This window comes from Actinomadura macra NBRC 14102 (assembly GCF_001552215.1).
Taxonomy (GTDB): domain Bacteria; phylum Actinomycetota; class Actinomycetes; order Streptosporangiales; family Streptosporangiaceae; genus Spirillospora; species Spirillospora macra.
On the sequence record NZ_BCQT01000014.1, the window covers coordinates 169,143 to 225,485 of the forward strand.

46 protein-coding genes are annotated in these 56,343 nt (G+C 72.1%); 30 read left to right on the plus strand and 16 right to left on the minus strand.

The features are described 5' to 3' along the window. Positions 1-7: 7 nt before the first annotated feature. On the minus strand, positions 8-508 hold the full coding sequence (locus AMA02S_RS23710) for a PH domain-containing protein (RefSeq protein ID WP_169806881.1): 501 nt from the start codon (positions 506-508) through the stop codon (positions 8-10). Between the two features lie 214 nt (positions 509-722). On the opposite strand from AMA02S_RS23710, the gene AMA02S_RS23715 reads away from it, so the two are divergent. Then, positions 723-1,406, plus strand: coding sequence for a hypothetical protein (locus AMA02S_RS23715; RefSeq protein WP_157430794.1), 684 nt, complete (start codon positions 723-725; stop codon positions 1,404-1,406). A gap of 49 nt (positions 1,407-1,455) precedes the next feature. Here the strand turns inward: AMA02S_RS23715 and AMA02S_RS23720 are convergent, their stop codons facing one another. From AMA02S_RS23720 to AMA02S_RS23755, 8 genes are all read right to left on the minus strand, one after another. Beyond that, positions 1,456-2,733 carry a coiled-coil domain-containing protein gene (locus tag AMA02S_RS23720; protein WP_067461588.1) on the minus strand — a complete coding sequence of 426 codons (1,278 nt, stop codon included), beginning with the start codon at positions 2,731-2,733 and terminating at the stop codon, positions 1,456-1,458. A gap of 197 nt (positions 2,734-2,930) precedes the next feature. Next, complete coding sequence (locus AMA02S_RS23725; RefSeq protein WP_245667777.1) at positions 2,931-3,797, minus strand: glutamate ABC transporter substrate-binding protein; 867 nt, start codon at positions 3,795-3,797, stop codon at positions 2,931-2,933. A gap of 25 nt (positions 3,798-3,822) precedes the next feature. Then, on the minus strand, positions 3,823-5,322 hold the full coding sequence (locus AMA02S_RS23730; protein WP_084265521.1) for a GlnX family signal transduction membrane protein: 1,500 nt from the start codon (positions 5,320-5,322) through the stop codon (positions 3,823-3,825). Beyond that, on the minus strand, positions 5,319-6,167 hold the full coding sequence (locus AMA02S_RS23735; protein ID WP_067461590.1) for an FHA domain-containing protein: 849 nt from the start codon (positions 6,165-6,167) through the stop codon (positions 5,319-5,321). The genes AMA02S_RS23730 and AMA02S_RS23735 overlap by 4 nt, the downstream gene beginning before the upstream one ends. 2 nt (positions 6,168-6,169) lie before the next feature. Beyond that, a complete protein-coding gene (locus AMA02S_RS23740; protein WP_067461591.1) occupies positions 6,170-7,534 on the minus strand; it encodes a vWA domain-containing protein in 1,365 nt (454 codons plus the stop codon). Further along, positions 7,531-8,835, minus strand: a complete 1,305-nt coding sequence (locus AMA02S_RS23745; RefSeq protein ID WP_067461592.1) for a protein phosphatase 2C domain-containing protein — start codon at positions 8,833-8,835, stop codon at positions 7,531-7,533. Before AMA02S_RS23745 ends, AMA02S_RS23740 begins: the two co-directional genes overlap by 4 nt. Next, the gene (locus AMA02S_RS23750) at positions 8,832-11,282 is read right to left on the minus strand and encodes a serine/threonine-protein kinase (protein WP_067461593.1); all 2,451 of its coding nucleotides are present in this window, start codon (positions 11,280-11,282) and stop codon (positions 8,832-8,834) included. Before AMA02S_RS23750 ends, AMA02S_RS23745 begins: the two co-directional genes overlap by 4 nt. Positions 11,283-11,344: 62 nt before the next feature. Beyond that, the gene (locus AMA02S_RS23755) at positions 11,345-12,565 is read right to left on the minus strand and encodes a hypothetical protein (protein ID WP_067461594.1); all 1,221 of its coding nucleotides are present in this window, start codon (positions 12,563-12,565) and stop codon (positions 11,345-11,347) included. 213 nt (positions 12,566-12,778) lie between these two features. On the opposite strand from AMA02S_RS23755, the gene AMA02S_RS23760 reads away from it, so the two are divergent. After that, entirely contained in the window at positions 12,779-13,267 is a 489-nt protein-coding gene (locus AMA02S_RS23760) for a helix-turn-helix transcriptional regulator (protein WP_067461595.1), read from the plus strand. 143 nt (positions 13,268-13,410) lie between these two features. Here the strand turns inward: AMA02S_RS23760 and AMA02S_RS23765 are convergent, their stop codons facing one another. From AMA02S_RS23765 to AMA02S_RS23780, 4 genes are all read right to left on the minus strand, one after another. After that, positions 13,411-14,157, minus strand: coding sequence for an SDR family oxidoreductase (locus AMA02S_RS23765; protein ID WP_067461596.1), 747 nt, complete (start codon positions 14,155-14,157; stop codon positions 13,411-13,413). A 79-nt stretch (positions 14,158-14,236) separates the two neighbouring features. Further along, positions 14,237-15,592 (minus strand): carboxylate-amine ligase, encoded by a 1,356-nt coding sequence (locus AMA02S_RS23770; RefSeq protein WP_439951603.1) that lies wholly within the window; start codon positions 15,590-15,592, stop codon positions 14,237-14,239. Then, the gene (locus AMA02S_RS23775; RefSeq protein ID WP_067461598.1) at positions 15,543-16,322 is read right to left on the minus strand and encodes an alpha/beta fold hydrolase; all 780 of its coding nucleotides are present in this window, start codon (positions 16,320-16,322) and stop codon (positions 15,543-15,545) included. The genes AMA02S_RS23770 and AMA02S_RS23775 overlap by 50 nt, the downstream gene beginning before the upstream one ends. Positions 16,323-16,349: 27 nt before the next feature. Continuing rightward, positions 16,350-17,969, minus strand: coding sequence for a PucR family transcriptional regulator (locus AMA02S_RS23780; RefSeq protein WP_067461599.1), 1,620 nt, complete (start codon positions 17,967-17,969; stop codon positions 16,350-16,352). Between the two features lie 110 nt (positions 17,970-18,079). Here AMA02S_RS23780 and AMA02S_RS23785 point away from each other — a divergent pair, with 110 nt between their 5' ends. Both AMA02S_RS23785 and AMA02S_RS23790 read left to right on the plus strand, forming a co-directional pair. Next, the gene (locus AMA02S_RS23785) at positions 18,080-19,387 is read left to right on the plus strand and encodes an aspartate aminotransferase family protein (RefSeq protein ID WP_067461600.1); all 1,308 of its coding nucleotides are present in this window, start codon (positions 18,080-18,082) and stop codon (positions 19,385-19,387) included. Further along, entirely contained in the window at positions 19,384-20,898 is a 1,515-nt protein-coding gene (locus tag AMA02S_RS23790) for a CoA-acylating methylmalonate-semialdehyde dehydrogenase (RefSeq protein WP_067461601.1), read from the plus strand. Before AMA02S_RS23785 ends, AMA02S_RS23790 begins: the two co-directional genes overlap by 4 nt. On the opposite strand, the gene AMA02S_RS23795 is transcribed toward AMA02S_RS23790, so the two are convergent. Further along, a complete protein-coding gene (locus tag AMA02S_RS23795; RefSeq protein ID WP_067461602.1) occupies positions 20,834-22,468 on the minus strand; it encodes a phospholipid carrier-dependent glycosyltransferase in 1,635 nt (544 codons plus the stop codon). The two genes, AMA02S_RS23790 and AMA02S_RS23795, sit on opposite strands and share 65 nt — an antisense overlap. Before the next feature lie 290 nt (positions 22,469-22,758). On the opposite strand from AMA02S_RS23795, the gene AMA02S_RS23800 reads away from it, so the two are divergent. From AMA02S_RS23800 to AMA02S_RS23855, 12 genes are all read left to right on the plus strand, one after another. Then, positions 22,759-23,103 carry a hypothetical protein gene (locus AMA02S_RS23800; RefSeq protein WP_067461603.1) on the plus strand — a complete coding sequence of 115 codons (345 nt, stop codon included), beginning with the start codon at positions 22,759-22,761 and terminating at the stop codon, positions 23,101-23,103. A gap of 435 nt (positions 23,104-23,538) precedes the next feature. Further along, entirely contained in the window at positions 23,539-24,750 is a 1,212-nt protein-coding gene (locus AMA02S_RS23805) for an extracellular solute-binding protein (RefSeq protein WP_067461604.1), read from the plus strand. A gap of 825 nt (positions 24,751-25,575) precedes the next feature. Beyond that, on the plus strand, positions 25,576-26,622 hold the full coding sequence (locus tag AMA02S_RS23810; RefSeq protein WP_067461605.1) for a sensor histidine kinase: 1,047 nt from the start codon (positions 25,576-25,578) through the stop codon (positions 26,620-26,622). A 67-nt stretch (positions 26,623-26,689) separates the two neighbouring features. Then, the gene (gene dxr, locus AMA02S_RS23815) at positions 26,690-27,925 is read left to right on the plus strand and encodes a 1-deoxy-D-xylulose-5-phosphate reductoisomerase (protein WP_067461644.1); all 1,236 of its coding nucleotides are present in this window, start codon (positions 26,690-26,692) and stop codon (positions 27,923-27,925) included. A gap of 36 nt (positions 27,926-27,961) precedes the next feature. Beyond that, positions 27,962-29,161, plus strand: a complete 1,200-nt coding sequence (locus AMA02S_RS23820; protein WP_067461606.1) for a M50 family metallopeptidase — start codon at positions 27,962-27,964, stop codon at positions 29,159-29,161. 136 nt (positions 29,162-29,297) lie between these two features. Continuing rightward, positions 29,298-30,491, plus strand: a complete 1,194-nt coding sequence (gene ispG / locus AMA02S_RS23825) for a flavodoxin-dependent (E)-4-hydroxy-3-methylbut-2-enyl-diphosphate synthase (RefSeq protein WP_067461607.1) — start codon at positions 29,298-29,300, stop codon at positions 30,489-30,491. A 272-nt stretch (positions 30,492-30,763) separates the two neighbouring features. Beyond that, complete coding sequence (locus tag AMA02S_RS23830; RefSeq protein ID WP_169806878.1) at positions 30,764-32,392, plus strand: alpha/beta hydrolase; 1,629 nt, start codon at positions 30,764-30,766, stop codon at positions 32,390-32,392. A gap of 346 nt (positions 32,393-32,738) precedes the next feature. Continuing rightward, the gene (locus tag AMA02S_RS23835) at positions 32,739-34,340 is read left to right on the plus strand and encodes an alpha/beta hydrolase (protein WP_245667774.1); all 1,602 of its coding nucleotides are present in this window, start codon (positions 32,739-32,741) and stop codon (positions 34,338-34,340) included. 252 nt (positions 34,341-34,592) lie between these two features. Beyond that, the gene (locus AMA02S_RS23840) at positions 34,593-36,203 is read left to right on the plus strand and encodes an alpha/beta hydrolase (RefSeq protein ID WP_245667775.1); all 1,611 of its coding nucleotides are present in this window, start codon (positions 34,593-34,595) and stop codon (positions 36,201-36,203) included. 113 nt (positions 36,204-36,316) lie between these two features. After that, a complete protein-coding gene (locus tag AMA02S_RS23845; RefSeq protein ID WP_067461609.1) occupies positions 36,317-37,159 on the plus strand; it encodes a GNAT family N-acetyltransferase in 843 nt (280 codons plus the stop codon). Positions 37,160-37,238: 79 nt separating this feature from the next. Next, positions 37,239-38,303 (plus strand): helix-turn-helix domain-containing protein, encoded by a 1,065-nt coding sequence (locus AMA02S_RS23850; RefSeq protein WP_067461610.1) that lies wholly within the window; start codon positions 37,239-37,241, stop codon positions 38,301-38,303. 534 nt (positions 38,304-38,837) lie between these two features. Then, positions 38,838-39,689 carry a hypothetical protein gene (locus AMA02S_RS23855; protein ID WP_169806879.1) on the plus strand — a complete coding sequence of 284 codons (852 nt, stop codon included), beginning with the start codon at positions 38,838-38,840 and terminating at the stop codon, positions 39,687-39,689. A 108-nt stretch (positions 39,690-39,797) separates the two neighbouring features. Here AMA02S_RS23855 and AMA02S_RS23860 read toward each other — a convergent pair whose 3' ends face one another. Together AMA02S_RS23860 and AMA02S_RS23865 are read right to left on the minus strand one after the other, a co-directional pair. Further along, positions 39,798-40,208, minus strand: coding sequence for a DUF3037 domain-containing protein (locus tag AMA02S_RS23860; RefSeq protein ID WP_067461612.1), 411 nt, complete (start codon positions 40,206-40,208; stop codon positions 39,798-39,800). Continuing rightward, positions 40,205-41,032, minus strand: a complete 828-nt coding sequence (locus tag AMA02S_RS23865; protein ID WP_067461647.1) for a HipA family kinase — start codon at positions 41,030-41,032, stop codon at positions 40,205-40,207. The genes AMA02S_RS23860 and AMA02S_RS23865 overlap by 4 nt, the downstream gene beginning before the upstream one ends. A gap of 46 nt (positions 41,033-41,078) precedes the next feature. On the opposite strand from AMA02S_RS23865, the gene AMA02S_RS23870 reads away from it, so the two are divergent. The 14 genes from AMA02S_RS23870 to AMA02S_RS45300 form a co-directional block, all read left to right on the plus strand. Next, positions 41,079-41,750, plus strand: coding sequence for a cyclase family protein (locus AMA02S_RS23870; RefSeq protein ID WP_067461613.1), 672 nt, complete (start codon positions 41,079-41,081; stop codon positions 41,748-41,750). A 238-nt stretch (positions 41,751-41,988) separates the two neighbouring features. After that, entirely contained in the window at positions 41,989-42,972 is a 984-nt protein-coding gene (locus tag AMA02S_RS23875) for a Gfo/Idh/MocA family protein (RefSeq protein WP_245667779.1), read from the plus strand. Continuing rightward, positions 42,969-43,658 carry a hypothetical protein gene (locus AMA02S_RS23880; RefSeq protein WP_067461615.1) on the plus strand — a complete coding sequence of 230 codons (690 nt, stop codon included), beginning with the start codon at positions 42,969-42,971 and terminating at the stop codon, positions 43,656-43,658. The genes AMA02S_RS23875 and AMA02S_RS23880 overlap by 4 nt, the downstream gene beginning before the upstream one ends. Further along, complete coding sequence (locus tag AMA02S_RS23885) at positions 43,649-44,491, plus strand: sugar phosphate isomerase/epimerase family protein (protein ID WP_067461616.1); 843 nt, start codon at positions 43,649-43,651, stop codon at positions 44,489-44,491. Before AMA02S_RS23880 ends, AMA02S_RS23885 begins: the two co-directional genes overlap by 10 nt. Next, entirely contained in the window at positions 44,488-45,288 is an 801-nt protein-coding gene (locus AMA02S_RS23890; RefSeq protein ID WP_067461617.1) for a sulfotransferase, read from the plus strand. Before AMA02S_RS23885 ends, AMA02S_RS23890 begins: the two co-directional genes overlap by 4 nt. Continuing rightward, positions 45,281-45,712 carry a VOC family protein gene (locus AMA02S_RS23895; RefSeq protein ID WP_067461618.1) on the plus strand — a complete coding sequence of 144 codons (432 nt, stop codon included), beginning with the start codon at positions 45,281-45,283 and terminating at the stop codon, positions 45,710-45,712. Before AMA02S_RS23890 ends, AMA02S_RS23895 begins: the two co-directional genes overlap by 8 nt. A gap of 2 nt (positions 45,713-45,714) precedes the next feature. Beyond that, positions 45,715-46,989, plus strand: a complete 1,275-nt coding sequence (locus AMA02S_RS23900; protein WP_067461619.1) for an MFS transporter — start codon at positions 45,715-45,717, stop codon at positions 46,987-46,989. Next, positions 46,986-48,233 (plus strand): condensation domain-containing protein, encoded by a 1,248-nt coding sequence (locus AMA02S_RS23905; protein ID WP_067461620.1) that lies wholly within the window; start codon positions 46,986-46,988, stop codon positions 48,231-48,233. Before AMA02S_RS23900 ends, AMA02S_RS23905 begins: the two co-directional genes overlap by 4 nt. Continuing rightward, positions 48,227-49,654: an Ldh family oxidoreductase gene (locus tag AMA02S_RS23910; RefSeq protein WP_067461621.1), complete on the plus strand. Its 1,428-nt coding sequence runs from the start codon at positions 48,227-48,229 to the stop codon at positions 49,652-49,654. The genes AMA02S_RS23905 and AMA02S_RS23910 overlap by 7 nt, the downstream gene beginning before the upstream one ends. Before the next feature lie 2 nt (positions 49,655-49,656). Continuing rightward, the gene (locus tag AMA02S_RS23915) at positions 49,657-50,397 is read left to right on the plus strand and encodes a polysaccharide deacetylase family protein (RefSeq protein ID WP_067461622.1); all 741 of its coding nucleotides are present in this window, start codon (positions 49,657-49,659) and stop codon (positions 50,395-50,397) included. Beyond that, a complete protein-coding gene (locus tag AMA02S_RS23920) occupies positions 50,379-51,182 on the plus strand; it encodes a glycosyltransferase family 2 protein (RefSeq protein ID WP_169806880.1) in 804 nt (267 codons plus the stop codon). The genes AMA02S_RS23915 and AMA02S_RS23920 overlap by 19 nt, the downstream gene beginning before the upstream one ends. Before the next feature lie 58 nt (positions 51,183-51,240). Further along, positions 51,241-51,474, plus strand: coding sequence for a phosphopantetheine-binding protein (locus AMA02S_RS23925; protein ID WP_084265529.1), 234 nt, complete (start codon positions 51,241-51,243; stop codon positions 51,472-51,474). 3 nt (positions 51,475-51,477) lie between these two features. Then, on the plus strand, positions 51,478-54,423 hold the full coding sequence (locus tag AMA02S_RS23930) for an AMP-binding protein (RefSeq protein ID WP_067461625.1): 2,946 nt from the start codon (positions 51,478-51,480) through the stop codon (positions 54,421-54,423). Positions 54,424-55,328: 905 nt separating this feature from the next. Next, a partial coding sequence (locus AMA02S_RS45300) for an AMP-binding protein (protein ID WP_439951605.1) occupies positions 55,329-56,343 on the plus strand: 1,015 nt, incomplete at its 3' end.

A 56,343-nucleotide genomic window follows, 5' to 3' on the forward strand; every position in this document is an offset into this window, starting at 1 on the left:
CCGGAGATCAGTCGGGGGACTCGTCGATCGTGCCGAAGATGACCGACGAGACCTCCAGGTAGAGCTGCTCCGGATACGGCATGAAGCCGACGTTGCGGAGTGCCTGCTTCTGGCCCGCCGACTCCATGACGAACTCCCCGTACCCGAGCATCCGCCCGGCGACGGAGCGTTCGAGGGCGATGTCGGTGACCTTCGCCAGCGGCATCATCGCGACGTTGCGGTTGAGGATGCCGCTGATCAGCATCACCCGGTGCTCGGTGACCAGGAAGAACTCGATCGACCAGGCGAGGACCTTCCAGACCAGGTAGCCGAGCGCGATGAGCCACAGCCACCAGACCCAGAAGGAGCCGGAGACGGCGTTGGCGGCACCGCACGCGATGAGCCCCGCCACCACGATCCCCACGGGCATGATCAGCACGGCCGGGTGCCGGCGCACCGCGATGACCCGTCCCTCGTAGGACATCAGATACTTGTCGACGGTCCGCGACGAGTTGTCGCGGTGCACCATCATGTCCTGCAGATTCACGGTGGCGTCCTCGTCATGATCTGGTTGCCTCAACCGTAGCCGACCGGACGTCGCCGCTGCAGGGCCCGTACGGTAAGGGCGGGCGAGCTTTTGCGGCCTTGTGCGCGCGAGATCGGCGGCTGATGATGGTCGGCATGGACGGCGTGCGAGAGCCTGCGGATGGGCCGGGGAGCCTCCGAGGCGGCAGGGGGCGCCTGTGGCGGGTGTGACGGGGCGGCCCATCTGGCGCCTGCTGCTGCGGGGTCTCGGGGTGTACCTGCCAGGTTGGGAGACTCCCGCCGGTGCCCGGAAGGTACCGGGCGGAGGCCCGGCGACCGGTCCTGGAAGCGGGCCGGGGGAAGCGGGCGATGGCGCGGCGGCCAGGCCCGGCGACGCGGGTCAAGGGTCCACGGGTCCGGCGCAGCCGTACGGCGGTCAGACGCAGGTGTTCGACGGTTGGACCCAAGGGTTCGGGCCGCCCGCCTTCCTGAACGGCGAGGCGGGTTTCGGTCTCCAACTGCCCGAGCGGCGCAGGGGCCTTGAACCCGACCGTGAGATCTACGTCCGGGGACGTGAGAACCCGAGCTTCGGCATCGTCGTCGCGGGTCCCTCGGCGGCGATCGGTACCCGGGTCGTGGACGCGGTGGCGCTGATGAGGTTCGCGCGCCGGCTGACGTTCGAGGAGCTCTTCGACACCGCTGACGCCGACTCCGTGCCGTACGCGGTCCGCGGCGCGCGCGCGGTGGAGAACGTGGTCTTCCTCGACCGCGCGGCTGGGCTCGGGTTGTGCGCCGAGGTGGAACCGATGACGCGCTTCGTCCGGTGCCCGGTGTACGTGCGCATCGGCAGCCCTGCGGAGCGGACCGTCCAGGCGTACGAGACAGCGGTCGAAAGCCTCTAAAGCCTCTGAAACGGCCTGTGCGGACGCCCGCTGGTAGGGCCCGCCGAGATCAGGGTGTCGTCGCCCAGGCGGTGAGGTCCCAAAGCTGATGGGACGGGAGGCGCCGCAGCCGGACGGTCGCGGTGGCCGGGTCCCAGAACACCTCATCGCTCTCCAGTTCCAGTGACTGCCCGGCCGTCAGCACCGCGCACAGCAGCTCCTCCCGGGTACGGACGGCCATCAGGGGCCCGATCTGCGCGACCGCGCCCGTGCTCTCGAACAGGGTGCGCAGCAGTGCCTTGAGCGCCGCCTCGTCCTCCGGCGGTCGTGGCGGCTCCACACCGGCCGGCCGTCCCGCCTCGACGCGCGCCAGCCCGCGCCAGCCGTTGCCGTTGTGCGGCAGGTCGGCGCCGGTCGAGATGAGCAGTGCGCTGAAGGCGCCCGCGAGGTCCTCGGCGGCCTGCCCGCCGAGAAAGTAGCGGCGCCGGCCGGGGGAGCCCGGCGCGTCGCCGTCCGCCCCCTCCGCCGTACGGAAGCGGACGTCGAGCCGGTTCGCGCGCACGCACCGCTCGTACATGTCGGCCAGGATGTCCTGGAGCTGGTCGTCGCGCGTCCAGAGCCGTCCCGTCGCCGTAACGGAGACGCCGTCGCCCGCGGACGTCCGCGGGCTCCCGGTGAGCGCCGCGGCGACCGTGTCGTCCAGTTCCCCCTCGGTGAACCGCAGCAGCTCGGCGACGACGTCCTCGACGTCCTCCAGGGTCCGGGTGAGTGCCCGCTGCAACTCCAGGATCTCCGCGCCGCCGCGCTCCAGGTCGGCCAGGCGCCCGAGGGCGGTGTCGACCTTCCCCTGGACCGTCTCGACCTTTCCCTCCACCGTGTCGACCTTGCCCTTGACGGTGTCGACCTGCCCCTTGACGGTGTCGACCTTCCCTTCGACGGAGCTGGCGTCGATCCCGGTCGCCGCGCGGACGGAGGTCTCCACCTCGGTCAGCTTGCGGCGCAGCGCCGCGAGGGTGATCCGCTGCTGTTCGAGCTCGTGCAGACGTGCGGCCTGCGTCCGCAGGTACTCGTCGGCGTTGTGGACGATCCCGGCCAGTTCCTCGACCTGCCCGGTGTTGTGCCGGAGCCGGGTGTCGAGGGCGGGCAGCACGTCCTGCTTGACCCGCGCGAGCTCGGCGGTGAGCTGTTCGCCGACGGTGACCAGTACGTTGTTCTGCTTGGTGACCTGCTCGTTCAGCTCCTCGATCCGGCGGGTGAACGCGTCCGACTGATCCCTGCTGCGCTTGCTGGCATAGAGCTCCAGTGCCCCGACCACGACGCACATCACCACCAGGACGACCGTCGTCATGACACTCCTCGGGCGGCCGATTTTCACCGATTCGGGTTTTGATCGCGACCATAACTTACGATCAGGCTCGCCGACCGGCACTTACGTAACCGACTGATCTCAGTGACCGTACGGTTTCAACCGTCCATCGAATCTCACCCCGTCACCTCGTGGGCGCGGTCGGTCACAACCCTCGAACTCGGTCACAGCCCTGGAACTCAGTCACAGCCCTCGAACTGGGGGACGGTCGTGGTGACGGCGAGCCGCACCGGACCGAACCATTTCCGCAGCAGCCCCGCCGCGGTGCCGTCCTGGTACATCCCCGTGATCGCCTTGTTGACCGCCTCGCACCCATCGAGGTCTTCCTTCCGGATGCCGATGCCGTACGGCTCGTCCGAGAAGGGCGCGTTCACGATCCTCAGCTTGCCGCCCTTCCGCGCGGCCTGCGCGGCGAGGCCGGCGAGGATGAGGTCGTCGGTGGAGACCGCGTCCAGCTGTCCGGCGGACAGGTGGGTGAGGCAGCCGGCGTAGCCGCTCGCGGCGACCGGCAGGGCGGGCACGCCCTTCTCGTCGTGGACGCGGGGGAAGGACACCGAGCCCGGCACCCGGCACAGCCGCTTGCCCGTGAGGTCATGCACGGTCTTGATCGTGGTGTCGGACGCGCGGACGAGGATGTCCTGGTGCGCGACATAGTACGGTCCCGCGAAGGCCACCTGGACCTTGCGCTCCGGCGTGACGGAGTAGCTCGCCACGACGAGGTCGACCTTGCCGGAGCGCAACAGCGACTCCCGGGTCGCGGAGGTCACGGGTTTGAAGGCGAGGTTCCCGCCGGCGACGCCGAGCCGCCGGGCCACCTCCCGGGCGACGTCGATGTCGAAGCCCTCGTACGAGCCGCCGACGCGCCAGCCGACGCCCGGCTGGTCGGCGTTGACCCCGATGACGAGGCTGTCCTTCGTGGTCACGGAGGTCTCGCCCGCATCGGCGACACCGCAGGCCGCCGCCGCGAGCGCCGTCACGGCCGCCAGCGCCGCCGCCCTGACGCGCTTGAGCCGCGCGGCCCCCGCCGCCGGCTCCCTCACTGCGATCCCCACGTCGCCCCCACCCTCGCCTTCATTTCGACCACCGGTACTCCGCCAGCCGGGGACGCACCCCGACCAGCACGAGCGCCGCGATGATGACTCCTGCGACGGGTAGCACGCCGTACCAGCCACCCGTTCCGCTGTCACCGTCCTCGACCGCCTCAAGGAACGCGGTCCGGTGGGTCTGGATGAGCGACTGCAGGGACTTGTCGTAGCGGACGTAATCGCCGGCCGCCGCGTCCCGCGTGGTGACCGCCTGCGCCCGCTGCCCACCGTTGACGAGGTCCCGCATCCGCCGGTCGTTCGCCTGGAACCGCTTGTACTCCTCAAGCACCGTGACGAGGGCGCGCCGCTGCTCGTCCTCGGTCGAGCGTGTGGCCTCGGTACCGAAGAACCCGAGGAAGGGCACCCGTCCCGGCTCGAAGTTCACGCCCTTCTGCACCGCCTGGTTGTACTCGTTCAGGTTCCCTGCCTTGAGATACAGGACGGTCTGGGATTTGCTCAGGAACACCTGCTCGTAGGCGTCCGCCCTCCCGGGGTCGATCAGGTACCGGGTCTCGTCCGCGTTGGCGCTGTTGCTGATGGCGCGCGCGCGGGACAGGGCCAGGATCGAGTCGAACCCGTCGTTCTTGGCGTCGCGGAGATGGTCCGCCTGCCCGGAGAGCATGGTGGCGCTCGCCGCGACGAGGACGAGCGTGCCGAGCGTGGCGAGGGCCAGCGCCGGGTTCAGCAGGCGCCGGAAGCGTACGGCCAGGAAGAGTTGGAGGGCGACGAGGGCGGCCAGCAGCGCGAAACCCGTGATCAGAATCCACATGCGGCCGGTCAGGATGTCCGATCGCTTGTCCTCGTAGGTGTGCCGGACGAGAGTGCCGTTGTCGAGCGTCAGGTTGTACGCCTTGGGCAGCAGGTCCAGCTTCATCAGGTCGGTCGCGTCACGGTACCGCTGGACGACCGACTCCGGCGGCGGTCCGGAGGCGTGCCGGGCCTGCTGGTCGAGCATGAGGGCCTGGGCGGCGAGCCGCTCGTACCGCCCGAGGGCGTACACCAGCTCGCGGGCGGTGTTGTCCTCGGTGGTCTCGTCGGCGAGCTTGGCGGCCTTCAGCAGCGCCTCGCCGGCCTTCGCGCGGCTCTGGTCGTAGCTCGCGAGGGCCCGGTCCCGCCCGCCGCCGGGCGCGCCGCCGATGAGCAGCGCGTTGGCGAGCTGGGAGTCCATCTCGGTGAGCTGGAAATACAGGTCGCCGGTCGCGACGACCTGCGGGCCGGCGTCGCGACCGATCACCCGCACGCCCTCGCGGGCGCTCACGACGGCCGCCCAGGTGACCCCGAGGAGGACCAGCAACAGCACGACCACCAGTGTCGTCAGCGAACGGACGCGCGATGCGACCGTGCGGGGCAGCGCTCGTGCGAGCCCGGTGGGCGGCCGGGACGGCACGAGTCCCCGCCGGATGGCGGACGGGCCGCGCCGCTCGGGAGGCGCACCGGACGTGGTGGCGGGCGTGCCCGTCGCGGGCGGCTGCTGAACGGCGGTCATGTCGCCTCGCCTCGTGTGAGCGTGATGGTGGTCCAGGCGCCGACGTGCACGCGGTCGCCCTCGGACAGCGGCACCTCGATGTTGACCGGGATCGGCTCCGCGGACCCGTTCACGCAGGTCCCGTTAAGAGATCCGGGGTCCACCAGCGTCCAGGTGCCGTCCGGCTTGGCCAGCAGGACCGCGTGGATGTGCGAGACGCCCGGGTCCTCGGGGGGTTCGCGCAGGTCGATCTCGGGGGCGGACGGGTCGGCGGAACCGCGCCGCCCGATGCGGATCTGCTGCCCGACCAGCGGGATGCGCCGTTCGGGGGCGTACGGGGGGAACGAGAGGGACACCGAGTCCGGGCCTTCCTCGGCGATGACCGCGTTGTAGTAGTCGCGATCCGCGACCACCACCGCGGTCCATACCGCGGTCTCCGGTGCGGGCGGCGCCGTCAGGGGCGGCGCCGGTGCGGGCGGGTCGGGCGCCGGTGGTGCCGGAACGGGAGGTGCCGGAACGGGAGGTGCCGGAACGGGAGGTGCCGGAACGGGAGGAGCCGGCACGAGAGGTACTGGATCGGGAGGTGCCGGGGTATGAGCCGCCGGGGTGGGAGGTGCGGGAACAGGAGGCGCCGGGGTGGGCCTGCCGCCGCCGGTGGCGAAGTCGTACCCGCACGACTCACAGAACCGGTCGCTCGCGGGCGTGCCACAGTCGGGACAGGGCGTGCCGCCCGCGGGACGGGAGGGGAGCGCCTGCGTGCCCGACGCCCTGCTTGCCGAGGCGGCCGGGGTGGCGCCGAGGCGCTCGCCGCAGACGTCGCAGTAGTCGTCCGCCCGCGAGGCGTGGCCGTTGGGGCAGGTCGCCATGCTCAGCCCTCGCCCCGCCGGGTGTGCACGGTCTCGTCCCGCCGGGTATGGACCGTCTCGTCCTTGCGGGTCCGGACGGTCTTGGTGGAGCGGGTGTCCAGCTGCATCTCGTCGGCCTTGTCCACATTCTGCCTCAGCCGGACGGTCCCGGTGACCGGGTCGACGACGTCCACCACCTTGCGCAGCATCGCGGTGATGGCGTCGTTGCCCGCCTCGTCCGCCAGCACGACGGCCCGGCCGAGCCGCGCGGTCGCGGTGTCGAAGTCGCCGTCCTTGCGGGCTTGGAGCCCCTCCTGGATGACGCTGGCGAGCTCGGCCTGCCCGGTGTAGTGCGCGACCCGCGCGTTGATCCGGGTGGACTGCGCCTCGTCGTCGGTCCACTGCGCGAGCACGTTTCCCGTCGCCAGGACCTGCGCCTCCTCGCCGGGCCCGCCCGGCACGACCAGCTTGACCCACGCTGCGCGCAGTTCCTTGCCGACCTCCCCGGGTGGAACCTCCACGCAGACGTGGTAGTCGCGGCTCTCCGCGCCCCACGCGCCCAGCGGGTAGTCGCCCGCCTGCACGGACGACTCCACCCGCCGGCCGGTCAGATCCTCCACCGACGGCATGACCTGTTTGACGAACCGCAGCTTCGCGGTCTGCGGCGTCCACACCCGCAGCGCGACGTCCGCCACGGCCTTGCCCATCGCGGCCTGGGTCATGGCCTGGAAGTCGGCGACGAGCCCCGCCGGGTCGGCGACGATGTCCACGCTGCCGAGCAGCGCCGAGGAGATCTTGCGCAACTCCGCGACCTCCCAGTCGGTGCCGACGCCGCGGCAGTCGCAGATGAAGCGGCCGGTGCAGCGGGACAGGACGGCGTCCAGCTCCTCCGGCGACTCGTGCTGGTTCTTGCCGTCGGTCAGCAGGATCGCGTGCCGGATGCCGCCCTGCCGGGTGTCGAACAGCTGGTCGGTGAGCCGCAGCCAGGAACCGATCGCGGTGCCGCCGGACGCCTTGAGCCGGCTCAGCGCATGCTTGGCCAGCCGCCGGTTCTCCTCGTTGGCCGGGACGAGCCCGCCCTGCTGCGGGAAGACCATCGCGGCCGTGTTGGAACCGGAGATCACGGCGAACTGGACGCCGTCGCGCAGCGTGTCGATCGCGATCTGGGCCGCCGCGATGGCCGCGCGCAACTTGGTGTCGGGATAGGACATCGACCCCGAGGTGTCGATGATGATGACCTCGGAGGCGTCCGCGGACGAGGCGGCGGCCGGTCCGGAGCCGTCGGGCGAGGCCGCCTCCACCGACACGATGGCGTGCACCTCACGGCCGCCCTCGGGCAGGAACTTGTTCTGGTCGATCTTGATCGTGAATTGCGGCTGCTCGCTCATCGGTCATGCTCCGTGCTCGGTGTCGGGAGGGGAGGCGGGACGGGGATCACGGCGACCGTGATGTTGTCGCGGCCGCCCGCGTCCAGCGCGTGGCGGACCAGTGTCCGGGCCGTGCCGAGCGGATCGGCGGCCGGGTCCGCGGCGGGATCGGCCGCCGCGCCCGACAGCAGCGCCGCGAGGTCGACGGCCCGCGGGAAGTAGTTCCACAGACCGTCGCTACAGACCAGCAGCGTGCCCGGGCCCGCCGGGCGGAACGTGGCCACGTGCGGGACGACCTCCTCGGCGTCCGCGCCGAGCCAGGCGGTGATGACGTGCGCGTTCGGGTGCGCCTCGGCCTCGTCCTCGGTCAGCGCGCCCTGCGCCACCATGATCGCCGCCCAGGAGTCGTCCTCGGTCAGCTGCTGGGAGGGGCCGAGCTCGGCCATGTCACCCGTGTCCAGCTCGCCGATGTCCAGCTCGCCCGTGTCGAGGTCGGTCATCGCGAACTCGGCGGTGTCGGGCCCGTCGCCACCCGTCCCGCCGGACGCGCCGGGCTCGGCGGCGGCCAGCCAGTAGGCGCGGCTGTCGCCGATCCAGCCGACCGTCAGCGACCCGTCCCGCGTCACCGCCGACACGTACGTGCACGAGGGCGCCTCGGCCGGGGACGCGGCCAGCGCCGCGACGGCCTCGGCAGCCTTCAGCGCGGCGCCGCGGGTGGCGTCCTCGGCGTCCGCGCCGGAGTCCAGCCGGGCCGCCAGCTCGGCGGCGCCGGTCTCGGCCGCCGCGCGGGACGCGTCCTCCGGGCGTTGCGAGGATCCGACGCCGTCCGACACCACGGCCGCGATACCGGCGGAGTGCGGGACGAGCGCGATGGCGTCCTCGTTGCGCGGGTAGCGCAGCCCCCGGTCGCTGACGCCCGCGGCGGCTACCCGGCGCCTGCCGTTCACCGACCCGTGTGCCGCCCCCGGCAGGGGGACCTCGATCTCGACGTGGTCGCGTCCGGCCGGTTGGCGGAGCCCGCACGTCTCGCAGTAGCCGTCTCCGTCGATGGCCGCCCCGCCGCATTCGGCGCACGGTCCCCCCGAGGACGCCGTACCCTCGGTGGCACCGGGCGCGCGCCGCGCGCGGATCGACGCGGAGTTCTGCTTCATCGTCAGGCCGGCCCGCGTCGCCGAGGTCAGGCCGCTCGGGGCGATCTCGGATGCGGAGCCGTCCAGGCGGTGCCCGCACTCCTCGCAGAACTTCTCCCCGGCGTACACGATCTCGCCGCAGCCCGGGCACGACAGCTCCGCCGGCTTCACGCCGGTCTGCTCGCCGCTCACAGAAGCGTCCTCGGACGGACGGCGTTGGCGGCGTCGATGAGCAGCCGGCACTCGTCGCGGTCGCGGGTGAGCCGCGCCAGTTCCCGGTAGGTCCTCTCCAGCAGGCCGCGCAGCGGCGTCTCGGCGAGCTGGGCACCGAGCAGCGCGCCGCCGCGGGTCCCGCCGCCCGCGCCGGGCCCGTCGACGAGCCAGTCCAAGGCGGCCTCCAGCACCTCGGCGGCGAGCCGGTCGCGGCGCTCGCCGTCCAGGCTGAGGCCGGTGAGCCGGTCGCCCGCGGCGACCAGGTCGGCCGCGGTGAGGTCGGCGGCGGGCCGGCCGCGCACCGCCGTGGCGACCGCCGCGAGCTGCGCCGGCACGTACCGGATGGAGATCTCCGGGACCGAGTCGAGCGCGGCCACGGCGCCCGCGTGGTCGCCGGCCGACAGGTGCATGCGCGCGAGCCCGAACGCCGCGCTGATGTAGTTCTGGTCGGTGCGCCAGACCAGCTCGTACAGCCGGACGGCCTCCGCAGGCGCAGTCTGCTCACGGCAATAGGCCAGCGCGAGCTTCGGCGCGGCCTCGCCGGGCAACTGCTGATAGAGCCAGTCGAAGCGGGGCGCGGCCTCGGCGACGCGACCCTCGGCGAGGATCGCGACGGCGCGGCCCCACTCGATCCGCCAGTCGTCGGGACGCTCCAGGGCGAGCCCGTCCAGCAGGGCCCCCGCATCCTCGAACGCGCCCAGCTCGACCTTCACGCGGGCGAGCGCCAGCCGGACCTCGTGCGTCTGCTCCGCCGCACCCGCGATGGCGGCGGCGAGCTGTTCGGGTTCCAGCGCGGTCAGCCCCGCCAGGAACCCGGCGGCCGGGTCCTCCCGGTCGGCCAGCGGAACGGGCAGCGCGGCGGCGGCCGCCGCCGGCGGGACGGGCGGGAGCGCCGCCGTGCCGTCGCCCGGCCCGCCCGGGTCGCCCGCCGCGCCGGCGGCACCGGCCGCGAACCGCTCGGGCCCGAACAGCGCGGACGGCGCGGGCCGGGGGGCGCCGTCCTCGGTGGCCAGCACCTCCCGCAGCACGCCGGTGAGCTGCTCGGCCATCTCCGCCGCGTCCTGGAACCGCTGCGCCGGGTCCTTGTGCGTGGCGCGGCGCAGGAACCGGTCGAACGACTCGAACCGCTGGAGCAGCGGCACCTCCGCGCGCGGCGGGATGCTGTCGGCGTACGCCCGGGTGTAGCCCTTGAACGGGAAGCTCAGCACGGCCAGCGCACGGCCGACCGTGTACAGGTCCGAGGTGATGGACGGTCCCACGTCGGCGATCTCGGGGGCCTGGTAGCCGATCGTCCCGTAGATGGCGCCGTCCTGGTCCTCCAGCCGCCGGACGCCACCGAGGTCGATGAGCCGCAGCTGTTCTTCGGACTGGATGATGTTGTCGGGCTTGAAGTCGCAGTAGACGAGGCCTTGCGCGTGCAGGTAGTCGAAGGCGCGCAGCACCTCCAGCGCGTACGCGATGGCCTGCGCCACCGGCAGCGACTCCTCGCCGAACTCGCGGCGCCGCTGGAGCAGGATGTCCTTGAGCGACTGCCCGCCCACGTACTCCATGACGATGTAGCCGTCGCCGTCGTGCTCGACGAAGTTGTAGATCTTGACGATGTTGGGGTGCTCGACCTCGGCGAGGAAGGCGCGCTCGGCCTTGGCCGCCTCGATCGCGTCGGCGTCGCCGCTGTCGAGCAGGCCCTTGAGCACCACCCACCGGTCGCTGACGTTCCTGTCCTTGGCGAGATAGATCCAGCCGAGCCCGCCGTGGGCGAGACAACCCAGAACGCCGTACTGGCCGCCGACCAGGTCGCCGGGGCCGAGCTTGGGCGTGAAGGAGAACGCGGCGCGGCATTTCGGGCAGTAGCCCTCAGTGCGGCCCGGTCTGTCTCCGCGACTGCGGCCGACGGGTTCGCCGCAGCTGCTGCAATAGCGCTTGTTCTCGGCGACCTGCGGGTTGCTCATCACCGCCGTGGACGGATCCCGGTACGGGACGCGCGGCACCTCGACGAGCCCGGCGCCGAGCATTCCGCGACGACCCGACGAGCGTGACGAGCCGGTGCGGGTGCTGCCCGTCCGGCCGGTGCCGCGCGTGGACCCGCTGCCCGACGTGCCGCCCGACGTGCCGCCGGACGTGCCGCCCGAGGACGTGTGTGCCGAGGGCGGTGAGCCGCACACGTCGCAGTAGCCGTCCACGATCGTGCCGGAGCATCCCCCCTGGCGGCACCGGTTGTCCGGCACGGGGGGAAGCGGACCGGCCACCGGCGTCCTCGGCGCCGGAACACTCCCCGCCGGGACACTCGCCGGGCGGATCGCCGCGGGGGGAGAGCCGCAGACATCGCAGTAGCCGTCCACGATCGTCCCCGTGCAGCCGGGCTGGGTGCAGGTGTTCGGCGCGGGCGAGCCGGTGCGGGAGGGAGGGGGGCTCGACGTAGCGGACATGCCGCATACGACGCAGTAGCCGCCGTCAATGGTTCCGGTGCAGCCCGGTGCGGTGCACTGGTTCAACGTTCCGCTCCCTTCGTCCGCGAGGTGATGGCCTGCTGATAGTCCGACAACGTCACGGTGGCCTTCCGGAGGTCGCACGGGGAGGACCACAGCAGCCCGCGCGCCCGTTCGTAGATCTCGGCCAGCTCGGGGTCCTCGGCGTGGCCGAGTCTGGCGGCCTTCACCCGGTACCCCTCCAACCGGCCGCGCAGTTCCTCGCGCCGGTCGAGCAATCCTTGGATCACGCCGGTGGCGTCCCGCGCGTCCCCGAGCGCGGTGTCCGCCGCACGTTCGAGGCCGGCGACTCGCTCGGCGAGGTCGTTCCACGCGCCGCCCCGTCCCAGCGCGGCGAGCCGGTCGCCGAGTGCGGCCGACAGGACGGGCAGGACGGGCAGGTCGGGCAGGACGGGTGAGGCGATCTTGGCGAGCACCTCGTCGCGGCGGGCGAGTGCCTCCGCCTCCGCCGCGCGCACCTGGTCGAGGAGACCCGCGATGCCGCGGATCCGGTCATCGAACCCGGTGCGCAGCCGATCCGCCTCCTCCAGCCTGCGGCGGACGGCGGTGAGCGAGGCGTGCAGGCCGTCCAGCTGCCCGGTGTCGGCGTGCCCGTTCCGTGCCAGGGCCAGGGGGTCGGACCGGACGGTCGCGCCCACCGCCGCCAGCTCCGCGACCAGGCCGTCCAGCTCGGGGTCGGGGCCACCGAGCGACTCGCGCAGCGCCACCGCCGCCCGCCGCTCGGCCTCCACCTCCGCCAGCCGCGACAGCAGCGCCGACCAGACCGCGTCCAGGGCGGCGACCGCCTTCGCGACCTCCTCGTACTGCGGGGTCATCCGCTCGACAACGGCTTGAAGGGTCAGCTTCTCGCCGGACGTGGAGGACAACAGCGTCCGCCGCTCCAGCGGGACCTCCTCCGCGGGCAACTCGACCGAGGGTCCCGCGAGCAGCCACGTGAGCTGCGCCAGCTGGGTCTGGCCGGGCTTCGAGTGCCGCGCCCTGAACTCCTCCGCCGCGCCGAGCGCCCGTCCGTACAGGTCGAAGAGGGTCCACATCGCGGACATCCGGGACTGCACACCGGACTGGACGCGCAGCGTCTCGCCGTCCACCGCCGCCCCCTCCAGCAGCTGATACCCCTGATGGCCCTCCAACTCGAGCAGGGCGGAGCTGATGCGCTCCCTCTCGTCCCTCAGATGCGCCAGGGCCCGGTCGGCCTCGTCCCGGCTCATCGGTGGGCGCTTCATCTCATTCAAGGCGAACCCACAATCGACCCAAGCCCGCCCCCCGATTCCCCCATGCGAAGCCCGCTTTGGGGATCAGTTTTCCCCATGCGCTGCCGCCATCTCAAGGCCGGGTCCCCCCGCCGCTCCCACGCCGCCCCGAGAGCGCTCCAGCGCTGCGTCACGCGACCCTTGTGAAGGCTCCACAATGTCAGTGTTCGAACGTATGATCGAACCATGGCGAACGTTGCGACGCACCCCGAGACCGCGCTGTCCACCGCCGAGATCGCCGCCCTCGCGCTCTCCCTCGCGCATCTGGGCGCCGGCCCGCAGGCCACCACCGCGCGCCGCGCCCTGCGCGCCCTCCTGGACGACGCCGTGCAGGACGACGTGGTGACCACGACCCTGGCCACCCTCACCGAACCCCTGGACGTCTCCACCTCCGACCGGGCCCGCGTCATCGCCGCGGCCATCACCGAGCACCGCGTCGTCCGGCTCTGCTACGGCGACGCGGGCGCGAACGTCACGATCCGCGAGGTCGAGCCCGTCACCTGCCTGGTGCACCGCGACCACTGGTACCTCGTCGGCTGGTGCCGGATGCGCCGGGGCGTGCGTGCCTTCCGCTTCGACCGCGTCCTCGCCGTCGAGTCCACCGGTCTGCTCGCCCGCCCCCGCCGCGCCGACCGCTACCTGCCCTTCCAGCGCAGGAACAGGGCGGCAGCCTAAGGCCTGGTCCACAGCGTCCTTAACGGTCGCGCGAGCGCGATGGCTGACCGGTGAGGCGAAGCCGAAGGCAAGACCCACCGGGAAGATCGCGAAGCGATGTCGCGTTCGCCCAGGCACCGTGGACCGGGACCGTGAAACTCTGCTTAGAGCAGGCCGGCGTACGCGCCGCCGTCAACCGGGATGGCGCTGCCCGTCACGTGCCGCGCCTGCTCCGAGCAGAGGAAGGCCACGAACGCGCCGAAGTCGTCGGGATCCCCGACCTTGTGGGCGGGGATCTCCGCGGCGACCCGGTCCCAGTCACCGCCACGCAGCGTACGGAGCCGCTCGGTCGCGTGGAAGCCGGGCAGGAGGGAGTTGACGGTGACGCCGTCCTTGGCGACCTCCAACGCGAGCGTCTTGAGGAACCCGGTCGCCCCCGCGCGTGCCGTGTTGGACAGGATCAGCGTGGGGATCGGCTGCCGGACGCTGATCGAGGTGATCGCCACGACCCGTCCCCAACTCCGGCTCTGCATGGCCGGGACGGCCGCCTTGCACATGGCCACCACCGACAGCAGGTTGAGGTCGAGCGCGGGGGCGTAGGCGTCCAGGGGAGTGGAGGCGAACCCGCCGGGCGGGGGCCCGCCCGCATTGGTGACGAGGACGTCGACGCCGCCGAGGGCGTCTTCGGCCTCCCGCACGAACGCCGTGGCGCCCTCGGGCGTGCTGACGTCGGCGATGATCGGCCGGGCGCCTTCGCCGAGCCTGCGGGCCGCGGCGCCGAGCCGTTCGCGGTCGCGCCCGCAGATCGCCACCTCGGCGCCCTCGGCCACCAGCGCACGCGCGGCGGCCAGCCCCAGCCCGCTGCTGGCCGCCGCGACCGCGGCCCGCCGCCCCCTCAGTCCCAGGTTCACTCTTCGAAGGCTAACCTGCGCGTTCCGTGACGTCCCGGGCGGGCTCAAGGAAGGCGGTCCCGCCCCGGGCTGGAATCCGTTAGGCGCCCTTGAACTTGACCGTGCGCCGAACGGCGTCGCAGACGACGGACGTCACGTCGCGGGTCCGGGCATGGACGATGCGCTGGAGCCGGGCGCCGTTCCCGCGGTCGAGCAGGGCGTGCAGCAGGTGCCGGACGGTGGCGAGGTCCCCGGATCGTTCGAGCGCCGGCGACAGGTGGCCGAGCAGCGCGCCCACCACCGCGCGGGCCGGGGCGGTGCGGCGGGTCAGCGGGTGGACGAGGTCGCCGCGCAGCCCCGAACGGCTGGCCCGCCACGTCGCCAGGCGCAGCAGGTCGGTGCGGACGGGGTCGGGCGGCTCGTCCCGTCGCCAGGCATCGGCGGCGGTGCAGACCAGGGCCCGGATCAACGCGGCCATCAGTACGGTGTCGTCGGCGTCCAGGCACACGTCGGCCACCCGGATCTCGACGGTCGGGTGGCGCCGCGACAGCCGCGCGTCGAAGTAGACCATGCCCTCGTCGATCAGCGCGCCGCTGCCGAGCATCGCCTCGACCGTCCTGCGGTACGTCCCGGCGGAGCCGAACAGCTCGGTCGGGCCGCTGGAGGGCCAACGCCCCCAGACCTGCTGGCGCCAGCTGTCATAGCCGGTGTCGGCCCCCTGCCAGTACGGCGAGTTCCCGCTGAGCGCGAGCAGCGGCGGCAGCCATGGCCGGATCCGGTCCAGGATGGCGACCCCCTCGTCCGGCGACTCCACGCCGACGTGGACGTGGCAGCCGCAGGTGAGCTGTTCGGCGGTGGTGGGCCCGTAGGCGTCCGACATGCGGCGATAGCGGTGCGACGGGGTGAGCGAGGGCCGCACCGCGACCGGTGAGGTGGCGAGCGCCGCCACCGCCGCGCCGGCCCCGGCCGCGGCCCGCGCCGCCGCCAGCCGCGCGGACCTGACGTGCTCGGACAGCTCGTCCAGGGTGCGACAGACCGGTGTGACGATCTCCAACTGCTCGCGCTGCAACTCGATGCCGGGCGGCTCCGACCGCCGGCCGCCCGCGAGGGAGACCTCCTTGTGCCGCAGCGCGTACCGGACGACCGAGCCCGAGATGGCCTGGGGCGCGCCACTTGTCGGGTCGACGATGAGCAACTCCTCTTCCACCCCGAAGGTACGTGTTGGTCCGCTATGTCTCACGCCTCTGGTTGTGCCCCCTGCGGCGGTGAAGTACGGCTCCGGGCGCCCTCCCGCGTGAGCCGTGCCCGGCGGCCGCATCCCACCGCTTGACCGGGCGCCTGCACGGAACGAGTCTGGAAGGTCATGCCCGGCGTGCCCTCCGCCGCGGAGCCGCCCCCGCACGCGGTCAGGACGCGAGCCAGCCGCTGACCAACGCGCCCGTCTCGCCCAGGGCATCGACGTAGAGCATGTGACCCGCGTCGATCTCCGAGATGATCAGTCCGGGACCGAGCGCGGTTCGGCAGTCCACCACGAACTCGGGCCGCACCAGGTCGGCGCGCGCCGCGATGACCAGGTGCGTGGGAACGTGCGCGGGCGGCGGCTGGTGCGGGCGCGCCATCTCCGAGTACGCCGCCACGACCGCGGCGGCCTCGTACCGCCAGCGCAGGCGGCCGTCCCGGCACTGTGCCAGATGCTCGGACACCTCGTCGTCGAGCAGGTCGTCCGGCGCCTGCGGCCACCGCGCCGCCAGCGACGCCCGCGCCGCGGCCACGTCGGCGAAGGAGTCCACGTTCAGGTAGCCGCGCGCGTCCTTGCCCGCCCCCACGGGATCCAGGCCGATCGCGGGATCCAGCAGGACGAGCCTGCCCACCCTCCGCGGCGCCGTCCGCGCCAGGTGCAGGGCGATCATCCCGCCGTAGGAGTGCCCGGCGAGATCGGCCCGCTCGATGCCCTCGGCGTCCATGAGCGCGAGGACGTCGGCCACGTGCCGCTCCACCGTCCACGGCGGCTCGTGGGGTGACCGGCCGTGCCCGCGCAGGTCCGGTGCCAGGACGAACCGGTCCGCCAGGTACCGCTCGGCCGTGCGCCGCCACCGCGCTCCGTGGCCGGTGACCCCATGCAGAGCGATCAGCGGCGGCCCCGAGGGATCGCCGTAGCGATGAACATGCAGCGCCGCGTCCGTCATGGTGGAAGCGTAGGGGCTCGGCCCCACTCAGGGGCGTTCCCAGCGGACGGAGCTCAGGGCCAGGAGCGCCACGTGCAGGGACACACAGGACTCCACGTCGTCCAGATCGGCGTCCAGGACGCGCTCTATCCGGCGGAGCCGCTCGTAGAAGGCCGGGCGGGACAGGTGCGCGAGCTGCGCGGCGACGGCCTTGTTGCGGCCGGATTCGAGGTAGAGCTCCAGGATGCGGGTGAGGTCGCTGCCGCGCTGCGCGTCGTAGGTCAGCAGGGGCCCGAGTTCGCGTTCGACGAAGGTCTGGACGCGGGCGTCGTCGCGCAGGAGGTGCAGGAGGCCGCGCAGGCGCAGGTCGGGGAGGCGGTAGAAGAGGCGTCCGCCGGCGCCTCGGGAGGCGACGTCGGCGACCTGCTCGGCCTCCAGGAAGGAGCGGCGGACGTCGCGGATCGAGTCCACGACCGAGCCGGTGGCCATGACGATGTCGCCACCCGGGCGTTTGCGGATGCGGGTGGCGACCTCGTTCAGGGCCGTCTCGACGTCGGCGCGGGCGGGCAGGGAGGCCAGGACGCCGACACGGGCGTGCGGGCCGCCCTCGTCCAGGACGCCGACGAGGGCGGCGAGGCGGGCGTCCTTGCAGGCGGCGGCCGCCGTCTCGGCGAGCTGGGCCAGCTCACCGACGGGCGGGGCGGACGTGCCGGGGCCGCGGTGGCGCAGCACGACGCCGAGCAGACGGCGCCCGGACAGCGGCACGCCGAGCGCGCGGGCGCGGGCGGCGGCCTCCTGCGGGTCGGAGTAGGCGTGCGCGAGGATGCGGGTGATGATCGTCCCGTGCGCCTGGCGCTCGACGCTCTCGGCGTGCCGGTCCAGGAGCCGGCCGAGGGCGAGGGTGGTGGCGGCCCGCTCGATCAGCACGGTCTCCCGGGCGGACGGCGGGGAGCCGAGCACGACGATCAGCCGGCCCCAGTCCTCGCCGCGGGCGCCGACCGTGGTCACCAGCCAGCCGGACGCTTCGTCGAAGCCGGTGCGCTGCCCGATGCGGACGGCGCGGGACCGCGTCTCCCAGGCCGACAGCAGCTCCGACGGGTCGCCGCCGTCGGCGTCGGCGGCCAGCACCTGGTGGGCGAGGTTCTCCAGCACCACGGGGTGCCCGCCGAGCGCGGCGACCTGCCGGACCACCTCGTCGGTGGAGGCGCCCTCGACGGACAGCTGGGTGAAGATCTCGTGGAGCTGCTCGGACGCACGGAGCTCCGCGAACTGGTCTTGGAGGATGCGTGCGTGCACGGACTCGGTGATGTCCACGAACGCGGGCTCGTGGGCCAGCACGATCACCGGGAGACCATGGTCCTCGGCGGCGGAGACCAGCGCGGGCGGCAGGACGCTGGCGTACCGGCGGCCGAGTTCGATCATCAGCCCGCTCGCGCCCACCTCCGACAGCTCGCCGATGTAGGCGCGCAGCCGGGCCGGCTCATCCGGCAGCGCGATGCCGGTGGTCAGCACCAGCTCGCCGCCGTGCAGCAGGTGGGCGATGTCGGTGACCTCGGCGACGTGCACCCAGCGGACCCGGTTGCCGGTGCGGTCCGCGCCCGCGACGACGTGCGGCTTGCCGCGGCGGACCGCGTCGAGCTGGAGCACGTCGTCGAGAGTAGGCAGCATCAGCCGCGATGATATCCGGCGGCCTCCGCGGGGCAGACCGTCAAACCTTCGCCCCCTGTCCTGACACTCTGCCGGTGGCCTCCGGGAGCGCGGCGAACGAGACTGAGGGCATGTCGGAACACGCGAACCTGCTCCGGCGCCACAAGGCGGTCATGCCGTCCTGGCTGGCGCTCAACTACGAGGACCCCATCGAGATCGTCGGCGGTAAGGGCAACCGCGTGACCGACGCCGAGGGACGCGGCTATCTGGACTTCTTCACCGGAATCCTGACGAACATGATCGGGTACGACGTGCCCGAAGTGCGGGAGGCGGTGGAGCGGCAGCTCGCCACCGGCGTCGTGCACACCTCCACCGCCTACCTGCTGCGCGGCCAGGTCGAGCTGGCCGAGAAGATCGCGCGGCTGTCGGGCATCCCGGACGCGAAGGTGTTCTTCACCAACTCCGGGACCGAGGCGAACGAGACGGCGCTGCTGCTGGCCGCCTACTCGCGGCGCAGCGACCAGGTACTGGCGATGCGGCAGAGCTACCACGGCCGCTCGTTCGGCGCGGTCGGCGTCACCGGCAACCGGGCCTGGACGAACATCTCCTACTCGCCGCTGAACGTCCACTTCCTGCACGGCGCCGACCGGCAGCTCCCGCAGTTCGCCGGGATGTCGGACGAGACGTACGTCGACGCCTGCGTCCAGGACCTGCGGCACGTGCTCGCGACCGCGACCGGCGGGGACGTGGCGGCGCTGATCGCCGAGCCGGTCCAGGGCGTCGGCGGCTTCACGATGGCCCCGGACGGGCTGTTCGCCGCCTACCAGGAGGTCCTGGACGAGTTCGGGATCCTGTTCATCTCCGACGAGGTCCAAACCGGTTGGGGGCGGACGGGCCAGGGCTTCTGGGGCATCCAGAACCACGGCGTGACGCCGGACATGCTGACCTTCGCCAAGGGCCTCGGCAACGGGTTCGCGGTCGGCGGCGTCGTCGCCCGCGGCGAGCTGATGGACGCCCTGCACGCGGTGGGGCTGTCCACGTTCGGCGGCAACCCGATCTCGATGGCCGCCGCGAACGCCACCCTCGACTACGTCCTCGACCACGACCTCCAGGTCAACGCCGCCCGGCAGGGGGCAACGATCATCAGCGGGCTGGAACGTGCCGCGGCCCGGCTCCCCGTGGTCAAGCAGGTGCGCGGCAAGGGCCTGATGTTCGCGGTCGAGATGGCCGACCCGGGCACCGGCGAGCCGAGCCCGCCGCTGGCCGCGGCGCTGATGGAGGCGGCCCGCGAGCGGGGGCTGCTGGTCGGCAAGGGCGGCCTGTACGGCAACGTGGTGCGCATGGCGCCCCCGCTGACCCTGACCGACGCCGAGGCGGCCGAGGGCCTCGGCATCCTGACCGCATCCCTCGAAGCCGTGAATGAGGCCGCAGCATCGTGACCGATCCGACTGTCAGCAAGCACGTCACCCACTGGATCGGCGGCAAGCCGTTCGACGGCGAGGCCGAGCGCCGGGGCGACATCTACGAGCCCGCCACCGGACGCCTCGCCGGAAAGGTCGACTTCGCCTCGGGGGCCGAGGTCGACGCCGCCGTGGCGGCGGCCAAGGCGGCGTTCCCCGCCTGGCGTGACGCGTCCCTCACGCAGCGGACGCGGGTGCTGTTCCGGTTCCGCGAACTGCTGACCGAGCACCGCGACGAGATCGCCCGGCTCATCTCGTCCGAACATGGCAAGGTCGTCTCGGACGCGGCTGGGGAGGTGGCCCGCGGCCTGGAGGTCGTGGAGTTCGCCTGCGGCATCCCGCACCTGCTCAAGGGCGGCTTCTCCGAGAATGTCTCCACCCGCGTGGACGCGTACTCGATCCTGCAGCCGCTCGGCGTCGTCGCCGGCATCACGCCGTTCAACTTCCCGGCGATGGTGCCGATGTGGATGTTCCCGGTGGCCATCGCGTGCGGCAACACGTTCGTGCTCAAGCCGTCCGAGAAGGACCCGTCGGCGTCGGTGCGGATCGCCGAGCTGTGGGCCGAGGCGGGCCTGCCGGACGGCGTGTTCAACGTCCTGCACGGTGACAAGACCGCCGTGGACGGGCTGCTCCATCACCCGGACGTGAAGGCCGTCAGCTTCGTCGGCTCCACCCCGATCGCCCGCTACATCTACGAGACGGCGGCGGGCAACGGCAAGCGGGTGCAGGCACTCGGCGGCGCGAAGAACCACATGGTGGTGCTGCCGGACGCCGACCTCGACCTGGCCGCCGACGCGGCCGTCTCGGCGGGCTTCGGATCGGCGGGGGAGCGCTGCATGGCGATCTCCGTCGCCGTCGCCGTGGATCCCGTCGGGGACGAGCTGCTGGCCAAGGTGCGCGAGCGCGTCGCCAAGCTGAAGGTCGGCCCCGGCGACGACCCCGCGTCCGACATGGGCCCGCTGGTCACCCGGCAGCACCGCGACAAGGTCGCCTCCTACCTCGACGGAGGCGTCGCACAGGGCGCCACGCTCGCGATCGACGGCCGCGGGACGCCGGTGATCGGCGGCGGCGAGGACGGGTTCTGGCTCGGCCCGTCCGTCCTCGACCACGTCACTCCCGAGATGGACGCCTACAAGGACGAGATCTTCGGCCCGGTGCTGTCGGTGGTGCGGGCCGGCTCCTACGACGAGGCCCTGGAGCTGATCTCCGCCAACCCGTACGGCAACGGCACCGCGATCTTTACCAACGACGGTGGGGCGGCGCGCCGCTTCCAGAACGAGGTGGAGGTCGGGATGGTCGGGATCAACGTTCCGATCCCGGTCCCGATGGCGTACTACTCCTTCGGCGGCTGGAAGGACTCCCTGTTCGGCGACAGCCACGCGCACGGCATGGAGGGCGTCCACTTCTACACCCGGACGAAGGCCGTCACGGCACGGTGGCTGGATCCGAGTCACGGTGGCGTGAACCTCGGCTTCCCCACCAACGGCTGACGTTCCGCTCCGCCGTCTCGCCCTCCCCGCCCGCGGCGCCGGGCTCCGGTCCGGTCCCGCGGGCGCGGAAGGCGGACAGGCCCAGTCCGACCGCCAGGCAGGCGAACGGCATCGGCGGCACGACGTAGCGATAGTCGAAGTCGGCGCTGGCGATGGGGAACACCAGCAGTGTCGTCGCCGTCCCCCACGCCAGCAGCACCTCCCGGCGCCGCCGGCGCGCCACGAGCACCCCGGCGCCGCCGAGCGCGAACAGGACGCCGAGCGCGGGGCCCGGCAGGTAGTACCGCTCCTGATAGCGGATCATGTGGCCGGCCTGCGGCTGGACGACCCGGCTCGGCTCGTCGGTGCGGCCGTAGCGCATCGCGTCCGACAGGGCCGTGCCCCTGCCGGTCCAGCTCCGCCCGCCGGGGAAGAGCTGCGGTGTGTCCGGGAAGTGGTAGAGGCCCTCCGTCGCGGCGGTCGGATGCGGATGGCGGCCGGTGGCGAAGGCCATGCCGATACCGTCCGCGATCGTCCGCAGATAGTCGCCCGGCTGGGCGAGGATCGCGTGGATCGAGAAGCTCCGCAGCGTGGCGTTGGCCTCCGGGGAGACGACGCTGGCGAACCGTTGCCGTGGCGGGATGTCGGCGCGCCAGATGAGATGCCCCGGCGGATCCTGCTCCGCCTTGGCCTCGGCGTCCAGGCACAGCCCCTGCTCGTCCGGCGGGGGGCGCATCTTGGCGCAGTCCGCGAAACCGGCCGTCCGCCCCCACAGATAGATCCCGTCGGACGTGGTCAGCCCATAGGTGCCGCGTTCGGCGTGGAACCACAACGCGTAGGCGACCAGCGGTACGGCCGCCAGCGCGCCGAACGCCAGCGCTGGACGCAGATCGGGCCGCGCTCGGGGGAGTAGCCGGGGCAGCAGCCTCGGCGGCTTGTCCCGCCGGAAGAGCAGCAGAAGAAGCAGGACGACCGGTATCAGCGGGGCGCCCGCGGATCGGACGAGGACCGCGTAGCCGAGCAGCAGGCCGGCGGGAAGGGCCATCCACCAGGCGGGTCCCGGACGGTCGCCCCACAGCAGCAGGGTCAGCGCGGCGGCGATGAGGAAGGTGAACAGCGCCTCCGACATCAGCAGGTGTTCGAGCTCGATCTGGTACGCGTCGTACAGGATCGGCAGGGTGACGATGGCCGCCGCCCACGCGGGCAGCCGCGCGCGGCACAGCACCGCGTACACCATCACCGCGATCCCCAACCCCATGAGGTGCTGCACGATCACGATCGCCGTCAGGCTGTGCAGGGGCTCCAACAGGCGGAGCAGCAGGGAGTAGCCGAGCGTCTTGCTGGCAGGCGGCTCAGGGTGCAGCGCGTAGCCCAGGTAGAAGTAGGAGTCGCCGGTGAACCACAGGCCGTGCGGGTAGGCGCGCACGGCGGTCCAGCGCAGCAGGGCCCCGCCGACCAGGGCCAGCAGGAACGGTCCGTGGCGGAGCGCGGGACGGAAAGCCCGGATCGCGGCGATGGCCGCGAGGAGCCTTGGTGGCACGTGCGTTCCGCCTCGTTGGTCCTCGGTCGTCCTGATCGACAGGACGGTCACGGTAGGCGCCTTCCGTGGCGCCCCGGTGAACGCGAGGTTGCGAGCCGTGAGCCTCGATGGGCCCAGTGTGAGAACGGGCAGCTCCCGCCGGGTACGACAATTTCCACCGAACGGAGCTTTCCGTCGTCAATTTTCGTCCATTCCCCTTCCATAAATAATAGCTACTACTATTGACTGACCCTGTGACGGGCGACACAATCTGACTAAGGCAATTTATTTCCACGAATTAATAAAGGTCAGGGTTCGCAGTCAGGACCGTGGCCGCGGGGTCCGCCACAGGGAGCCGCGCTATGACCGCCGACCACGCAGCAGAGGTCGACGCGCTCGGGAGGCGTTTTCCGGGCTGGACCATCTGGTTCGGCCTGTACACCGGTCACTGGTGGGCGCTGCCGCCGCGCGGCCCCGGCGCTCGCGACCTCCTGGAGGCCGACACTCCGCAGCTGCTCATCGCACGGATCGAGGTGGTGGAGTACGCGGTACCCAGACCCCCCATGATCGAGGACGGCCCATGGTCGTCCCGCGACCCCCGGCAGGACGCGCGTCGTCCCTCGAACCTCCTCCGTCTCGAGGGCGTCACACCGTCGCCGTTCCGCCGGGTTCCGGCGGTCGCGTGGCCAGGCAGCACTGCAAGGTGATCCGCTGTTCCCCAACCTCGCCACGTCCGCCGGTGCCGCCGCGGCCCCGGGAAGGGCAGTAGCCCGCACCACATCCCTCTCCAGTTACCTCCGTGTGTGGTGCGGACGCCAGCACCCGCTGCCCCCCGGGGCCGTGGCGTATCCCTATTAAGAAGCCGGCCGAAACACTTTCGGCGAAAATTGCATCGAATGGCTCGCGGCAGTCGTGATCTCTGTAATGCCGGGCTAATTCGCGGCTATCCGGTGGGAAAGTTTCGGTGCACCGGCGATAGGTTCGTCCGCCAGCCTCCAAGAAGACACAAATGGCGGTTCCGGACGGTCTCATCCGGCGTCTGCGCGGGTTCCGGGCCGTCCCGCCGCGCCGAAGACGCTACGCTGCGCCCGACGAGCTCGTCCGCGAGGGGGGACGGCACGGCGGACGGATTCGGGAGCGACATGCGGCTGACGGCCACGGCGCGGGCCAAGGCGATCACGGCGCTGGCGGTGACGGCGGTCCTCGGGGTGGCGGGCCTCCTGTCCTGCAGCTCCGACGACGAACCGGTCGGCACCGTCAAGGTGGCCAGCACCCTGGGCCCCGGCGAAGGCACGCTGAACCTCGTCACCCTGCCCGGCGCCGTCGAGAGCGGCAGCAGCGACCCCCGCGTCGACTGGGTGACCCCCTTCCAGAAGCGCACCGGCTGCAAGGTCGCCTGGAAGGTGGTCAAGACCCCCCGGCAGATGACCGACCTCATGCGCGACAAGGACCGCCGCTACGACGGCGTCGCCGCCCCGCCCGAGGTCGCCGGCCAGCTCATCGCCGACCACGAGGCCACCCCCGTCAACACCAACCTCGTGGACGGCTACAAGAAGCTGGAGCCGCGCCTTCGGGCCCTGCTCAAGCGTGGGGGCAAGTACTACGGCGTCCCCTACGTGTGGGGCTCCAACCTGCTCATGTACGACACGCGCGCCGTCCAGCCGCCGTCAAGCTGGGCCGCCCTGTTCGACCCCGCCCAGGCCCGCCGCTACTCCGGCCGCCTGGTCGTCCGCGACAGCCCGCTGTCCATCGCCGAGGCCGCCCTCTACCTCAAGGGCAGGAACCGCAAGCTCAAGATCACCGACCCGTACTCCCTGAACGCCCGCCAGCTCGCCGCCGCCGGCCGCGTTCTCGCCGAGCAGCGCCCGCACGTCAAGAGGTACTGGGAACTGCCCGCCGACGCCGTCAGTGCCTTCGCCGGCGGAGAGGCCGTCCTCGGCGAAGCCTGGCCCTACCAGGTGGACGTGCTCACCCGCGCGTCCAAGCCCGTCCAGGGCGTCGTCCCCTCGGAGGGCGTCACCGGCTGGATGGACGCCTGGATGATCGGCGCGCGAGTCCAGCACCCCAACTGCATGTACCAGTGGCTGCAATGGACCGCCTCCCCCGACGTCCAGCAGCAGGTGGCCGAGTGGACCGGAGTGGCCCCCGCCAACCCGCAGGCATGCGCCGGTGACCGTCTCAAGCCGGGCTTCTGCAACGCCTACCACGTAGGCGACCGCGCCTACCTGGAGAAGGTCATCTTCGCCCACACTCCCACCAAGGAGTGTGGCGCGAACGGCCGCAACGCAGGCAAGCACGACTGCACCGACTACGCCGAGTGGATGAGAGTCTGGATCGAGTCCACGAAGCAGTAGCCAGGCCCGAGCGGAGCGAGACAAGATCGCAGGGCGGGCCATCAGGCGAGGCAGGTAACCACACACTTCTGTCGGGAGCGGTGGTAAGCCCAGATGGCAGCGACCGGAAACGGGCGATCGCGTGCGAAGCCAGGTGCGAGTGGAGCGAGAACCTGATCGCGGAGCGAGCCCTCTGGGGCGAGTCGGGAGCGATGTAGCGATCGCCGTGTTGTCTGCCGAAGGAGGGCGCCCAGCGCCCGACGCCAAAGACAACACAATAAGTAGAGTAGGGCGCGCCCGACCGCCCCCAGCCGGGCGCGCCTCTTGGGGTGGTCCCGGGCTTCCCCCCGAAGGCCCGGGTCACCCTCTCCCTGGAGAGACCTCCATGACGGCGGGTTCGTGCTCCGTCGTCCACATCGGTGCCGGTGTCCTGGCGGCCGCTGCCGGCTCCCGTGGGCCCCGGGCGGTGCGGGGTGCCGGTGGGGCGGGTGCGCAGTCGTCGCACGCGAACACCCCGGACGCGTCTGGCAGGCGGCCGACGCGGATGCGTGGCCGGGGCCATTTCTTGCGGCAGACGACGCAGGCGTCACCCGTGCGCTGAGCGTCGGTCAGCGCGTCGGGATCTACCGTCGGCTCGTCCGTCTGGCCCATGTATCCATCCCCCTGGCGGGAGTCGACTGCACGTTCCTCCTTTATAGGCGGGGGAGGTTGTTGTCCCTGTTACCGCAGGTGAAAGGGGTGGCAAAGGCTCTCGTGTCGGCGCGCCCAGGGAGATCATCGAGGGCTATGCGCTCCGTGAAGGGGCCCTTTGCCGTTCCTTGGGCGATCACTGCGTACAAAGGAGACATGTCGGTCCGGGACGCATCGCCGCGCGTCCGGTCGTCCAAGCCGCGCTCCGCGCGGGCGCGAGAGACGCGCGTGGCGATGGGCGTGATCGGCTCACTCCTGGTGGCCGCCGTGACGGTGACGGCGGTCGTCCTTCGTGTGCTCGTGGGGCCGGGACACGACCTTGCGTTGGCCGGCTCCATGGCAGGCCTGTGCGTCGTGGCCCTCGGGCTCTTCGGGTGGGGCGTGTGGAGCGCAACGGGGCGGGTGGTGCGACCGGTCGCGCGGCTGGAGACGGAGATGCTGGAGATCACCATGTCCGACCTGGCGCGGCGCGTGGAGGTGCCGTCCGGCGGCGACGAGACCGCGCGGCTGGCGGGCCGTGTCAACGCCGTCCTGGCGCGGCTGGAGGGATCGGCGCTCCAGCGGCGGGCCTTCATCGCCGACGCCTCGCATGAGCTGCGCACCCCGCTCACCGGGCTCCGTACCCGGATCGAGCTGGCGCTCGCCGATCCGGAGGACGGTGAACTGCTCGACACGTTGCGCCACTCCCTGCGCGACGTCGAACGGCTGCACCGGATCGTGGAGGACCTCCTCGCGCTCGCCCGCCTCGACTCGGGGGAGGAGCCGAACCGTGAACCGCTGGATCTCGGGAGCCTGGTGGACGACGAACTCGCCCGGCGTACCCCGCCCGTCCCGTTGGCCGCCAAGGTCGAGGCCGGTATCCGGGTCGAGGCCGACCGGGAGCAGCTCTGCAGCGTCCTGCTCAACCTGCTCGGCAACGCCGAGCGGCACGCCGCCGCGATGATCGAGGTGGAGGTGCGCGCGGAGGGGACGGAGGCGGTGGTCGAGGTCCGCGACGACGGACGCGGCATTCCGCCCGCCGACCGCGACCGCGTCTTCGAGCGCTTCGCCCGCCTGGATTCCGCGCGCGACCGTGGCGCCGGCGGCAGTGGGCTCGGACTGGCCATCGCGCGGCAGGTCGCGGTCACCCACGGCGGGCGGCTGTATGTCGCCGACGGCATGAACGGCGCCCGTTTCGTCCTCCGCCTGCCGTTGCTGCGGTGAGGGTCGGGGGGCTCGCCTCCGACGCTGAGCCCTGATGGGCGCGCCGATGGCCGACAATGGGCGGGTGATGTCTCCCTCTGATACCGCCCGCGAGATCGTCGTGCTCGGATCCACCGGCACGATCGGAACCCAGGCGCTCGATGTGGTCCGGCGCAACCCCGGCCGGTTCCGGGTGACCGGCCTCGCGGCCGGCGGCGGCCGGGTCGGGCTGCTGGCCGAGCAGGCGCTGCAGTTCCGGCCCGAGATCGTCGCGGTGGCGAAGGCGTCCGCGGCGCAGGAGCTCCAGCTCGCCTTCTACGCCGAGGCCAAGCGGCGCGGCTACGCGGCCGGCGACTACGCCATCCCCAAGATCGTCGCCGGTCCGGACGCGGTGGCCGAGGTCGCCGGGTGGCAGTGCGACGTCGTGCTGAACGGGGTGACGGGCGCGCTCGGCCTGGCCTCCACGCTGGCCGCACTGGACGCCGGACGGACGCTCGCGCTGGCCAACAAGGAGTCGCTGATCATGGGCGGCCCGCTGGTCAAGGAGCGGGCGCGTCCCGGGCAGATCGTCCCGGTCGACTCCGAGCACTCGGCGCTCGCGCAGTGCCTGCGCGGCGGGCGGGCGGAGGAGGTGCGACGGCTCGTGCTGACCGCGAGCGGTGGCCCGTTCCGCGGCCGGAGCCGCGCGGAACTGGCCGACGTCACGGTCGAGCAGGCGCTGGACCATCCGACCTGGGACATGGGACCCGTCATCACGATCAACTCCGCGACCCTCGTCAACAAGGGGCTGGAGGTCATCGAGGCGCACCTGCTGTTCGACGTCCCGATGGACCGGATCGGGGTCATGGTGCATCCCCAGTCGGTCATCCACTCGATGGTCGAGTTCACCGACGGGTCCACGCTGGCGCAGGCGAGCCCGCCCGACATGCGGTTGCCGATCGCGCTCGGCCTCGACTGGCCCGACCGCGTTCCGGACGCCGCCCCCGCGGTCGACTGGACGGCGTCCCACACGTGGGAGCTGTTCCCGCTGGACGACGAGGCGTTCCCGGCGGTGGCGCTGGCACGCCGCGCAGGTGAGCTCGGCGGCACCGTACCCGCCGTCTACAACGCGGCGAACGAGGAGTGCGTCGAGGCGTTCCGCGCTGGGCGGCTCCCCTTTCTCGGGATCGTCGACACCATCGCGAGCGTCGTCGACGAGCACTGCGACGGGCACCGTATAGAAGGGCACGGTTCGGGCATGTCTGCGGAACTGACCCTGGACGACGTCCTCGCCGCCGACGGGTGGGCACGCGCCAGGGCCAGGGAACTGACCGGACTGGACTGACCCCGGGAGCCGCCCGGGGGACCCCTGGGGGCTCGGATGGCCTTTCTCCTCGGCGCCGTCGCCTTCGTCGTCGCGCTGCTGGTGTCGGTGATGCTGCACGAGGGCGGGCACCTGCTGACCGCCAAGCGGTTCGGGATGAAGGCCACGCAGTACTTCGTCGGGTTCGGCCCCACACTGTGGTCGTGGCGGCGGGGCGAGACCGAGTACGGCGTCAAGGCGATCCCCCTGGGCGGTTTTGTGAAGATCGTCGGGTACACGCCGCTGGAGGAGATCGACCCTGCCGACCGGGACCGCGCGTTCTACCGGCAGCCCGCCGGGCGGCGTGCGGTCGTGATCGGCGCCGGGGTCGTCGTGAACCTCGTGTTCGCGTTCCTGCTGCTCATGGTGATGGCGATGACGGTCGGCATCCGGGACCCCGGTTCGGTCACGACGACGGTGGACGAGGTCACGGCGTGCGTGCCCGAGCGCGTCCAGGACGACTGCACCGGAAGCGGGACGCCTTCCCCCGCGGCCGCCGCTGGGCTCCGCGCCGGTGACCGGGTCCTTTCCTTCAATGGCGTCCGCGTCGCCGACTGGGCGGAGTTGCGGGAGGCCATCGGCGACACGAAGCCGGGGCGGACGGTCCCGGTGGTGGTGCGGCGGCCCGGCACGTCCCTGCCGCTGACGTTGCGGATGCGGCTCGCGGACGTGGACGGGCGGGCGTTCGTCGGCATGTCCGCGCGGACCGTCGGGCAGGGCTACGACCGGACGGGCCCCGTGGACGCCGCGGTGTTCGCGGGACGCGCCACCGGCACCACCATCGCCGGGATCGGGAAGGTCCTGGTGGACCTTCCGTCCGCGATCCCCAAGCTGTTCACCTCGGAACGCGAGAGCACGCCCGGCGGCCAGGTCGGCAGCGTTGTCGGCGCGACGGAGGTGTCCGGGCAGATCTTCTCCTCCGAGAGCACAGGGCGCGACAAGCTCGCCCTGTATCTGTCGTTGGTCATCTCGGTGAACATCTTCCTAGGGGCGCTCAACGTCTTGCCGCTGCTGCCCCTGGATGGCGGCCATCTGGCCGTGATCGTCTACGAGCGCGCACGCGCTCGCGTCGCGCGCGCTCGGGGCCGTCCAGATCCAGGGACGGTTGATATGACGAAACTCATGCCCATCACCTACCTGGCCGTTCTGCTACTGGTGGGGCTGGGGGTGCTGCTGATTCTCGCCGACCTCGTGAATCCGCTCCGGCCACCGCAATGATTCAAAGATGTTTACGTAGCGTGTTCATGTGGTCACACTATTGCGTACCGGTCACCGTCACCGCATTCGCGCGGGACGCCTAGGCTGGTACGGGCCGACGCCTCCGGGGTGAGCAGAGGCGAGTCAGAGGAGTGGGATGAGCGTTTCTTTGGGTATTCCGACGATCCGTGGCGAGGGCGACGGGGAGGGGGAACCGAGTCCGGTCGCGCCCCGGCGCCGGTCTCGGCAGATCATGGTGGGGGACGTACCGGTGGGCGGGGACGCCCCGGTGTCGGTGCAGTCGATGACCACGACCCTCACCGCCGACGTGAATTCCACGCTGCAGCAGATCGCGGAGCTGACCGCGTCCGGCTGCCAGATCGTCCGGGTCGCGGTGCCGTCGCAGGACGACGCGGACGCGCTGCCCGCGATCGCCCGCAAGTCGCCGATCCCGGTCATCGCTGACATCCACTTCCAGCCCAAGTACGTGTTCGCCGCGATCGACGCCGGCTGCGCGGCCGTCCGCGTCAACCCGGGCAACATCAAGAAGTTCGACGACAAGGTCGGCGAGATCGCACGCGCCGCGACCGACGCGGGCACCCCGATCCGGATCGGGGTGAACGCCGGGTCGCTCGACAAGCGGCTGCTGGAGAAGCACGGCAAGGCCACTCCGGAGGCGCTGGTGGAGTCGGCGCTGTGGGAGTGCTCGCTGTTCGAGGAGCACGGCTTCCGCGACATCAAGATCTCGGTCAAGCACAACGACCCGGTCGTGATGATCGCGGCGTACCGGCAGCTCGCCGCCGCGTGCGACTATCCGCTGCACCTCGGCGTCACCGAGGCCGGGCCCGCCTTCCAGGGCACCGTCAAGTCGGCGGTGGCGTTCGGGGCGCTGCTGGCGGAGGGCATCGGCGACACGATCCGGGTGTCGCTGTCGGCGCCGCCGGTCGAGGAGGTCAAGGTCGGCGCGGCGATCCTGGAGTCGCTGGGGCTGCGCAAGCGCGGTCTGGAGATCGTGTCCTGTCCGTCCTGCGGGCGGGCGCAGGTGGACGTCTACACCCTCGCCGAGCAGGTCACCGCCGGGCTGAAGGGCTTCCCGGTGCCGCTGCGCGTCGCGGTGATGGGCTGCGTGGTGAACGGGCCGGGTGAGGCGCGCGAGGCCGACCTCGGCGTCGCCTCCGGCAATGGCAAGGGGCAGATCTTCGTCAAGGGCGAGGTCGTCAAGACCGTCCCCGAGTCGCAGATCGTCGAGACCCTGATCGAGGAGGCCATGCGCATCGCCGAGGAGATGGGCATTGAGATCGGCGAGGACGGCTCGGCCACCGGCCCCGGCGCGGACGTCATCGTGAGCTGACGCGGCGGGCGAGGCCGTGAGCTGACGGCCGCGGAACACGGCAGGAGGGCCCCGGGTGCGCACCCGGGGCCCTTTTCGTGATGCGCGTGCCCCGGGCCGGGACGTCCGGGACTGTCACGAGGTTCCGTGGATCTTGTCACGATTCGGCATCCACTCGTGGGGGGCTCTGTCGGCGCGCTTGACCGGAGCGCCACAATCTTCACCGATTTGCCCGTATGTCTGACTCAATCTGAGTCGGCACGTTAGGGGGATATGTGAAGAGGATCGTTGTCGTGGCCGCAGTGGCCGGGCTCGGTCTCACCGGACTGGGCGCCACAAGCGCACAGGCCCAGGGCCCGTCCGCCGGATCGGCGGGAGCGTTCGACCCCGCCGCGCTGAAGTGGCACACCTGCCCCGCGGACTTCGTCAAGACAGTGCATGATCTTTACGACGTGCTGTACCCGGTCTCCAAGATCGTGCAGTGCGCGGAGCTCCAGGTCCCGTTGGACTACGCCAAGCCCAAGGGCAAGAAGATCACGCTGCAGCTCACCCGCACGCCCCACACGGGCACGGGCGCTGCCAAGGGGGACATCGTCGTCAACCCGGGCGGTCCCGGTGGAGGCGGCGCGCTGTTCGGTCCGCGCGTGTTCGCGCAGAACTCCGCTCCGATGCGCGAGGCGTTCAACGTCATCGGCTTCGACCCGCGCGGCGTCGGCATGAGCGTTCCCGCGGTCAGTTGCGACCCGAACTACACCAACGCTCCGCGACCCGACTACGGCACCGGCGACCGCAAGTCCGTCGCCACGTGGCTGAAGAAGGCGAAGGGCTACGCGGACGCCTGCAAGAAGGCCGACAAGGTCGGGCTGCTGAACCACATCAAGACGGTCGACTCGGTCAACGACGTCGAGTCGATCCGCAAGGCCCTCGGCAACAAGAAGCTCGACTGGTACGGCGCCTCCTACGGCACCTACCTCGGTTCCACGTACGCGACCCTGTACCCGAAGAACGTCGGCCGCATGGTGCTGGACGGCAACGTCGGCCCGTCCGATGTCTGGTACGACGCCAACCTGAACCAGGACGTCGCGTTCGACGAGAACATCGAGTACTACTTCGGCTGGATCGCCAAGTACGACTCCGTCTACCACCTGGGCACGAAGCAGTCGCACGTCCGTAAGTTCTTCTACGGACTGCGCGCCAAGCTCAAGAGCGAGCCGGTCTACTACAAGGACCCCGACAGCGGCCAGACCATCGCCGTCGGCCCGGACGAGCTGACCGACACCATCCAGAACGCCGCGTACCGTCGCAGCCAGGCCGTCTGGCACGGCTACGCCGCCGGCCTCTCGGCGTACAAGGCCGGCAACACCGCGGCGTTCGCGCAGACCTTCGGTGCCCAGACCACCGGCGGTGCCGACGACAACAGTTACGCCGTCTACGACGCCGTGCAGTGCACCGACGTCCAGTGGCCGCTCAGCTGGAAGAAGTGGCAGCGCGACAACGAGAAGATCAACAAGAAGCACCCGTTCCTGACCTGGGGCAACGCCTGGTACAACGCGCCCTGCCTGTACTGGCCCGCCAAGGCCGGCAAGCCGGTGGACGTCGGGCGCACCAAGGGCCTGCCGAAGAACATCCTGCTGTTCCAGTCCACCGCCGACGCGGCCACGCCGTACGCCGGCGCGCTGGAGATGCAGCGCAGGCTCAAGGGCTCGCACCTGGTCGTCCAGGACGGCGACCGCACGCACTGCATCGTGCACCGCGGTTCGGCGGCTGTGGACGCCTACTTCGACGCCTATTTCCTCAAGGGCGAGCTTCCGGGCAAGTCGACCGTCCACGTCCCGCAGCTCGGCGACCCGACCCCGCCGTCGGGTGCCTCGGCCAAGACCCTGTCCGGCACCGGGATCCTGAAGAACGACGTCATCCGCTGACGCCGTCCTCCCGCTGACGGGCGTCCGCCGAGGCGGGATCCTCCGCCGACGCGGCGTCACGGCTGAACGCGGAGGGCCCTGGGGAGCGATCCCCGGGGTCCTTCCGCGTCGTCCCAACGCGCCATCCGACGGTGCCGCTCGGTGCCGTGCCGGCGTGGTCGAACGATGCTTCACATCACGAAGTTCCCGCGGATCCAGTCACGATTTCGCATCCACTCGGGACGGCCCCTCCCGGCATCCGCGGCCGGACCGCAACAATCTCCACGCAATCCACGCATCGGCTATGCACCGGCGTGCTTTCCCCGGCTCCCACCGGCCCGCGGAGCCGCCGGTCCTAGGGGGTTAGGTGAAGAGGATCGTAATCGTCACGGCCGCGGTGGCCGTGGCAACCGGCGGCACCGCCGCCGCCATCTCCGCGAGCGCGTCCGCGAGCCCCTCGGGCAACGCGAGCACCGTCGCCGCCAACGCGATCGCCTGGGGCAAATGCGAGGTCAGCGGCCCGGACGACCCCATGAACACGGCCGAGTGCGCCCAGGTCCCGGTGCCGCTCGACTACCGGAAGCCGAACGGCCGCAAGATCTCCATCGCGGTGTCGCGCTTCAAGCACACCGACACCAAGAACTACCAGGGCGTCCTGTTCGTGAACCCCGGCGGCCCGGGCGCCAGCGGCCTGCCGTACGCACCGGCCCTCGCCCGGTGGCTCGGCGGAGTCGGACACGCCAAGACCGCCGCGAAGTACGACATCATCGGCTTCGATCCCCGCGGTGTCGGTTCCAGCAAGCCGGCGCTGTCCTGCGACCCCCACTACTCCGACCCGATCCGTCCGGACTATGTCCCCGGGTCGGCCAAGGAGGAGAAGGTCTGGATCGCCAAGTCGAAGAAGTACGCCCAGGACTGCGCCAAGCAGTACGGCTGGCTGCTGCCGCACATGCGCACCACCGACGCCGCACGCGACGTGGACACGATCCGTGCCCTGCTGGGTCAGAAGAAGATCAGTTGGTACGGCTTCTCTTACGGCACGTACTACGGCGCCACCTACGCCACCCTCTTCCCCAAGCGCGTGCATCGCATGGTCCTGGACGGCAACGTCAACCCGAAGACCGTCTGGTACGACTCGCAGCTCGAACAGGACAAGGCGTTCGAGCGCAACATGAAGTCCTGGTGGGCCTGGACGGCCAAGTACGACGCGCTCTACCACCTCGGCACGACCGAGAAGGCCGTCGAGGCGAACTACTACAAGGCGCGTACGGCGGCCAAGAAGGCCCCGATCGGCGGCAAGATCGGTCCGGACGAGCTCGACGACATCGTGCTGAGCGCCGGCTACAACACCGGCTACTACATCCCGTTCGCGCGCGCCCTGTCGCAGTGGATCGACGGCAAGGACCCCTCCGGCCTGCTCGACTGGCTCAATGCGGGCGGTGAGGACAACGGCTTCGCCGTCTACAACGCCGTCCAGGCAGCGGACGCCAAGTGGCCGCGCACCTGGAGCAAGTGGCACAACGACGCCGTGAAGCTCTACAAGCAGGGCTACCGGTTCAACACCTGGAGCAACGTCTGGTTCAACGCCCCCATCGCGTTCTGGCCGTTCCAGGGCGGTCCGGCGCTGAAGCTGAGCGGCAAGGGCGCCCCCGGCATGCTGCTCGTGCAGTCCACGCAGGACGCGGCGACACCGGTCGCGGGCGGTCTTGAGATGCACAAGACGTTCCCGGCTTCGCGCCTCGTCTTCGAGGTCGGCGGCAAGACCCACGCCAACACCCTCAACGGCAACGCCTGCCTGGACGACAAGGTCGCGGCCTACCTCGACAGCGGCTGGCTGCCGAAGAGCCACCGCGGCCCCGACGTCCTCTGCAAGGCCGTCCCGGAGCTGAACGACCCGGACCCGACTGCGGCGGCGGCGAAGGCGGCTGGCGCCAAGACGGGTAAGGACCTTCCGGTCGGACGCCCGTAGCGGTGCACGGAGACGTTCCAGGCACTGAGGTCCACGCGGACTGAGGTCTACATGCGCTGAGTCCGCGTCTTCCGAAGTCCGCGTGTACCGAAGTCCGCGTCTACTGGCGTTGCGGCGTGCTTCGCCGTCCTCCTGCTTCCACGGAGGACGGCGAAGCACGCCGCCATTCGTTCGGAGAGAACCCGGCTCGCGGTGGAATCGCCCAATCCGCGGTTCGGCGGCTCCCGGGCAGGCCGCCGGTAGAAAGCGGGAGTGCTGAACGTCCCTGGAAAGAGGGCCGCCGCCGCGACGGCCGCCGCAGCAGTCACGATCGGGCTCGCCACCGCCGCCGCCCTCGGCGCGCCCGCCACCGCCGCGACACCCGCGAAGGCAAGCCCCGACCCCGCGCCGCGTCCCGCCGGGCTCGCGTGGGTGTCCTGCCCCGCCAAGGACCCGGTGGAGAAGGGACACCTCAAGGGCCTGCAGTGCGCCTCCCTCCGGGTGCCGCTCGACTACCGTCGCCCGCGGGGCCGGCAGATCACCCTTGCGCTCACCCGCGCCCCCCACACCACCTCCCGCTCCAAGGGGGCGGTTCTGCTGAACCGCGGCGGACCCGGCGCGCACGGACGCGACCTGCCGGGCGTCTTCACCGCCGGGCTGCCGAAGAAGGTCGCGGCGGCCTATGACTGGATCGGCTACGATCCGCGGGGTGTCGGCGCGAGCAAGCCCGCGCTGGTCTGTGACAAGGGGTACCAGTACCCGGGTCGCCCGCGCGCCGACTCCGTCCCCGCGAACGGAGCCGAGGAACGCGCCTGGACGGGCCGTGCCAAGTCCTACGCAGACGACTGCGCGAAGAAGTACCGCGCGATCCTGCCGTACATGGGCACGGCAGACTGGGCCCGCGACATGGACGCGATCCGGCAGGCGCTCCGCCAACACAAGATCAACTTTTTTGGCTACTCGTACGGCAGCTACCTGGGCGCGGTCTACGCGACGATGTTCCCCGGCCGCGTCCGGCGCATGGTCCTGGACAGCGTCGTCCGCCCGAGCGGCGTCTGGTACGACGACAACCTCGACCAGAATGTGGCGTTCGAGAAGCGGATCAGGGCCTACTTCGCCTGGATCGCCCGCCACGAGGACGTCTACAAGCTCGGCCGGACGGGCGAGGAGGTCGCCGCCTCCTACGCGAGGGTCCGCGCGGCGGTCAAGGCCGCACCCATCGGTGGAAGAGTCGGCGCGTCCGAGTTGGACGACCTGTTCCTCGCCGACGGCTACGGCGACTACAGCTGGGCCAGCCACGCTTCCGCGCTGTCGGCCTACGCCGTCCGGCACGAGACGGCCCCCCTCGGCAAGGCGTGGCAGCCGCCCGGCTGGCTGGACCAGAACAACTACGCCGTCTACAACGCCGTCCAGTGTCGTGATGCCGCCTGGCCGCGCGACTGGAGCCGCTGGCACGCCGACAGTGAGCGGCTCTACCGCGAGGGCTACCGTTTCGAGACCTGGAGCAACACCTGGTACAACGCGCCCTGCGCCTTCTGGGGCGTCCCGGGAGGGCCACAGCCCACCGTGCGGGGCGCGTCCACCCTGCCGCCGCTGTTGCTGGTCCAGGCCACCGAAGACGCCGCCACGCCCTATCCTGGCGCGTTGGAGACGCATCGCAGGTTTCCCACCTCCCGGCTGGTGGTGCAGGCCGGCGGTGGCAACCACGGGGTGTCGTTGAGCGGAGACAAGTGCGTGGACGCGGCCATGGTCGCCTATCTGGCCAGCGGAAAGGTCCCCGCGGACAAGCCCGGCCCGGACGTCGAATGCCCCGCCGGGCCGGCCCCCGAGCCCACGCCGGCCAAGAGCACCGGACGGGACGGGGGCCCGGCCGCACCACGGTGAGGGAGCCGGTTGCGGTGCCCGTCCCAGAGACGTCATAGGCTTGTCGGCGTGGTGCTGACAGTGCAGATGGCCGCGCGGGGGCCGGTCCCGTCCCGGAGCCGGTAACCGTGCGCATGCTGGGTTCGCTGCCGGTGCGGGTCTTGGACGACCGTCACCGGGCGGAGGCGCTCGCCATCCTGGACGCCGACCCGGTGGCGAACGTGTTCGTCAGCTCCCGCGTGCATGCCGCCGGGCTCGATCCGCGCCGCCTCGGTGCCCAGATGTGGGGTTACCTGCGCGACGGCAGGCTCCGCTCGCTCTGCTACTCCGGCGCCAACCTGATCCCGGTCGCCGCGGGCCCCGAGGCGGTCCGTGCGTTCGCTGAGCGGGCCCAGGCGCAGGGGCGGCGCTGCTCGTCCATCGTCGGCCCGGTCAGGGCCGTAGGGGAGCTGTGGGAGATCTTGGCGCCCTACTGGGGGCCGCCCCGTGCCGTCCGCGCCGTTCAGCCCGTGATGGCCACCTCGGCTGTTCCGGACGCGCCGCCCGACCTCGCGGTCCGGCGTGTCCGGATGGAGGAGTTCGACATCGTCTACCCCGCCTGCGTCGCCATGTTCACCGAAGAGGTCGGCGTCTCGCCCAACACCGGCGACGGGGGAGTGCTCTACCGCGCTCGGGTCGCCGAGTTGATCCGCGACGGCCGCGCGTTCGCCCGGATCGAGGACGGCCGGGTCGTGTTCAAGGCGGAGATCGGTGCCGTGACCCCGCGGGCCTGCCAAGTTCAGGGCGTCTGGGTCCCACCCGATCTGCGCGGGCAGGGCCGGTCGGTCGCGGGGATGTCCGCGGTCGTTCAGGAGGCGTTGCGCGGTATCGCCCCGACCGTGTCCTTGTACGTCAACGACTACAACACGCGGGCCCGTGCCACGTACCGTCGCGTCGGATTCACCGAGATCGGATCGTTCATGTCGGTGTTGTTCTAGGTCCGTTCCAAGATTGTCGCAGAGTGCCAGGTCCGCGTAGAAACCTGACGAAAGGATCCTGGACGGGTACCATCCGGCCGTGGAGTTCGCCGGTGCACTGCGGCAGGCCATCCAGGCGAGCGGGCTGACCCTGGAACGGATCCGGCACCGGCTCGGCCAGCGTGGCCTGACAGTCAGCGTTGCCACTTTGAGCTATTGGCAGCGCGGTCGTAGTCGACCGCGCTCGCGTGCCGTCGTGACGACGCTGGAAGAGATCCTCCAGGTACCCGCCGGAACGCTGACGGAACTGCTCGACGATCCCACGCCCACCGCGCCGCCCGTCCGTGGCGGTCCCGGCCGGGGTGGGAACAGCGTCGGGCCGTCCGGTCACGGCGACCGGGGCCGGGCCGCCGGCGACCTGTGGCCCGACCCGGACCGGTACGCGGGTCTCGTCGCCCAGCTCGACCGGTCGGGTGACCACCGGCTGGAGCGACTCGGCATCCACGACGTGTACCGGCTGGACGACGTCCGCCGCACATGGTCGCTGTCGGTGCGGACGGTGCTGCGCGCGGCCGGCGATGACATCGACCGTGTCGTCTGCGTCCACCAGACCGGCCCGGCCAAGATCGACTCCCCGCCGGACGGTACGGACCGGGTCGGCGCCCCGCCGCCCGGCACGGGACACGGTGGGCCGTCCGACGGGCACGCCGGCGGGCTCGGGCCCGGCTCCGGCGGCGGACCTGGCGGGGAGGTGGAGCTGACCGGCGTGCGGTACTGCCGGCCCGGGCGGATCCGCGCCGAGGACGGGCTGATGGCGTTCGAGCTCGTCTTCGACCGGGTGCTGGCGGCGGGCGACACCGCGGTGGTCGAGTACGAGCTGGGCCCGGCGGGCGGCGTCCCGGTGGGCGTCGGAACGGGCGGCGCGGGCGCGTGGGTGGCCGACGGCTATGAGCGGCGCTTCTCCCATCCCGTCCACGACTACGTCGCGATCATCCAGTTCGAGGGCGGCCGCCTCCCGGCCCGCTGCTACGGCTTCACCGCCGAGACCTCGGACGCGCCCCGGCGTCGCCTCGGCGAGCTGTGGATCGGCACGTCGGGCAGCGCGAACCTGGCGGTCGGCAACGTCCGGCGCGGCATCGTCGGCATCGAGTGGGAGTGGCACTGACCGTGGCGCGGGCTGTGGCGCCGACGGGTGGCACGGACGGCGGCACCGCCCGCAACATGTTCACAGTGAAATCCAGTCAGGATCGAAGCGTTGACGCTCTCTCATGTTCTGTCTGAGTATCTGAGCGTTCGCGCTTCGTGAATCTGGTCGTTGTCCGCGACCAGTGAATTTTTTCGTCACGCTCCGTGGCCGGGTTCGTCCCGGTCGAGGTCAGCGGCCAGACCACCGATGACCCGTCCGGAGCGCCGAACCTCCTGCTCATCACATGCCCCAATAGTGCCGCGCCCCGGCGGGACCCCACGCCGGGACGTGGATCCGAGCCCCGACCGCCGCCCGTGTGGCCGCCGGGGCTATGCGGTTGTGACAAATTGCTGTTGGATTTGAGACCTTGTTGGCCTTACAGTGAGCGCTGAAGTTGCAAGTGCAGTTGTCAGGGCCGTTACGGGGGCCGGCCGGAGCGGATCCGGAGGCCGAGCAGTGCAGAGCGTAACGGAGGACGACCTACTACAGGTTCTGCAGTACGGTCCCTTCAATGTGGCCCTTCATGCGGCCATCCAGGCGCGGGGTCTCAGCCTTGAATCGCTGAGACGGCGCCTGGAGGACCAGGGAATCGCGGTCAGCCTTTCCACACTGAGTTACTGGCAGCGCGGCCGGACACGGCCCGAGCGCGCCGACTCGCTACGCGCAGTACGAGGTCTGGAGGTGATCCTCGAACTTCCGCGCCACTCCCTGCTCACCCTGCTGAAACCGACCGCCGAGCGGTCGGCCGGGCCATGGCTGCCCTTGGAGGAGCTGTGTCCCGAGCCGGGTGTGAAAGACCTGCTGGACGAGATCGGCGATCGCGGCGAGCGGCAGCTCACCGGGCTCAGCCTGCACGACCAGCACGTCATCGGACGCCGCAGGGAACTCCTGGAGGTGCGCACCCGCGCGGTCTTCCAGGCCCAGCAACGCGGCGTCGACCGCTGGATCACCGTCTACCATCATCCACAGGGCATCCTGCCCTCATCACGCACCGCCCGCGGCTGCCGGTTCGGCCGCGTCCGGATGGACGAGGCCAGCGGCCTGATCGCCGCCGAGCTCCTGTTCGACCGGGCCCTCGGGCGCGGTGAGACCTACCTGCTGGAGTACGGGTTCGGATTCGACGAGACCGGACCTGTCGTCACCGAGGAAGGACGCGGGTTCCGCACGCCGCAGCACGAGTTCCTCATCGAGGTGCGCTTTCACCCGGCGATGCTCCCCGCCCGCTGCTACCGGACCTGGCGCCCCGACGGCCACACCGCGCTGAAGGATTCCGCCGATCTGCGGATGTCCAGCTACCACAGCGTTCACTTCATCGAGTTCGGCATGGCCGCCGGTTTCCACGGCATCCGCTGGGAATGGGACTAGCCAGTCTTTCCGCTTCCACGGCCTCGGCCCCTCGCCCACCGGCGGGGGGCCGAGGTCGTGTCGGGGGCGGACATCGTCGGGCGGCCCGTCACTCGGTGAGGTGGACCATCACTTGGTGAGGTGGACCAGGAGGTGGAGGAGACGGTCCAACTCGTCGGCGGGGTCGTCGGTGAGACCCGCATGGACGGGGCCGGGCTGGACGATCGTGCTACGGGGAGCCGTGAGCCAGCGGAACCGGGCGCCGGGCGCCTCGGCGGCGGCCTGGCCGGCGCGCTCGCCGCCGCAGCAGATCGCGTCCACGCCCTGGAGGGCCGAACGCACGCCGTCCAGGTCGAGGGACGGGTCGAGGGCCAGTAGGCGTTCCTCGTCCAGGTGGGTGCGGCAGCCGAGGTAGTCCAGGGCGCGGCAGTAGACCACCACGCCCACGTTCATGGTCTCGCCCCGCTCGATGCGGGGGACCACGCGCAGCGTCGCGTACTCGAAGACCGTGGGGTCCGAGGCCGTCCTGATATTGCTCATGCGGGGCCGCCGAGCCAGCCGGGGCGGTTCTCGCCGCGCCGGGTGCCGGGGCGCGGCGCGCGGTCGGCGATGTTCAGGTCGGGGAGCCAGTCGCGGGGCTTGCCGGCACGGGGGAGCAGGATGTCGAGGTAGCCCTCCCGCAGCGCGCCGGGGTCGGCGAAACCCGGCTCGCCCTCCAGCCAGCGGTCGGGGACGAGACCGGTCACCTCGCGCAGCAGGCTCTCGGTGATCTTCGGGGCGAGCTCGGCCTCCGCGGCCTCCAGCTGCGTCGCGTACGGGGTCAGGACGTGGTCGTCCAGGTCGTAGGGGCCGGCGAACAGGCGGGTCGCGTTCGCCCACGCGTGGTGGAAGATCAGGCTCGCGCCGTGGTCGATCAGCCACACGTCCCGGTGCCAGACGAGCAGGTTCGGGTTGCGCCAGCTCCGGTCGACGTTGCCGATGAACGCGTCGAACCACAGCACCAGCGAGGCGAACAGGGGGTCGGCGTGCCAGCCGAGGGGGTCGAACCCGAGGGAGCCGGGCAGGAAGTCGATGCCGAGGTTCCAGCCGGGGCTGGCCTTCAGCAGGTCCTGCACATCGGGGTCGGGCTCGTGCCGTCCGATCGCCGGGTCGAGGTCGATGAGGACCTGGTCGGGCACCCGCAGCCCGAGTCGGCGGGCCAGCTCGCCCGCGATCACCTCGGCGATGAGGGCCTTGCGGCCCTGGCCCGCACCGTGGAACTTCATGACGTACGTGCCGAGGTCGTCGGCCTCGACGACACCCGGCAGCGACCCGCCCTCGCGCAGCGGCGTCACGTAGCGGATCGCTGTCACATGTGGCAACACGCACGTCACGGTATCGGGTGGATGCACGGCCGGGATAATCACCGGCATGGGCGTTGAACTGGTCGACCTTTCCGTCCCGGTAGTCACCGGAATGCCGGTCTACCCGGGCGATCCCGAGGTGGCGGCCGTGCCCGCGCTGACGGTCGCGGAGTCCGGCGTGAACGTCCTGCGCCTGCACATGGGCTCGCAGTCGGGGACGCACGTGGACGCCCCGTTCCACATAGACGACGCGCTGCCCCGCCTGGACGAGCTCCCCCTCAGCCGGTTCACCGGCCCGGCGGTCGTCCTGGACGCCCGTGGCCTCCCGCCCCGAACGCCGATTCCACCGGACGCCCTCCCGGACGGGCTGGCCCCCGGTGTCGTCCTCCTCATCGCCACCGGCTGGTCGTCCCACTGGGGGACGGACGCCTATCTCGCACATCCCTTTCCCGCCCCTGAGACGGCGGCGGCGATCATCGCCCGCGGAGTCCGCACCGTGGGGATCGACGCGCTCAGCGTGGACCGTACGCCGCCTCCGGGGTCCGCGGACTTCTCCCTGGCGGCCCACCGGGTCCTCTGCGGCGCCGGCGCGGTGATCGCCGAGAACCTCACCGGCCTCGACCGGTTGCTGGCCGCGCAAGCGGCGGGCCTGGCCGTCGAGGTGGACCTTTTCCCGCTGGCCCTGGCCGGGGCGGACGGTGCGCCCGTTCGGGCCGTCGCCCGCCTGCGGCGCCCGTGAGCACAACGCACTAAAGCACGTAAACGCCATTTAGTCCGAGTATCGTGCACAAGATTGTTGGTGTTGTTCGCGTCGCTCTAAGGTTCACCTTGGCGGTCGTGTCGATGCGGTCCATCGGGATATGCGATCGGTATATCGCGAGTGACCTGCTGTCGCAGAAAGGGGTCGCCCGCCGCGGCGTCACCCAATTCCTACTAAAGTTGCCGGAAAAAGTGAGTGATTCTTCCGGCTTTCCTTGGTGGCCGAATCCTGTCAATCCAAAATCGGCGATCCCCTTGTGTCGATGTTGATGATCATCGTATCTTTCAGGCGTTCCCGAACACTTTTCGGAGGGCTTGTGCGGGTCGTCATCGCGGGGTTCGGCAGGGCCGGAAGGCAACATGCCGAAGCGATCGGGCACGTCGAGAACGTGCGAGTGCAGGCGGTACTAGAATCCGACGGCGGCGTGGACACCGCCCCACATGTTCGTGCTTCGAGCTGGGCGGACGTCCTGGCCGACCCGGATGTGGACGCCGTCGCGCTCTGCCTGCCGCCCGGCGGCCGAGTGGAGTTGGCCGCGGCCGCACTGGACGCGGGCAAGTCCGTGCTCCTGGAAAAGCCTCCCTGCATGTCGACGGCCGAACTGGACCGGCTCTCGGCAATGTCGGGGAAGGTCGGTGTCATGCTCCAACATCGCTTCCGACTTCCGGTGGCGGTACTGGAGCGCCCTTTCAAGGAGGCTGCCGGCTCGCTCCTGGTAAGCCGCCCGAGAGACGCATTGACGCACTACAGCGGATGGCGCGGTGATTCAGGCAAGGCGCTGGGGGGAATTACCGCGCATCTCGGAGTGCACTATCTGGATTTGGCGTGCCAGGTCCTCGGGGAGGTCGAAAGCGTGCACATCGGGAACTATCGCGAATGCGCCCCCGGGATCGACTTGCGAGTGGGCGGGATCGTCCAATTTACGTCCGGTTCGTCCCTTTCATTTACCGTTGCGGCCGATGTGCCGGCACGCGCCGAGCACCTGGTGATCGCGGGTGACGGGCGCCGGCTGACCGTCGAGGACGGCGCGGTGACCTACCGGGAGGACGATCGCTCCGAGGAGCATCCGGCCGCGCCCACCGGCGCGATGCGCGCACAGGTCTACGCCGAGTTCGCCCGCCGTCCCGACCTGTGCTCGCTGGAGCGCTCCCGCCCGGTGCTCGCCGTCCTCGACGCGGTCCGGAACGCGGGGACCCGGTGAGCCCCCGCCTCGGCCTGTCGTCCGGCTCGGCACCCGGGCTGGACGCTCGCGAACTGGCCGCCCTGGTGCGCCGGGCGGGCGGCGCCGTCGCCGACCTGCGCGCGGGCAAGGGCCACCGCTGGGAGAAGCAGGGCATCGAGGGTCTCGGTGGCCTGCCGGTCTCCTTCGTCGGCATCTCCGTCGTCCTCGGTGAACCGGATCAGGACACCGGCCAGGCCGCGCGGTTCCCCGGCCGGAGCATCAAGGTCTTCGCCGCCCCGGGGGTCGGCGGCGCCGAGCCGGCCGCCGCCCAGATCGCCGCGCTCGCGCGCGACCGGGGCACCGAACAGATCCTCGTCGAGACGCACCGCGGCGGAGCGGGCCCGGACGAGCTCGCCGCGCTGTGCGCCCGGCACGGCTGCCGCCTCGTCCTCGACAACCTCGGCCTCGCCGAGATCACCGGCGACTTCGCGGGGGCGCTGCGGAAGCTGGCGCCCTGGACCGCCGCCGTGCAGGTGAAGGGCTTCGACCCGGCCCCCGGGCCGGGCGCGCGCCCGGTGCACCGGCCGCTGGCCGGACGCGACCTCGGCTGGCTCCGGGCCTTCGTCGCCGCACCAATCGACATCACCGTCGAGTCCCGGTCCGGCACACCGCTGCGGGACCTCGCCACACTCCGCGACGCCTGGAGGGCCGTGGAATGCGCCTAGCCATCATCAACGACGAGGTCGACCAGGACCTCGCGCGCGCGGCCGATGCCGCCGCCTCGTGCGGGTTCACCGGCATCGAGGTCAGGTCCGTCGGCAACGTCCCCCCGCACGAGCTGACCGACGACCAACTGCGCCGTGTCGTACGCGAGGTCGGCGCGCGGGGCCTCGCGGTCGCCGGGTTCTGCCCGCCCGCGCTCAAGGTCGCGCTGCCCCGGACGGCGGCGGAGGCGGAGGCAGCCCGCGCGGTGCTCGTCCGCGCCGTCGCGCAGGCGCGGGTCCTCGGCGCCCCGCACGTGCGGATCTTCACGTTCTACCGCGACGGCGACCCCGACCCCGAGGGCGCCGCCGCCGTCGCCCGCGACGTGCTCGGCGACGTGGACCTGGACGGCGTCAAGCTGCTCGTCGAGACCGGCACCCGGACGAACACCCCGACGATGGCGCTGGTCCTGCGCTTTCTGGAGGCCGTCGACGTCGCGGGACTGGGCGTGCTGTGGGACCCGGGCAACAGCGTCTTCAGCGGTATGCATCCGGATCCGTTCCCGGACGAGTACCGGATGGGCAGGGACCTCATCGACCATGTCCATGTGAAGGATCCCGCCGGCACGTCCGGCTACGTGCGGTTGGGCGACGGCGACCTGCCGTGGGCGGAGATCGTCGAGACGCTCCGCGCCGACGGCTACACCGGCTGGCTGTCCCTGGAGACGCACTGGCGTGTCGGTCGCGTCCTCGATCAGGCGCAACGTGACCGGCCCTGGGGCGACGACTTCACCGCCGGCGGATACGAGGCCAGCGTCGAGTGCATGCGGCTGCTGGGGGAGCTGGTGAACCGGTGACCGCGGACATCCGCGCGGACGGCCCGCTCCTGCTCCTCGGCGCGCAGCGGTCCGGCACCACGGCGCTGGCCCACGCGCTGAGCCGGGCCTTCGCCGACGCGGGCGGGATCCTCACCGTCAACGGGAAGCTGCCCTACCTGCTGCCCCGCTGGACCACCGCGGCCGACCTCGCGGGCCGGCACTTCCGCGCCGACGAGATCGCGTGCGCGCTCGCCCGCAAACCGCCCTCGGGGGAGGGCGCGGACCGCTGGCGGAAGCACGTGGACGGGGTACTGCGCGCCGTCGCCGCCGAAGTCGCACGCGGCGAGCACGACGCCCCCGGCGCGCTCGTCGCCGCGACCATCGCCCGCGCCTACGAGCCATGGCCCTTCTGGGGAGACAAGTACAACGAGCACCTCCTCGACCTGCCCGCCGTGCTGGACGCCGTACCGGGCGCCCGGCTCGTCCTGCTCGTCCGGCATCCGCTGGAGGTGGCGGCGTCCCAGCTCGAATGGAGCGGCGACCGGCCGTGGCGTGCGGCGACGGCCGCCGACGCCTGCGCGAAATGGGCGGCCTGGCACGCGCCGTGGTTCGAGGTCGCCGACCGGCTGCCGTCCCGGCGGCGCCTGGTGATCGGCTACCGGGCCCTGTGCGAGGGCCGCGCCGCCGGTCCGCTGGGTGCGTTCTGCGGGCTGGACGTGAAGCCGTATCTGACCGGTCTGCGCGCCACCCGGGAAGCCCCGGGCCCCGGCGGCCTGCCCACCGATTCCGCCCGCGTTTGGCGGGCCCTCTGTGAAATGGAGTGCGCATATGAGTGAAGACAAGATCTCGTCTCAGGGCTACGGCCCGGACCACGCCTCGCCCATCGGCTACAGCCTGCACCACGTGCAGATCGCCATCCCGCCCGGCAGCGAGGACGAGTGCCGCGCGTTCTACATCGACGTCCTCGGCATGATCGAGATCAAGAAGCCGCCGGTCCTCGCCGCGCGCGGCGGGCTGTGGGTGCGCGCCGACGCGTTGGAGATCCACCTCGGCGTCGAGCAGGACTTCCGTCCGGCCCGCAAGGCGCACCCCGGTATCCGGGTGGACGACCTGGACGGGCTGGCCGACCGGTTGACCGGCCGGGGTGTCGAGGTGACCTGGGACGACAACTTCCCCGGCCACCGCCGCCTGTACGCCTTCGACAACCTGGGCAACCGGCTGGAGTTCCTGCAGCGCGACGGCTCCCGACCGGAGTGGTGAGGATGAGCGGGCTGCTGGGCCGCGTCGTCGGCCTCCCCGACATCCCCGCCGTACGGCGCTGGGCGTGGGTCGCGATGGCCGACTCCCTGGGCACCGGGTTGATCACGCCGCTGGTCATCATCTACTTCACCCAGCAGATCGAGATGAAGGCCGTCACGGTCGGTCTGGCGATGAGCATCGCCGGGTTCGGCAGCGCCGTCCTGGTGCCGTTCGGCGGCGTGCTCGTCGACCGGTTCGGCGCGAAGCCGGTGGTGATCGCGGCGTTCGTGCTGGCCGGCATCGGAACGTCCGGGTACATGTTCGCCCGTGGTTTCGGGTTGCTGGTGGTGACGGTGCTGCTGGCGCAGATGGCCGACGCGTCCGGCCGCCCGGCCAAGCACGCGTTCATGGCGCAGATCGCCGAGGGCGAGGCGCGCAACCGGCTGCTGGCGTTCAACCGGTCCGTCCGCAACGCCGGCTACGGGCTCGGCGGCCTGCTCGCCGCGCTCGTGCTCGGCCTGGGCTCGGACCTGTGGTACATGCTCGCCTTCGGCCTGGACGCGCTGTCGTTCTTCGCGGCCGTCCTGCTGGTCGTGACGATCACCCCGCCGCTGGCCCCGACCGCGGAGGCCGCGGACGGCGAGCCCGCACCCGCGCCCGAGCGCGAGGGCTACCGCGCGGTGCTCGCGGACTGGCGGTACACGCTGCTGTCGGCGCTGAACGTGCTGGTGCTGCTCGAAGCGACGATCTTCACGGTCGGCGTGCCGCTGTGGGTCGTCCAGCACACCGAGGCGCCGAAGTCGCTGGTCGGCGTCCTGTTCACCGTCAACACCGTCATCATCGTGCTCCTTCAGGTCCGGGCGACCAAGGGGCTGGAGAGCCCGGCGGACGTCCGGCCGTCCTACCAGCGCGCGGCGCTCGGCATGACGATCGCGGTCGCGGGCTACCTGCTCGCCCAGCACGTCGGAGTCGTCGCCGCCATCGTCGTCCTGATCATGGCCGTGGTGCTGCACTCGGTCGGCGAGCTGTCGGCCTCGGCCAGCGAGTGGACGGTGTCCATCGGGCTCGCCCGCGAGCACCTGCGGGGCCGCTACTTGGCGGTCTTCGCGCTCGGCGACTCGATCGGCAAGGCCGCCGGCCCGGTGGTGGTCACGGTCCTGCTGTCGCGGGCCACCTCGCTCGGCTGGCTGATCCTGCTCGCCCTGGTGGCCGGGGGCTGCCTGGTCAGCGCGGAGGTGGCCGTCCGGCACCCGCGCAACCGGCCGCGCAAGGTCGCGCTCACGGAGGTGACCGCATGACCCGTCTCCTGCCCGCCCAGTACCGCTGGGTCCGGATGGACTTCACCGAATGGCAGCATTTCAACCTGGGGTCGCTGTTCACCGTCCCGGCCGATCTGACCGCGGGCGTCGTGGCACGGGCCGTGCAGCGGGTGCTGGACCGCAACCCCGCGCTGCGCACCGCCTACCGTCCCGGCCCCGACGGCTGGACCGCCGAGGAACGGGAGATCTCGGCCGCGATGGTGATCCGGGCCGCCGAGCTGCCCGACTACCGGGGCCGCGCCGACGCGCTCGGCGAGGAGATCGCGCGCCTTCAGTCGACGCTCCGACCGGAGGAGGGCGAGGTCTTCCGCGTCGTCCACTTCCCCTTCGGGGACGAGCCCGGGCGCCTGCTGGCCACCGTCCACCACCTCACGCTCGACGGATTCTCGATGGGCCTGGTCGGCTCCGAGCTCGACCGCGCGCTGCGGGACCGCTCGTCCGTCCCGCCCGGCGCGACCCCCGCCGACTACGTGCACGCCGTGGAGAAATGGGCGGCCGGGCAGGAGGCCGAGGCGGACGCCGGACGCTGGCTCGACCGGCCCTGGGACCGCGTCGGCGACCCGCCGCCCGACCTCACCGGGGACGCGACGCTGCCCACCATGCGCATCGATAGCGCGTCCCTGGAGGCCGACCGGACGGCGGCGCTCACCGCCGCCTGCCGGGCGCGCGGCCTGCGCCCGGGCGACGTCCTGCTGGACGCGGCGGCGCAGGCGGTGCTGGCACGCTGGGACCTGCCCGCGGTGGCCGTCGACAGCTACCACATCGGACGGCACCTCACCCCGGCCGGCATCGACGTGATCGACACGGTCGGCTACCTGCAGAACACCTTCCCGATCGTGTTCTCCGCACGCCGCGGATTCGACCCCGCCGACCTGGCCGCGGTCCCCGACCGCATGTTCGGCTTCGACGCCCTGCGGTTCTTCTCCGGGCGGCTGGCGGACGTGCCCTCCACCGCGCTGCGCTACAACTTCCGCGGTCACATGGGCCGGCTCGACAGCCGGCCCGGCCTGCTGCTCGGCGAGGCGGGCGAACCGATCCGCAGGAGGCGGGCGCAGGGGCAGACCGAGTGCTACCGGCTGATGCTCGAAGGCGACGTCATCGACGGGAGCCTCGTCCTGCACATCAAGTACAGCACCGGCCAGTACCGCCCGGAGACCGTCGCCGGTCTGCTCGGCGACGCACTGGACAGGGTCCGGACGACGACCGGGGAGCTCTCATGCTGACGATCCGGGATCTGGTGGTGGCGGTCGGCCGACCGGGTGACGAACTCGTGCTGCTGCGCGGCGCGGACCTGCGCGTTCCCGAAGGCAGCGCGGTCGTCATCCGGGGCGGCCAGGGATCGGGCAAGTCCACGCTGGCGGCGGTGCTGCGCCGCGAGCTGCGGCCCCGGTTCGGCCGCATCGACGGCCGCGCGCTCGTCATCGACGACGCCGACCGGATGCCGCCGGGACGGCTCGCGGCGCTGCTGGAGGCCAGCCGCGCCCGCGGGGAGACGCCCGTCCTGCTCGCGGCCGACGAGCGGTTCACGGGGGCGGCGCGTCCCGCCGATCTGGTCTTCCGCCTCGACAAGGGCATGCTGATCGCCGAGTCCGAGCGGCCCGGGAAGGCACCCGTTCCCGAGCGGCCCGCGGAGGCGGGGCTGCGAATTCCCGCCGACGAGCTGCGGGAACGGGCCGCGGCGTCGCTGCGGGGCGTCGGATGCACCGCCCGCACCGCGGACCTGGTCGCCGCCGTGCTCGTCGAGGCGGACGTGCGCGGCCACCACTCCCACGGCATCGGTCTGCTCCCCACCTACCTGCGGCGGGTCGCCGCGGGGGGAGTGGATCCCACCGCAGAGCCGACGCTCAGCGAGGACGGCGCGGTCGCCCGCGTCGACGCCCACGCCGGGTTCGGCCAGCCCGCCGCGATGGCCGCGGCCGAATGGTGCGCCGCTGCCGCCGCCCGCGACGGCGTGGCGGCCGTCGGGGTCCACGGCAACAACCACGTCGGGATGATGGCCGCCTACCGGCGCCCCTTCCAGCGGGAGGGCGTCGTGGGGCTGCTGCTCAACGTGTCCGGGCCCAGCCTGACGGCGCCGGGCGCGGTCCGGCCGACGCTCGGCAGCAACGCCGTGTGCATGGTGACCCCGACCGACCGGGACGAGCCGTTCGTCGTCGACTTCGCCACCGGCGTCGTCGCCATCGGCAAGGTCCGCGCCGCCGCGCAACGCGGTGAGCCGGTCCCGGCGGGCTGGCTGCGGGACGCCGCCGGACTGCCCACCAGCGACCCCGCCGACCTGGAGCGCGGCGGGTCCGTCCCGCTGTTCGGGGACTACAAGGGCCTGTGCGTCACGCTGATCGCCGAGGTGCTCGCCGGGATGCTGGGCGGCCAGACCGTCAGCCCGCTGGTGGCCAAGCAGCGGGCCCAGCCCGAGCAGCCCATGAACTGCAGCCAGCTGTTCATCGGCCTGTCCCCGTCCGCGTTCGGGCTGGAGCAGGCGGGCAAGCTGCTCGGCATCCTTGAGGACGCGGTCGCCGGGGGCCACCCGGACGGCCCGCCGGTCCCGTACTTCCCCGACCAGATGGAGGCCGCCAGCACGGCGGAGGCGCTCGAACACGGCGTCCCCGTCCCGGCGAGCGTGGCGTCCGACCTCGGGTGGGCTTGACCATGCGCCTCGACGATCGGATCCCCCGCGACGCGCCGCCGGACGTGCGCACGGCGGTGGCGGGCGCGGCGCCCGGCTGGCCGCTGGTGCTGTACTTCCACCACGTCCACCCGACGCTGGACCACTACACCTCGCTCACGCCGGCCTCGTTCGAACGCGGGCTGGAGACGGTGCTCGCCGACTACGGGCCGGCACTGGACCCGGCGTCCGCCGAGGCCGACATGGCGCCGCCCGCCGCGCCCACCGTCCTGGTGACCTTCGACGACGGGCACCGGGACAATCTCGACCACGCGCTGCCCATCCTTGATCGGCTCGGGGTCAGGGCGCTGTTCTTCGCCATCACCGGGCTCGCGGGCGAAGCCCCGGACCGGTCGATGACCTGGGACGAGCTGCGCGGCCTCACCGCCGCGGGGCACCGCGTGGGGTCCCACACCGTGACGCACCGCAAGCTGCCGGAGCTGGCCGCGGCAGAGCAGCATGAGGAGATCGCGGAGTCGCTGGCGGCGGTCGGCGACCGGCTCGGCGACCCGCGTCCCCCGCTGGCCTACCCGTACGGGATGCCGCCCACGGGCGCCGCGGTGCCGCCCGGAACGCTCGCGTTCGGGACCGTGAAGGCACGGCCCCGCCCCTGGACGGCGGCGCCCCACGACGTCCGCCGCACCTACCTGCCGGTCGGCCGGGAGCAGTTGTGGCCCCGGCTGTGTCGCGAATGGAGACAGCAGTGGTGGCACGCATCACCGTGATCATTCCCAGCCGGGACCGTTACCGCGACCTGCGCCGCTGCCTGCTGGCACTGGCCGAGTGCGACACCGGGCCGCTGCACGAGGTCCTGGTGTTCGACGACGGCTCGCGGCCCCGCATCGGTGACGCCGTCGCGGTGGCCGGGCTGCCCGTGCGCGTCCTGCGGGGCGACCGGCCGGTCGGCGCGACCCCGGCCCGCTCGCTGGCCGCGGACCAGGCGGAGTCGGAGGTGGTGGCCTTCCTGGACGACGACGCGCTGCCGAGGGCCGACTGGCTCACCCGGATCGACGCGGAGCTGACACCCGAGCGCGGCGCCGTCACCGGCCGTGTGCTGCCCTTCGACTCCGGGCTGCTGTCGCAGGCGCGGCAGTCGCGGTACCTGGAGCGCTACCGCGGCCTGGAGCCCGGCGGGCGGGTGGACTTCTTCGCCGGCGGCAACGGCGCCGTCTGGCGGGAGGCGTTCCTCGCGGCGCGGGGCGCGGCGGTCAACGTCCCGGGCAGCGACAACGACCTGGTGAGCGGGCTCGCCGCGCTGGGGCTCGGGGTCCACTTCGTCCCCTCGATGGTCATCGTCCACCGCAACGGCAAGGGTCTTGTGCGCGCCGTCCGGGACGCCTACGGGTCCGGGCACCACCACGCCCGTCCGTTGCCCGTCCGCGACGCTCTGCGGCACGCCGCACGGCCGGTGCCCGGCGCGACGATGCCGGTCCGGCTGACGAACCGGGTGCTGAACGTCGTCCATCTGGCCGGGCGCAGCCTTCCCCGCGCCCCGAAGCAGACGACCTGACGGGTTCCGCACCCCTCGCTCATTTTTCTTCTCCACGTTGCCAGCAAGGAGTTCTGTCATGCCTATGCCCGAAACCGACCCGTCCGTCCTGCGCACTCTCGGCGAGATCTGGGAGGACGTCCTCGACGTCGACGGCATCACCGCCGACGACGACTTCTTCGAGCTGGGCGGCGACAGCCTGCTCGGCGTCACCATGATCGGCAGGGCTCGGCACGCGGGCCTCACCTTCTCCTTCCAGGACCTCCGCGACAACCCGGTACTGGGGCGGCTCGCCCAGGCCGTGGCGGGCTGACCCGTGCCTGGGATCCTGACCGAGCTGTTCCGGGAGCAGGCGCGCCGCCACGGCGACCGGACGGCGCTGGTGGACGGCCCCCACGTGCTGAGCTACGCGGGGCTGGACGCCGCGTCCGACGAGGTCGCGGCCGGGCTCGCCGCGCGGGGCGTCCGCGGCGGCGACCTGATCGCGCTGCGGCTGCCCCGGTCCGCCGACCTGGTCATCGGGGCGCTGGGCATCCTCAAGTGCGGCGCCGGGTACTCGCCGCTGGACGTCGGCTGGCCCGCCGCCCGGCTCGACCGGATCGCCGCCCGGCTCGGCTCGCCGGTCACCGTGGACGCCGCGACCCTGCCGGCCCTGCGCGCGCAGGGCGCCCGCGCCGCGGCGGCGCCGCGTCCCGTCCTGGACGTGGAGGACGTCGCGGTGGTCCTGTTCACCTCGGGGTCGACCGGGGAGCCGAAAGGGGTGCTGTACCCGCACCGGGGGATCAGCAGGCTGATCCCGCACGCGGGCCACATCGACTTCTCGACCCCGCCGGTGATCCCCCTCGCGGCGGCGGTGCCGTGGGACGCCATGTCGCTGGAGATGTGGGGCGCGCTGTGCACCGGCGGAACGCTGGTGGTGTCGCGGGACCGCTACCTGACGCCGGCGCGGCTCCGGGAGTTCGTCACCGGCCACGGCGTCGACTCGGTCGTGCTCGCGACGTCGCTGTTCAACCTGCACGTCGAGGAGGACATCGAGGCGTTCACCGGGCTCCGCCAGGTCGCGACCGGCGGCGAGAAGCAGTCGTCCCGGCACGTGTTCGCCTTCCTGGAACGGCATCCGGAGATCGCGCTCATCAACATCTACGGGCCCACCGAGAACGGGGTCCTCACCACGACCCACCTGTTCACCGCGGCGGACGCGGACGCGGACCGGATACCGATCGGCACGCCCGTGCCCGGAACCTCCGTCCACCTGGTGGGCGGCGAGATCTGGGCCGGCGGCGACGGTCTGGCGCACGGCTACCTGGGGGACCCGGAGGGGACCGCCGAGCGGTTCACGGAACTGACCCTCGACGGCCGGCCCGTCCGCGCCTACCGGACGGGGGACCGCGGCCACCGCACGCCCGACGGCCTGTACCACTACGCCGGACGCATGGACCGGCAGGTGAAGGTGCGCGGCCACCGGATCGAGCCCGCCGAGGTCGAGCACGCCGCCGAGCGCGTGGACGGTGTGACCCGCGCCGCGGTGGTGCCGGTCGCGGCGCCGGACGGCCCCGTGACCGGGCTCGCCCTGTTCTACACCGGCGACCGGGAGGCCGGGGAGGTGCTCGGCGAGCTGCGATCGCGGCTGCCCGGCTATCTCGTGCCGTCCGCGGCCGACCGGGTCGAGCGGTTCCCGCTGATGGGCAACGGCAAGATCGACAATGCCGCGCTGCGCGTCGCCGCGGCCGACCTCGCCCCCGTTCCCACCGCCGCCGCCCCCTCGGCCGGCGCCGAAGGAACGGTCGAACAGCGGATCGCGGACGTGTTCACCGAGGTCCTCGGCCGGGACGTGCCGCCGGAGGCGAACTTCTTCGCTCTCGGCGGCGACTCGCTGGGCGCCGGACGGCTCAGCGGCAGGCTGACGGCGGCGCTCGGCATGAACGTGCCGCTGGCGGCCGTGTTCCGCGCCCCCAGCATCGCGGGGCTGGTGGACTGGGCCGAGCGGGCCGCCGGCCCCGCTCAGCCGGGATCCGCGAAGCCGGGACCCGAGGCGGAGGGGCACCGGGGCGCCGTCCGCCCGGACGGCGCCGTGCCGCTGCCGCCCTCCCAGCTCGGCTTCTTCGCCGTCGCCCAGATGGACCCGTCCGACACCACCGCCCTCTGCCCGCTCGTCTGGGACTTCACCGGCTCCATCGACGAGCGGACGATGCGTGCGGCGCTGGAGCAGGTGAACGCGCGGCACGAGGCCCTGCGCAGCCGCTACACGGTGCTTGACGTCCCGATGGCGGTCCGCCTGGACGAACCGCACCCCGTCGAGATGGCCGTGGTCGGGCGCGGCGAGGACGTCCTGCCCGCCCTGATCGCGCCGCTCGACCCCGAGGGCGGGCGGCTCTGGCGGGCCGCGCTCGGGCCGGGCCGGTTCGGGGTCGTCGTCCATCACATCGCGTTCGACGGCGCGTCCGCCGCCGTCCTGGCGCGGGACCTGTCGGCCGCGTACCGGATGCTGGCCGCCGGGCGACCGGTGCGCTTCGACCGTACCGCGCCCAGCCTCGCCGACCTGGCCGCCGCCCGCGGCCCCGCCGTCCGGGACGGCGACCTCGCCGGACAGCGGGACTACTGGCGGACCGCGCTGCGCGAGGTGCCGGACCTGGACCTTCCCGCCGGGGCGGGACCGCCGGGCGTGCTCGCCTCCCTCGTGCGCCGCGTCGACGAGCGGGCGCTCGCCGCCGCGCTGCGATCCCGCGGTGCCACCGCGACGCTCGCGGTGCTCGCCGCGTACGCGCACGGTGTCGGCGAGCTGACCGGTATCCGCGACCTCACCGTCGGGGTACCGGTGGCGCGGAGGCCCGGCGGTCCGGAGGCGGACGCGGTCAGCTGCATGATCGAGATGCTGTGCGTGCGGCTGCGGCGGCCCACCGTGGACGCGGCGCGGGCGGCGATGGTCGAGTCGCTGCGCCATGGGGACGTCCCGGTGCACGAGGTCGCGCGGTTGGCGCGGCGCAAGCGGCTCTATCCGGCGGTCGTGTCGGTGCAGGACAACCCGGAGCCGCTGCTCGACCTGCCGGGCGCGCGGACCCGCCACGTGTGGGCCGACACCGACCGGCTCGACACCGACCTGCTGGCCGAACTGCTGCCCGGCGGGCGGCTGCGGGTCAGCCGGCGCGGGGAGGCGGTCTCCGCCGCCTTCGCGGGCGCGCTCGCGGACCTGATGGCCGGCTTCCTGAACGGGATCGCCCTCGCGGCGAGCCCCGCCGGCACGGACCTGGAGGCCGCCCGATGACGGCGGCGCGGCGCCGGGCCTGGGAGCGGCGCGTCCTCGATCCCGCCGGGCCCTGGCACGACGTCACCGTCACCATCGACGTCACCGGTCCCGTGGACGAGGCGCGGCTGGCCGGGCTCCTACGCGACCCCGACCCCTGGACCTGCCCCGGGCTGGAGGAGACACCGGACGCCGGATTCCCCACCCGTCCGTCAGCGGAACTGCACGATGGCGTCATCACCGCCACCGTGCCCGCGACCTGGGGGAGCCCAGACTGTTTCGTCCGCGCGCTGGCGGCGGCCTGGACCGGGGCGCCCCTCCCCGCCGGAGGGGACCGCGAGGCCGCTCCGGACGACGTCGAGCACTGGGCGGAGGCCGTCGTGGACGGCTCCGTGCCGAGGCTGCCCGAGGACGCCGGCGACCGGACCGGCGGTGACCCGGCGGGCGTGCTGGCCTTCGACCCGGTGGCCGACCCCGACCTCCTGCTCGCCGCTCTGGCGATCATCACCTGGCGGTGGACTCGCCTGCGTGAAGTGGTCATCGGGGTTCCGGAGGGCCTGGTCAGGCTGGATCTCGACGCCGAGGACACCCTCGGGGATCTGACCGCCCGCGCGCGCCGGGCCCGGGCGGAGGCGGCCGAGCACGCCGGCACGCTGGAGGACGTCCTGGAGGGGCTCGCGCTGATGGTGCGGCCCCCCGTGCGGCTGCTGGACGGCGGCGCGGCGTCCCCCGTCCGGGCGGGCGAGCTGACCCTGACGCCGCACGTCCCGCCGTACGGGCCGGTCGGCGCGACGTTCGCGGTCGGCCCCGGCCACGCCGTGTACGACGCGCGCCGCCTCTCACCGGACACGGCCGAGCGGCTCGTCCGGCAGCTGGGCCTGGTCATGGCGGCGGACCCGGGAACCCCGCTCGCCGCGCTCCCGCTGATGGGCGACGCCGAGCGTGCCCTGATCCTGGACGAGTTCAGCGCCACGGCGCCGGCGGCGGGTGACGGCCGGGCGCTGCACGAGACCGTCGCCGGCCCGCCGGACGCGACCGCGGTGGTCTGCGGCGACGATCGGCTGACCTACGCCGAGCTGGCGCGGCGCTCCGACCGGCTCGCCCGGCACCTGCTCGACTCCGGCGTCCGCCGCGAGGAGGTCGTCGGTGTCGGCATGGGACGGTCGGCGGACCTCATCGTCGCGTTCCTCGGCGTGCTGAAGGCGGGCGCGGCCTACCTCCCGCTCGATCCGGGCTACCCGCCCGACCGGCTGGAGTTCATGCGGGCCGACGCGGGCGCGGACCGGGTCGTGACCAGCGAGACGCTCGCCGAACTGATGCGCGCGGACGGCCCGGGGCTCGCCGCGCCCGTCCCGGTCGGTACGGGCGACCTCGCCTACGTGATCTACACGTCCGGTTCCACCGGGACACCGAAGGGCGTGCAGGTCGAGCACCGGCAGATCGTCCACTCGACGGCGGCGCGGTACCCGGTCTTCCCCGGCCCCTACGAGTCGTACCTGGCGCTCGCCGGGCCGGCGTTCGACGCGCTCGGCGCCGGGATCTACCTGACGCTCAGCAGGGGCGGCACGCTGGTCCTGCCGACCGATGACGAGGCGCAGGACCCCTGGCTGCTCGCCAAGCTGATCGACCGCGAGCGGGTCACCCATTTCGACGGGGTGCCCGCGCAGTACGCGGCGGTGCTCGACGCGGCGCCCGACGTCCTCGCCGGTATCCGCTGCGCGGTCGTGGCGGGGGAGGCATGCCCGCCCGGCCTGCCCGGACGGCATTTCCAGGTCACCGGCGACGCGGTACTCATCAACGAGTACGGGCCGACGGAGACCACGGTGTGGGCCCTGTGCCACCGGTGCGAGCGCCCGCCCGGCCCCGGCGCGAAACCCGGCTCCGGAGCGGAACCCGTCCCGATCGGCCGTCCCGTCGCGGGTGCGCTGGCCTACGTTCTGG

Bases quoted from the DNA above. Each gene is read 5' to 3' on its own strand.
- AMA02S_RS23735 (WP_067461590.1), bottom strand. From the start codon at position 6,167: ATGGCGACCTGCCCCAACGGCCACGCCTCGCGGGCGGACGACTACTGC.
- AMA02S_RS23860 (WP_067461612.1), bottom strand. From the start codon at position 40,208: ATGAGCAATATCAGGACGGCCTCGGACCCCACGGTCTTCGAGTACGCG.
- AMA02S_RS23755 (WP_067461594.1), bottom strand. From the start codon at position 12,565: ATGAAGCGCCCACCGATGAGCCGGGACGAGGCCGACCGGGCCCTGGCG.
- AMA02S_RS23895 (WP_067461618.1), top strand. From the start codon at position 45,281: ATGAGTGAAGACAAGATCTCGTCTCAGGGCTACGGCCCGGACCACGCC.
- AMA02S_RS23785 (WP_067461600.1), top strand. From the start codon at position 18,080: ATGTCGGAACACGCGAACCTGCTCCGGCGCCACAAGGCGGTCATGCCG.
- AMA02S_RS23750 (WP_067461593.1), bottom strand. From the start codon at position 11,282: ATGTCCGCTACGTCGAGCCCCCCTCCCTCCCGCACCGGCTCGCCCGCG.
- AMA02S_RS23740 (WP_067461591.1), bottom strand. From the start codon at position 7,534: ATGAGCGAGCAGCCGCAATTCACGATCAAGATCGACCAGAACAAGTTC.
- AMA02S_RS23870 (WP_067461613.1), top strand. From the start codon at position 41,079: ATGGGCGTTGAACTGGTCGACCTTTCCGTCCCGGTAGTCACCGGAATG.
- AMA02S_RS23900 (WP_067461619.1), top strand. From the start codon at position 45,715: ATGAGCGGGCTGCTGGGCCGCGTCGTCGGCCTCCCCGACATCCCCGCC.
- AMA02S_RS23760 (WP_067461595.1), top strand. From the start codon at position 12,779: ATGGCGAACGTTGCGACGCACCCCGAGACCGCGCTGTCCACCGCCGAG.
- AMA02S_RS23805 (WP_067461604.1), top strand. From the start codon at position 23,539: ATGCGGCTGACGGCCACGGCGCGGGCCAAGGCGATCACGGCGCTGGCG.
- dxr (WP_067461644.1), top strand. From the start codon at position 26,690: ATGTCTCCCTCTGATACCGCCCGCGAGATCGTCGTGCTCGGATCCACC.
- AMA02S_RS23775 (WP_067461598.1), bottom strand. From the start codon at position 16,322: ATGACGGACGCGGCGCTGCATGTTCATCGCTACGGCGATCCCTCGGGG.
- AMA02S_RS23845 (WP_067461609.1), top strand. From the start codon at position 36,317: ATGCTGGGTTCGCTGCCGGTGCGGGTCTTGGACGACCGTCACCGGGCG.
- ispG (WP_067461607.1), top strand. From the start codon at position 29,298: ATGAGCGTTTCTTTGGGTATTCCGACGATCCGTGGCGAGGGCGACGGG.
- AMA02S_RS23800 (WP_067461603.1), top strand. From the start codon at position 22,759: ATGACCGCCGACCACGCAGCAGAGGTCGACGCGCTCGGGAGGCGTTTT.
- AMA02S_RS23780 (WP_067461599.1), bottom strand. From the start codon at position 17,969: ATGCTGCCTACTCTCGACGACGTGCTCCAGCTCGACGCGGTCCGCCGC.
- AMA02S_RS23720 (WP_067461588.1), bottom strand. From the start codon at position 2,733: ATGACGACGGTCGTCCTGGTGGTGATGTGCGTCGTGGTCGGGGCACTG.
- AMA02S_RS23770 (WP_439951603.1), bottom strand. From the start codon at position 15,592: ATGCCCTGGGCGAGACGGGCGCGTTGGTCAGCGGCTGGCTCGCGTCCT.
- AMA02S_RS23915 (WP_067461622.1), top strand. From the start codon at position 49,657: ATGCGCCTCGACGATCGGATCCCCCGCGACGCGCCGCCGGACGTGCGC.
- AMA02S_RS23910 (WP_067461621.1), top strand. From the start codon at position 48,227: ATGCTGACGATCCGGGATCTGGTGGTGGCGGTCGGCCGACCGGGTGAC.
- AMA02S_RS23710 (WP_169806881.1), bottom strand. From the start codon at position 508: ATGGTGCACCGCGACAACTCGTCGCGGACCGTCGACAAGTATCTGATG.
- AMA02S_RS23810 (WP_067461605.1), top strand. From the start codon at position 25,576: ATGTCGGTCCGGGACGCATCGCCGCGCGTCCGGTCGTCCAAGCCGCGC.
- AMA02S_RS23820 (WP_067461606.1), top strand. From the start codon at position 27,962: ATGGCCTTTCTCCTCGGCGCCGTCGCCTTCGTCGTCGCGCTGCTGGTG.
- AMA02S_RS23925 (WP_084265529.1), top strand. From the start codon at position 51,241: ATGCCTATGCCCGAAACCGACCCGTCCGTCCTGCGCACTCTCGGCGAG.
- AMA02S_RS23885 (WP_067461616.1), top strand. From the start codon at position 43,649: ATGCGCCTAGCCATCATCAACGACGAGGTCGACCAGGACCTCGCGCGC.
- AMA02S_RS23905 (WP_067461620.1), top strand. From the start codon at position 46,986: ATGACCCGTCTCCTGCCCGCCCAGTACCGCTGGGTCCGGATGGACTTC.
- AMA02S_RS23730 (WP_084265521.1), bottom strand. From the start codon at position 5,322: ATGACCGCCGTTCAGCAGCCGCCCGCGACGGGCACGCCCGCCACCACG.